The organism is Endozoicomonas sp. SESOKO3 (genome assembly GCF_024606255.1).
Genome location: NZ_JAHHPR010000603.1, coordinates 1 through 57,671, shown reverse-complemented (window position 1 = coordinate 57,671; position 57,671 = coordinate 1). Strand labels below are relative to the sequence as shown.

General features: G+C 47.1%; 53 protein-coding genes, 1 tRNA gene and 2 pseudogenes (1 of these 56 running past the window's edge). 32 read left to right on the top strand and 24 right to left on the bottom strand.

Annotated elements, in window-relative coordinates; genetic code table 11:
* From ppsA to KDK18_RS14745, 5 genes are all read left to right on the top strand, one after another.
* A protein-coding gene (ppsA, locus tag KDK18_RS10575; protein ID WP_257254864.1) for a phosphoenolpyruvate synthase crosses the window boundary here: on the top strand, positions 1-496 show its 3' portion. Its footprint begins 1,874 nt before the window's first position; 496 of the gene's 2,370 nt are visible here — the last part of the coding sequence; its start codon lies off the left edge, out of view; the stop codon is at positions 494-496.
* Between the two features lie 142 nt (positions 497-638).
* Positions 639-1,121: a ribonuclease E activity regulator RraA gene (rraA, locus tag KDK18_RS10570; RefSeq protein WP_257254863.1), complete on the top strand. Its 483-nt coding sequence runs from the start codon at positions 639-641 to the stop codon at positions 1,119-1,121.
* A 269-nt stretch (positions 1,122-1,390) separates the two neighbouring features.
* Entirely contained in the window at positions 1,391-1,672 is a 282-nt protein-coding gene (locus KDK18_RS10565; RefSeq protein WP_257254862.1) for a hypothetical protein, read from the top strand.
* Positions 1,672-2,040 carry a LysE family translocator gene (locus tag KDK18_RS10560; RefSeq protein ID WP_257254861.1) on the top strand — a complete coding sequence of 123 codons (369 nt, stop codon included), beginning with the start codon at positions 1,672-1,674 and terminating at the stop codon, positions 2,038-2,040. The genes KDK18_RS10565 and KDK18_RS10560 overlap by 1 nt, the downstream gene beginning before the upstream one ends.
* Positions 2,041-2,072: 32 nt before the next feature.
* Positions 2,073-2,300, top strand: a complete 228-nt coding sequence (locus KDK18_RS14745; RefSeq protein WP_373690654.1) for a hypothetical protein — start codon at positions 2,073-2,075, stop codon at positions 2,298-2,300.
* A gap of 67 nt (positions 2,301-2,367) precedes the next feature.
* Here the strand turns inward: KDK18_RS14745 and KDK18_RS10555 are convergent, their stop codons facing one another.
* Both KDK18_RS10555 and aceA read right to left on the bottom strand, forming a co-directional pair.
* Positions 2,368-3,369, bottom strand: coding sequence for a threonine/serine dehydratase (locus tag KDK18_RS10555; protein WP_257254860.1), 1,002 nt, complete (start codon positions 3,367-3,369; stop codon positions 2,368-2,370).
* A 181-nt stretch (positions 3,370-3,550) separates the two neighbouring features.
* Positions 3,551-4,822, bottom strand: coding sequence for an isocitrate lyase (gene aceA / locus KDK18_RS10550; RefSeq protein ID WP_257254859.1), 1,272 nt, complete (start codon positions 4,820-4,822; stop codon positions 3,551-3,553).
* 370 nt (positions 4,823-5,192) lie between these two features.
* Here aceA and KDK18_RS10545 point away from each other — a divergent pair, with 370 nt between their 5' ends.
* From KDK18_RS10545 to KDK18_RS10535, 3 genes are all read left to right on the top strand, one after another.
* Positions 5,193-6,119: a LysR family transcriptional regulator gene (locus tag KDK18_RS10545; RefSeq protein ID WP_257254858.1), complete on the top strand. Its 927-nt coding sequence runs from the start codon at positions 5,193-5,195 to the stop codon at positions 6,117-6,119.
* 193 nt (positions 6,120-6,312) lie between these two features.
* A complete protein-coding gene (locus tag KDK18_RS10540; protein ID WP_257254857.1) occupies positions 6,313-6,444 on the top strand; it encodes a hypothetical protein in 132 nt (43 codons plus the stop codon).
* A gap of 213 nt (positions 6,445-6,657) precedes the next feature.
* Positions 6,658-8,832, top strand: coding sequence for a malate synthase G (locus KDK18_RS10535; RefSeq protein WP_257254856.1), 2,175 nt, complete (start codon positions 6,658-6,660; stop codon positions 8,830-8,832).
* A gap of 83 nt (positions 8,833-8,915) precedes the next feature.
* Here KDK18_RS10535 and purB read toward each other — a convergent pair whose 3' ends face one another.
* The 3 genes from purB to mnmA form a co-directional block, all read right to left on the bottom strand.
* Positions 8,916-10,286: an adenylosuccinate lyase gene (gene purB, locus KDK18_RS10530; protein ID WP_257254855.1), complete on the bottom strand. Its 1,371-nt coding sequence runs from the start codon at positions 10,284-10,286 to the stop codon at positions 8,916-8,918.
* 76 nt (positions 10,287-10,362) lie between these two features.
* On the bottom strand, positions 10,363-10,974 hold the full coding sequence (hflD, locus tag KDK18_RS10525) for a high frequency lysogenization protein HflD (RefSeq protein WP_257254854.1): 612 nt from the start codon (positions 10,972-10,974) through the stop codon (positions 10,363-10,365).
* A 92-nt stretch (positions 10,975-11,066) separates the two neighbouring features.
* Positions 11,067-12,215, bottom strand: coding sequence for a tRNA 2-thiouridine(34) synthase MnmA (gene mnmA / locus KDK18_RS10520; protein WP_257254853.1), 1,149 nt, complete (start codon positions 12,213-12,215; stop codon positions 11,067-11,069).
* A 256-nt stretch (positions 12,216-12,471) separates the two neighbouring features.
* Between mnmA and KDK18_RS10515 the strand changes: the two genes are divergently transcribed.
* The 3 genes from KDK18_RS10515 to clpA all read left to right on the top strand — a co-directional run bounded on the left by KDK18_RS10515 (position 12,472) and on the right by clpA (position 17,716).
* Positions 12,472-14,703, top strand: coding sequence for an NADP-dependent isocitrate dehydrogenase (locus KDK18_RS10515; protein ID WP_257254852.1), 2,232 nt, complete (start codon positions 12,472-12,474; stop codon positions 14,701-14,703).
* Between the two features lie 308 nt (positions 14,704-15,011).
* Entirely contained in the window at positions 15,012-15,395 is a 384-nt protein-coding gene (clpS, locus tag KDK18_RS10510) for an ATP-dependent Clp protease adapter ClpS (protein ID WP_257254851.1), read from the top strand.
* A gap of 20 nt (positions 15,396-15,415) precedes the next feature.
* Positions 15,416-17,716, top strand: a complete 2,301-nt coding sequence (gene clpA, locus KDK18_RS10505; RefSeq protein ID WP_257254850.1) for an ATP-dependent Clp protease ATP-binding subunit ClpA — start codon at positions 15,416-15,418, stop codon at positions 17,714-17,716.
* 37 nt (positions 17,717-17,753) lie between these two features.
* Here the strand turns inward: clpA and infA are convergent, their stop codons facing one another.
* From infA to aat, 3 genes are all read right to left on the bottom strand, one after another.
* Entirely contained in the window at positions 17,754-17,972 is a 219-nt protein-coding gene (gene infA, locus KDK18_RS10500; protein WP_252180026.1) for a translation initiation factor IF-1, read from the bottom strand.
* A 130-nt stretch (positions 17,973-18,102) separates the two neighbouring features.
* Entirely contained in the window at positions 18,103-18,813 is a 711-nt protein-coding gene (locus tag KDK18_RS10495) for an arginyltransferase (protein WP_257254849.1), read from the bottom strand.
* A 25-nt stretch (positions 18,814-18,838) separates the two neighbouring features.
* A complete protein-coding gene (gene aat, locus KDK18_RS10490) occupies positions 18,839-19,528 on the bottom strand; it encodes a leucyl/phenylalanyl-tRNA--protein transferase (protein WP_257254848.1) in 690 nt (229 codons plus the stop codon).
* A 158-nt stretch (positions 19,529-19,686) separates the two neighbouring features.
* On the opposite strand from aat, the gene KDK18_RS10485 reads away from it, so the two are divergent.
* The 3 genes from KDK18_RS10485 to KDK18_RS10475 all read left to right on the top strand — a co-directional run bounded on the left by KDK18_RS10485 (position 19,687) and on the right by KDK18_RS10475 (position 22,370).
* Positions 19,687-21,141, top strand: a complete 1,455-nt coding sequence (locus KDK18_RS10485; RefSeq protein WP_257254847.1) for an aminoacyl-histidine dipeptidase — start codon at positions 19,687-19,689, stop codon at positions 21,139-21,141.
* A 256-nt stretch (positions 21,142-21,397) separates the two neighbouring features.
* Positions 21,398-21,796, top strand: a complete 399-nt coding sequence (locus KDK18_RS10480; protein ID WP_257254846.1) for a hypothetical protein — start codon at positions 21,398-21,400, stop codon at positions 21,794-21,796.
* A 277-nt stretch (positions 21,797-22,073) separates the two neighbouring features.
* The gene (locus tag KDK18_RS10475; RefSeq protein WP_257254845.1) at positions 22,074-22,370 is read left to right on the top strand and encodes a 4a-hydroxytetrahydrobiopterin dehydratase; all 297 of its coding nucleotides are present in this window, start codon (positions 22,074-22,076) and stop codon (positions 22,368-22,370) included.
* Between the two features lie 307 nt (positions 22,371-22,677).
* On the opposite strand, the gene KDK18_RS10470 is transcribed toward KDK18_RS10475, so the two are convergent.
* Genes KDK18_RS10470 through KDK18_RS10455 form a run of 4 tightly spaced genes read right to left on the bottom strand, consistent with a single transcriptional unit; the run spans position 22,678 to position 25,616 of the window.
* On the bottom strand, positions 22,678-23,172 hold the full coding sequence (locus KDK18_RS10470; protein WP_257254844.1) for a class I SAM-dependent methyltransferase: 495 nt from the start codon (positions 23,170-23,172) through the stop codon (positions 22,678-22,680).
* 56 nt (positions 23,173-23,228) lie between these two features.
* Entirely contained in the window at positions 23,229-23,585 is a 357-nt protein-coding gene (locus KDK18_RS10465; protein WP_257254843.1) for an SH3 domain-containing protein, read from the bottom strand.
* Positions 23,586-23,588: 3 nt separating this feature from the next.
* On the bottom strand, positions 23,589-24,770 hold the full coding sequence (locus KDK18_RS10460; protein WP_257254842.1) for a VWA domain-containing protein: 1,182 nt from the start codon (positions 24,768-24,770) through the stop codon (positions 23,589-23,591).
* Between the two features lie 9 nt (positions 24,771-24,779).
* On the bottom strand, positions 24,780-25,616 hold the full coding sequence (locus tag KDK18_RS10455) for a MoxR family ATPase (RefSeq protein ID WP_257254841.1): 837 nt from the start codon (positions 25,614-25,616) through the stop codon (positions 24,780-24,782).
* A 217-nt stretch (positions 25,617-25,833) separates the two neighbouring features.
* On the opposite strand from KDK18_RS10455, the gene KDK18_RS10450 reads away from it, so the two are divergent.
* From KDK18_RS10450 to KDK18_RS10440, 3 genes are read left to right on the top strand one after another with little or no spacing between them, the layout of a single operon-like run.
* Positions 25,834-26,748 (top strand): SPFH domain-containing protein, encoded by a 915-nt coding sequence (locus KDK18_RS10450; RefSeq protein ID WP_257254840.1) that lies wholly within the window; start codon positions 25,834-25,836, stop codon positions 26,746-26,748.
* Positions 26,749-26,765: 17 nt separating this feature from the next.
* A complete protein-coding gene (locus KDK18_RS10445; RefSeq protein WP_257254839.1) occupies positions 26,766-27,215 on the top strand; it encodes an NfeD family protein in 450 nt (149 codons plus the stop codon).
* 22 nt (positions 27,216-27,237) lie between these two features.
* A complete protein-coding gene (locus KDK18_RS10440; protein ID WP_257254838.1) occupies positions 27,238-28,287 on the top strand; it encodes a potassium channel family protein in 1,050 nt (349 codons plus the stop codon).
* Positions 28,288-28,329: 42 nt separating this feature from the next.
* Here KDK18_RS10440 and KDK18_RS10435 read toward each other — a convergent pair whose 3' ends face one another.
* Together KDK18_RS10435 and KDK18_RS10430 are read right to left on the bottom strand one after the other, a co-directional pair.
* Positions 28,330-29,106, bottom strand: coding sequence for a class II glutamine amidotransferase (locus KDK18_RS10435; protein WP_257254837.1), 777 nt, complete (start codon positions 29,104-29,106; stop codon positions 28,330-28,332).
* 60 nt (positions 29,107-29,166) lie between these two features.
* Entirely contained in the window at positions 29,167-29,565 is a 399-nt protein-coding gene (locus KDK18_RS10430) for a hypothetical protein (protein WP_257254836.1), read from the bottom strand.
* A 320-nt stretch (positions 29,566-29,885) separates the two neighbouring features.
* Here KDK18_RS10430 and KDK18_RS10425 point away from each other — a divergent pair, with 320 nt between their 5' ends.
* Both KDK18_RS10425 and htpG read left to right on the top strand, forming a co-directional pair.
* Entirely contained in the window at positions 29,886-30,599 is a 714-nt protein-coding gene (locus tag KDK18_RS10425; RefSeq protein WP_257254835.1) for a DUF599 domain-containing protein, read from the top strand.
* A 169-nt stretch (positions 30,600-30,768) separates the two neighbouring features.
* Entirely contained in the window at positions 30,769-32,679 is a 1,911-nt protein-coding gene (htpG, locus tag KDK18_RS10420; RefSeq protein ID WP_257254879.1) for a molecular chaperone HtpG, read from the top strand.
* A gap of 46 nt (positions 32,680-32,725) precedes the next feature.
* Here htpG and KDK18_RS10415 read toward each other — a convergent pair whose 3' ends face one another.
* On the bottom strand, positions 32,726-33,136 hold the full coding sequence (locus KDK18_RS10415; protein WP_257254834.1) for a hypothetical protein: 411 nt from the start codon (positions 33,134-33,136) through the stop codon (positions 32,726-32,728).
* A 280-nt stretch (positions 33,137-33,416) separates the two neighbouring features.
* Between KDK18_RS10415 and KDK18_RS10410 the strand changes: the two genes are divergently transcribed.
* From KDK18_RS10410 to cyoD, 4 genes are read left to right on the top strand one after another with little or no spacing between them, the layout of a single operon-like run.
* On the top strand, positions 33,417-34,310 hold the full coding sequence (locus KDK18_RS10410) for a COX aromatic rich motif-containing protein (RefSeq protein ID WP_257254833.1): 894 nt from the start codon (positions 33,417-33,419) through the stop codon (positions 34,308-34,310).
* 3 nt (positions 34,311-34,313) lie between these two features.
* Positions 34,314-36,293, top strand: coding sequence for a cbb3-type cytochrome c oxidase subunit I (locus tag KDK18_RS10405; RefSeq protein WP_257254832.1), 1,980 nt, complete (start codon positions 34,314-34,316; stop codon positions 36,291-36,293).
* A gap of 52 nt (positions 36,294-36,345) precedes the next feature.
* Complete coding sequence (gene cyoC / locus KDK18_RS10400; RefSeq protein WP_257254831.1) at positions 36,346-36,948, top strand: cytochrome o ubiquinol oxidase subunit III; 603 nt, start codon at positions 36,346-36,348, stop codon at positions 36,946-36,948.
* A 9-nt stretch (positions 36,949-36,957) separates the two neighbouring features.
* On the top strand, positions 36,958-37,260 hold the full coding sequence (gene cyoD / locus KDK18_RS10395; RefSeq protein WP_257254830.1) for a cytochrome o ubiquinol oxidase subunit IV: 303 nt from the start codon (positions 36,958-36,960) through the stop codon (positions 37,258-37,260).
* A gap of 47 nt (positions 37,261-37,307) precedes the next feature.
* Here the strand turns inward: cyoD and KDK18_RS10390 are convergent.
* Positions 37,308-37,538: pseudogene (locus KDK18_RS10390) on the bottom strand (L-serine ammonia-lyase, iron-sulfur-dependent, subunit beta); the annotation flags it as partial.
* Positions 37,539-37,605: 67 nt separating this feature from the next.
* Positions 37,606-39,168 carry a hypothetical protein gene (locus KDK18_RS10385; RefSeq protein ID WP_257254829.1) on the bottom strand — a complete coding sequence of 521 codons (1,563 nt, stop codon included), beginning with the start codon at positions 39,166-39,168 and terminating at the stop codon, positions 37,606-37,608.
* A 440-nt stretch (positions 39,169-39,608) separates the two neighbouring features.
* On the opposite strand from KDK18_RS10385, the pseudogene KDK18_RS14740 reads away from it, so the two are divergent.
* Positions 39,609-39,815: pseudogene (locus tag KDK18_RS14740) on the top strand (transposase); the annotation flags it as partial.
* A gap of 136 nt (positions 39,816-39,951) precedes the next feature.
* Positions 39,952-40,025: transfer RNA gene (locus KDK18_RS10380), tRNA-Cys, on the top strand.
* 121 nt (positions 40,026-40,146) lie between these two features.
* Here the strand turns inward: KDK18_RS10380 and KDK18_RS10375 are convergent.
* From KDK18_RS10375 to KDK18_RS10365, 3 genes are all read right to left on the bottom strand, one after another.
* Positions 40,147-41,169, bottom strand: a complete 1,023-nt coding sequence (locus KDK18_RS10375) for a protein DA1 (RefSeq protein WP_257254828.1) — start codon at positions 41,167-41,169, stop codon at positions 40,147-40,149.
* A gap of 67 nt (positions 41,170-41,236) precedes the next feature.
* Complete coding sequence (locus KDK18_RS10370; RefSeq protein WP_257254827.1) at positions 41,237-42,355, bottom strand: tyrosine-type recombinase/integrase; 1,119 nt, start codon at positions 42,353-42,355, stop codon at positions 41,237-41,239.
* Positions 42,352-43,437 carry a DNA-binding protein gene (locus tag KDK18_RS10365; RefSeq protein ID WP_257254826.1) on the bottom strand — a complete coding sequence of 362 codons (1,086 nt, stop codon included), beginning with the start codon at positions 43,435-43,437 and terminating at the stop codon, positions 42,352-42,354. The genes KDK18_RS10370 and KDK18_RS10365 overlap by 4 nt, the downstream gene beginning before the upstream one ends.
* Before the next feature lie 196 nt (positions 43,438-43,633).
* Here KDK18_RS10365 and KDK18_RS10360 point away from each other — a divergent pair, with 196 nt between their 5' ends.
* Positions 43,634-43,936 carry a high-potential iron-sulfur protein gene (locus KDK18_RS10360; RefSeq protein WP_257254825.1) on the top strand — a complete coding sequence of 101 codons (303 nt, stop codon included), beginning with the start codon at positions 43,634-43,636 and terminating at the stop codon, positions 43,934-43,936.
* 203 nt (positions 43,937-44,139) lie between these two features.
* Here the strand turns inward: KDK18_RS10360 and KDK18_RS10355 are convergent, their stop codons facing one another.
* Positions 44,140-44,469, bottom strand: a complete 330-nt coding sequence (locus KDK18_RS10355; RefSeq protein ID WP_034841414.1) for a MarR family winged helix-turn-helix transcriptional regulator — start codon at positions 44,467-44,469, stop codon at positions 44,140-44,142.
* 235 nt (positions 44,470-44,704) lie between these two features.
* Between KDK18_RS10355 and galU the strand changes: the two genes are divergently transcribed.
* From galU to KDK18_RS10335, 4 genes are all read left to right on the top strand, one after another.
* The gene (gene galU / locus KDK18_RS10350) at positions 44,705-45,541 is read left to right on the top strand and encodes a UTP--glucose-1-phosphate uridylyltransferase GalU (protein ID WP_257254824.1); all 837 of its coding nucleotides are present in this window, start codon (positions 44,705-44,707) and stop codon (positions 45,539-45,541) included.
* 394 nt (positions 45,542-45,935) lie between these two features.
* A complete protein-coding gene (locus KDK18_RS10345) occupies positions 45,936-46,427 on the top strand; it encodes a hypothetical protein (protein ID WP_257254823.1) in 492 nt (163 codons plus the stop codon).
* A 229-nt stretch (positions 46,428-46,656) separates the two neighbouring features.
* Complete coding sequence (locus tag KDK18_RS10340) at positions 46,657-48,285, top strand: hypothetical protein (protein ID WP_257254822.1); 1,629 nt, start codon at positions 46,657-46,659, stop codon at positions 48,283-48,285.
* 19 nt (positions 48,286-48,304) lie between these two features.
* Positions 48,305-51,154, top strand: coding sequence for a hypothetical protein (locus KDK18_RS10335; protein WP_257254821.1), 2,850 nt, complete (start codon positions 48,305-48,307; stop codon positions 51,152-51,154).
* 36 nt (positions 51,155-51,190) lie between these two features.
* Here the strand turns inward: KDK18_RS10335 and KDK18_RS10330 are convergent, their stop codons facing one another.
* The gene (locus KDK18_RS10330; RefSeq protein ID WP_257254820.1) at positions 51,191-54,283 is read right to left on the bottom strand and encodes an efflux RND transporter permease subunit; all 3,093 of its coding nucleotides are present in this window, start codon (positions 54,281-54,283) and stop codon (positions 51,191-51,193) included.
* Complete coding sequence (locus KDK18_RS10325; protein ID WP_257254819.1) at positions 54,280-55,404, bottom strand: efflux RND transporter periplasmic adaptor subunit; 1,125 nt, start codon at positions 55,402-55,404, stop codon at positions 54,280-54,282. Before KDK18_RS10325 ends, KDK18_RS10330 begins: the two co-directional genes overlap by 4 nt.
* Positions 55,405-55,619: 215 nt before the next feature.
* On the opposite strand from KDK18_RS10325, the gene xthA reads away from it, so the two are divergent.
* The gene (gene xthA, locus KDK18_RS10320; RefSeq protein ID WP_257254818.1) at positions 55,620-56,438 is read left to right on the top strand and encodes an exodeoxyribonuclease III; all 819 of its coding nucleotides are present in this window, start codon (positions 55,620-55,622) and stop codon (positions 56,436-56,438) included.
* Between the two features lie 70 nt (positions 56,439-56,508).
* Here xthA and KDK18_RS10315 read toward each other — a convergent pair whose 3' ends face one another.
* Complete coding sequence (locus KDK18_RS10315) at positions 56,509-57,324, bottom strand: MOSC domain-containing protein (protein WP_257254817.1); 816 nt, start codon at positions 57,322-57,324, stop codon at positions 56,509-56,511.
* Between the two features lie 43 nt (positions 57,325-57,367).
* Between KDK18_RS10315 and KDK18_RS10310 the strand changes: the two genes are divergently transcribed.
* On the top strand, positions 57,368-57,671 hold a 304-nt coding region (locus tag KDK18_RS10310), incomplete at its 3' end, for a TatD family hydrolase (RefSeq protein ID WP_257254816.1).

Here is a 57,671-nt window from a genome sequence, read left to right as displayed (position 1 = left end):
GAAGCGGGTTCGTGATGAAATGGGGCTGGCCAATGTTGAGCTGATGGTGCCATTTGTTAGAACGCCGAACGAAGCAGCTCAGGTGACTGCCATCATGGAAAAGTTGGGTCTGAAACGAGGTGAAAACGGTCTGCGAGTCATCATGATGTGCGAGCTGCCTTCCAATGCGTTGATGGCAGAGGACTTCCTTCAGTACTTTGATGGTTACTCCATTGGTTCCAATGATATGACTCAGCTAACTCTGGGTCTGGACCGGGATTCTGGCTTGATTGCCCATCTCTTTGATGAACGTAATCCGGCCATCAAGCAGTTATTGTCGATGGCTATTCAGGCTTGTAGAAAGCAAGGTAAGTACATAGGTATTTGCGGTCAGGGCCCCAGTGACCACCCTGATTTCGCCAGGTGGCTGATGGAGGAGGGTATTGAGACAGTATCCCTGAATCCGGACTCTGTGCTGGAAACCTGGTTGTACCTTGCTGATAATGGATCTCAATAGTTTGATGCAAAGATGAAGCTCGCAATGCGGGCTTCATCATCTCTGTTTATACTGACTATTCAATTCCCTTGTCTTCTTTACTCTCCTGATTCCTGTAGACTTTTTGCCATCAGATCCTGTCTGTAAAAATAAGGAAAGAAGAATGACCCGGTTTACTACCCCTGATCTTTGTGATGAATTTCCCGAACAGGTTTCCGTTGCTGAATCTGGTTTCAGAAACTTTGGTGGCGTTAATGCTTTTCATGGGCAAGTCGTGACCCTGAAATGTTTTGAAGATAATTCCCTGGTGCGTGAGTGGGTAGGTCAGCCAGGAGAGGGCAGGGTGCTGGTAGTTGATGGCGGGGGGTCCATGCGCAGAGCCATGCTGGGCGATATGCTGGCAGAGCGAGCCGTTGAAAACGGTTGGGCAGGGATTATTATTTATGGCTGCATCAGGGATGTCGATATCATTGCCGATTTGTCATTGGGCGTTCAGGCGCTGGGTTGTCATCCCATGAAAACGGATAAAAAGGGGGTGGGTGAAAGTAATCTGGTGGTCTCTTTTCATGGTGTTGATTTTGCACCCGGGGGTTATGTCTACGCCGATAATAATGGAATTCTGTTCTCTCAGGAAAGGTTGATTTGATAAGCTTCTTCGCTTTTAGATCACCATAAGATTTATGAGTAGCGAAGTTTTATCCCTGATAATGAAAGAGCAGAGCAGAGCTTTTTTAATAAAAAAGGCTCTTCAGGTATTAATGTTGTAAATAAGTCTCATGAGTTAGCTGGAATAAGTAAAATTGTTAAGAGATAATTTAATGGGTTCTTGAGAAGTAAATATTCAACAGGGTTCTGTTCAGCAAAGGCCTACCTCTTGGAATAGTTACCTCAATTCAGGGTGCAGACCCTTATACTTTGACAATTTCCGGTAGAGCAGGTCATGCAGTGGCAGTCCCTTTGGGCTTTCGTAAAGATGCTATGCATAAAGCATCAATATTAATAAATCGCTCATATGAGCTGAGTTGCAATAATGATTTTATGCTGACAGTAGGTAGGATTATTACTCCTATTGCTATGATATTTTTGCCTTTTTTTGAAAAGCCAAGTCATGTTTCTGAAGAGAATGTAAAATATTCAGGTGTTGAAAAGGCTGTGCATTTATTAACAAAAACTCTGATAGTTTTAGGAGAAAAATAATGGGTTTTGAAGTTTGGGTTTTATACTTGGTTTCAATTTTTCTGGTCATTATGATACCAGGTCCTTTATCCTTGTTGATGGTTTCCAATTCTGTGCGTTATGGAATTATTAGATCATATCCCTCTTTTTTAGGTGGAACTGCTGCATCATCCTTGTATTTAGTTGTGTCCGCAACTGGGTTAGGCGTCATAATTACTGCTTCTGATCATTTATTTATGATGCTGAAGGTTTTAGGTGCAGTTTATTTGGTATATCTGGGATTTATGACTATCAGAGGATCTATTAATAAAATACCTGAAAGCACAACGGATTTTGAGTCTGGCGAATCTCCAAAATTTAATAATTTATTTAAAAAATCATTTTTTTAGGGGTAAGTAATCCAAAAGATATTATCTTTTTCATGGCCTTCTTGCCTCAATTTATTTCATCAGAAAAACCATTGTTGGATCAAATTGTAATTGTTGTTGTGACTTGGATGCTGGTAGATTTAGTTTGCAAATTACTCTACGGTCTTCTAGCTATAATCATAAAGCCTATTCTAAGAACAGAAAAGAGCAAATCTATATTTGATAGATCTACAGGTGCTTTCTACATAATAGCGGGCATTGCAGCAGTATTGATTGTTTAGCTGCTTTTTTCAGATTCTAAAGCCTTATTTTAATGAGGTGATATCTGATTTTTACAGCAGGATTGGGTCATTGTTGAATGATTCTGGCGTACTCTTCAATATCGATGTTTCCTCCTGAGGCAATGATCACGGTTGTCTTTTCTCTGAACTTTTCTGAGTGCTGTAACAGTGCTCCGAGTCCGATAGCGCCGCTGGGTTCGAGGATAAGTTTCATATTAAATGCAGCAAATCTAATGCCTTCATTTACAAACGCTTCATCAACGGCCAGCCCTGCGACCTCAGAATTCTGTACGATCAAGAGATTTGTTTCACCGGGGCTCAGGGCTTGAAGAGCGTCACAGGAGCTGACGAGATTGCCATTTGCCCTGGCCCGACGACCTTGTTCAATCGACAAGGTCATTCCTTCATATCCGGACGGTTCAATAGCCAGTACCTGAGTTTCAGGGTAGTTGACGGTGTTAAAGACCATACTTGAGCCTGCAACCAGACTGCCTCCACCGGTTGGACATAACAAAAAGTGGCAAGTCTCACCAAGCTGCTCAAGCTGTTCGGAAGTTTCTATAGCGACAGCGGACTGACCTTGTATCAGGGTGGCATCATCAAAAGGGTGAAGAAGAGAGTAGTTATGCTGTTGGGAGAGTTTAACGGCCTCCGCAGCAGCTGCCTCCTCTCTGGATGGTTGAGATTCATCACAGAGTTTGACTTCGGCGCCGTGGGCAAGGGCACTGTCTATTTTGTTCTTGGGGGCATCGGCGGGCATAACAATGTGAACATCAATGCCCAGAATTTCGCCTGCTGCGGCCAGCCCTCTGGCAAAATTGCCGGAAGAGTAGGCAACGACGCCGCGTGATTTCTCCTGTTCAGTCAGCTGCAGCAGTCTGTGAAGGGCTCCCCTGAATTTGAAAGCGCCGGTTTTTTGCAAAGATTCAGCTTTCACAAATACTTTGCCCTGGACTCTTGCTCCCAGCTCTTCGCAGTGAATCAGAGGTGTCTTTCGAGTGTAGCTCTGCTGGCTTTGGTAGATTTTCTTCAGGGTTTTCAAACCAGGGGTAGACAGGGGGGTCGGCATAGGGGTTCCATTTTGTACAACTCTGTACAGGATAGACACTATGCAGGAAGAAGGGGTTCCTATCGGTTTGGAAAATTGTGCGTGATCAGAAGCAGCTCTTCATCTCTTGAGAGATTAAGAGCTGCTGTCAGCTGGTAAACATCGTGGGAAATCCAAAAACTCCCCATAATCGGTTGAGTGACTAGCGGTCTTTTTGAATCACGTGCGTGATATGGTCAAAGTAACCTGTACCCACTTCTTTCTGGGGGCATAAGAAGGTGTAACCTCGTTCAAATGCCGCCTGCTCTGGTTGCTGAACCATCTCCGCATAATGTTTCATGCCCTGCCCCTGACCATAGTGGTAGGCCAGATCGAACATGTTGTGCCACATGCTATGAATACCCGCCAGTGTGATGAACTGAAATTTGTAGCCCATCTCACTCAGTTCATCCTGGAAGCGGGCAATAGTTTTATCGTCCATGTTCTTTTTCCAGTTAAAGGAAGAAGAGCAATTGTAGGCCAGCAATTGATCCGGGTATTCGGAACGGATAGCCTGGGCAAAGGTTCTGGCCTCATCCAGATCCGGTGACGCCGACTCGTACCAGAGAAGATCAGCAAAAGGTGCGTAAGCCAGTCCTCGGGCAATTGCCTGTTCAATTCCCTTGCGGGTGCGATAGAAGCCTTCTTTGGTTCTCTCACCCGTCAGGAAAGGTCGATCATAGTCATCAATGTCGGAGGTGATCAGATCAGCCGTGCTGGCATCGGTTCTTGCCATAAGCAGAGTGGGCACTCCGGCAACATCGGCAGCTAGTCGGGCAGAAATCAGTTTGTCGACAGCTTCCTGAGTAGGGACAAGCACTTTGCCACCCATGTGGCCGCACTTTTTGACGGAAGCCAGCTGGTCCTCAAAGTGAACGCCTGCAGCGCCGGCTTCGATCATGCTTTTCATTAGCTCATAAGTGTTACGGACTCCGCCAAAGCCATCTTCACCGTCGGCAATAATAGGGGCGAACATATCTGTGTAGCCTTCATCGCCGGGTTCGATGCCGTTTTTCCATTGGATCTGGTCTGCTCTCATGAAACTATTGTTCATTCTTTCAATTAACGCCGGTACTGAGTCTACCGGGTAGAGAGATTGGTCGGGATACATAGAACTGGCTGAATTATTGTCCGCGGCCACTTGCCAGCCGGACAGGTAAACGGCTTCCAGTCCCGCCTTAACCTGTTGCAGTGCCTGACCCCCTGTCAGTGACCCCAGACTGTTAACGTAACCCTTGCGTGATTTATTTTCGTAGAGTAAAGTCCAGAGCTTGTTTGCTCCCATTTGCGCAAAGGTATTTTCTACCTTTATAGAACCGCGCAGACGGACCACATCCTCAGCTTTGTAGGTGCGTTTTACGTTGGCCCAACGAGGATTTTCTGACCAGTCCTTTTCGATGCGGGCAATCTCTTCAGCGCGATTATAAGTAGACATTGTATCGCCTCTCCTGAAAGTCAAACGGTTGTTTGTCAAGGCAATTTCAATCTATAACAAAAGATAACAAACTTGATAATTTATTATCGTTATAGTGGATATTCTCATCGAAAATACCACTTTACCCCTTCTTTAAAGGCTGAGTCTTTTACTAAAGGAATGCTTTCCAATAGACAGAAAGTTGCTTTCAAAGGCTATAAAACCGGCCTTTCTGGGTTCGGTTGTCCTGAGAAGGCCGTCAAAGCAGTTATCACCGCTCATAACAGTGAATGAGGGCGGTTTTTAGAATCAAGCGATTGTTTGACTTTGTGGCGGGGATATCTCTATTCTTGGCCGTCTGGCGAACCGCTTCAGGATGTAAACAAAAAATATGAACTTGGCTCGTGTCGATCTGAACCTGCTAGTGTATCTGGATGTGCTTCTGCGAGAAAGAAGTGTCACCAAAGCGGCTGAGCAATTGGGCATAACCCAGCCAGCTATGAGTAATGGGTTGAAAAGACTCAGAAGTCTGTTTAATGACCCTTTGTTGGTAAGAACCAGTGAGGGTATGTCGCCTACAGAGAGGGCTCTCGCCCTGAAACCTCAGATTGCAGACGCCCTGAAACTTTTGGAGCAGGCTGTCCTGCCCAGGGATGCTTTTAATCCCGGAGAAAGTTCCAGAGTGTTTCGTGTTATGGCCAGTGATTATTCTGAATCTACAGTGATCCCGATGGTGCTAAAAAAGCTCAGGTCTGAGGCTCCGGGCATCACCCTTGATATTCTCACACCCAGTGATGTGACCTTTCATGATGTGGAACATGGTCGTGTTGATATGGCCATTAACCGCTTCAGTCATATGCCGCAATCTTTTCATCAGTCACTGATCTGGGAAGACTCTTTTTCCTGTGTTCTGAGTCGGGACAATCCGGTTATTAATAATTTCACTCTTGAGAGTTATCTGTCTGCCCAGCATATTTGGGCAAGTAAAACAGGTATGGGTGTTGGGGTGGGTATTGATCCAAAAGATATTCAGCAACTCGGGTGGGTTGATGAGGCACTGTCGGCAATCGGTCACAAACGTGATATCAGGGTTCTGACGAGGCATTATCAGGTAGCCATGTTGCTTTCCTCTCAAAATGACCTTATTGCGACTCTGCCCAGTAAGTTGGCTGAATTACACCGTCATGAAGATGAGTTGGTGGTTTTGCCGCCTCCGTTTGAGATTCCAGCTATCCAGCTTCGTATGGCCTGGAGTCCTTTGTTGCATCACGATGCAGGGCACAACTGGTTACGGCAGGTTATCAAAGCGACTACTTAGCAATCTCATCAAGAAGCTGAGTCTGCTTGATAACATATGATAATTTGTGTGAAATAATTCACCGCATTGTATGGAATATCATGTTAACTGGTGTTAATCTTTGACTGCCTCTGAGCGATGAAGGCTTGTTGACTGTTCTGCCTGTCGAAATCCTGATCGCACCTACACGAGACTCACCGAAAGGTAAAACAAAATGAACTGGTTAACACAACTGGACACAGAGCATACTCTCTTCGCAGTGGCTGATGAGTGCATTGAGAATACATCAGAAAGCTACTACCTGATCATTGCCGAGCAAAAGCAGGAATCCCATCCGGACGATTAAGTCCCGGAATGTAGAAAGGCCGCCATTGTGCGGCTTTTCTGTGCATAAGCTTTGTTAATAATTGCTATTTATTGAAAAAATATCATATATAACTGAGTTGAATTGGTCATCACTTGTCGGTTCAAACAGAATAGTGTCAGGCTTGAGCTGTCGGGTTTTTTGCTGAAATCGGGCGGTTTGTCTCAAGAATAACAGCGTGTAGAAGGAAGGCGTATGGCTGATCGTATTCAGATCGGAGGTTTGCAGGTAGCGGCCCCTATCCACAATCTTTTGGTTGAAGCTATCGAGGGCACTGGAGTGACTCCAGAGGCCTTCTGGTCAGGTTTTGAGCGTGTTTTGGATGAGTGCGTCGTTGAAAACAGGGCTCTGCTGCAGAGGCGAGAAGCTCTGCAAAATCAAATTGATCAGTGGCACAAAGAGCATAAGCAGCAGCCACATGATCCTTCTGCCTATAAACAGTTTTTGTTGGAAATTGGATATCTACAATCTGAAGGCGGAGACTTTGAGATTGCGACGGAAAATGTTGATACAGAAATTGCATCTCAGGCCGGACCTCAGCTGGTTGTTCCAGTGATGAATGCTCGTTTTGCCCTGAATGCAGCGAACGCCCGTTGGGGAAGCCTTTACGACGCGCTGTATGGTACCGATGCTATTCCGGAAAATGATGGTGCTGAACGCGGCAAGGCCTACAACCCCGTCCGGGGGCAGAAGGTCATTGCTTTTGGTAAGGCGTTGCTTAATCAGGCGGCACCTCTGGTCAAAGGAAATCATTCCGAGGTAACTGGTTATGCTATTAAGGAAGGCGAGTTGGCACTTTCTCTGGGAGATGGTAGTGTCACGGCGCTGGCTCAGCCTGAAAAGTTTGTTGGCTACACAGGGAGTGAAAATGATCCCGGCAGCGTTCTGATCAAAAACAATGGCCTCCATATTGAGATTCAAATTGACCGTCGATCCCCAATTGGGGTGACCGATGCTGCTGGGGTGAAAGATCTGGTGGTAGAAGCAGCTCTTACAACCATCATGGATTGTGAAGATTCCGTGGCTGCCGTAGATGCCGAGGATAAAGCACTGGTTTATCGGAACTGGCTCGGATTAATGAAAGCTGACTTGCAGGAAACGTTTGTTAAAGGTGACAAAACCTTAACTCGCAAGCTGGTGGCTGATCGCAACTATACATCCCCTGCAGGTGAAGCGTTTTCTCTGCACGGTCGGAGCCTGATGTTTGTTCGAAATGTCGGACACCTGATGACCACTGATGCCATTCTGGATCATCAGGGGAATGAGATTCCGGAAGGCATTATGGACGGCATGTTCACTTCACTGATTGCCATACACGATCTTAAAAAGCAGAAAGGTATCAGAAACTCTCGCACGGGCAGTGTTTATATTGTTAAGCCAAAAATGCACGGACCTGAAGAGGTAGTCTTCACCAATAGGTTGTTTGGTAAGATTGAGGAGGTTTTGGGTCTGAGGGAGAATACCCTGAAAGTTGGTATAATGGACGAGGAACGTCGTACTTCTGTTAATCTCAAAGCTTGTATCCGGGCTGCCAGAGATCGCGTAGTCTTTATTAATACAGGCTTCCTTGATCGTACCGGAGATGAAATTCACACCAGTATGGAAGCTGGTCCAATGATTCCAAAAGGTGAGATGAAGCAGTCTGCCTGGATCAATGCCTACGAGGATCAAAATGTTGAAGTAGGTCTTGATTGTGGTCTGGCCGGTCGAGCCCAGATTGGTAAAGGTATGTGGGCTATGCCGGATGAAATGGCCAAGATGCTGGCGACTAAAATCGGACATCCCCAGTCAGGAGCGAATACGGCCTGGGTGCCTTCACCTAATGCCGCGACGCTGCACGCAACACACTATCATTCCGTATCTGTCATTGAAGTTCAGGAGTCTATAGCTGAGCGTCAGAGAGCGAGTCTGGATGATCTTCTGACTATACCTCTGCTGCAGGACAGGTCTTCTCTGACAGAAGATAGGATTCAGCAGGAGCTGGACAACAATGCCCAGGGTATTCTCGGTTATGTCGTTCGTTGGGTAGATCAGGGTGTGGGTTGTTCAAAAGTGCCAGATATCCATGATGTAGGCTTGATGGAAGATCGTGCAACACTGCGCATTTCCAGTCAGCATATGGCTAACTGGATGAGGCATGGTGTTTGCTCTGAGGAGCAGGTAATGGATGCCTTGAGGCGAATGGCTAAAGTAGTCGATGAGCAGAATGCCGGGGATCCTGAGTACTGCCCTATGGCTGTCGATTATGATGCCAGTGTCGCTTTTAAAGCGGCGTGCGAGCTGGTCTTGAAAGGTTGTCAGCAGCCCAATGGTTACACTGAACCGGTGCTGCATGCGAGAAGGCGTGAGTTTAAAGCCGCTGCAAAATGAAATAGCTGAACGGTTATCAACAAGGCCCTCAACTGAGGGCTTTGTTGATTTGAAACAGTCTGCTTCACTTCGCTATCGTCAGATCAGATTGCTTTGGCTTGAGTGGCTGCGTTACCCAAATAGTTGCCAGGTGTCAGCTTCTTCAGTTCTGCTTTTACCTCAGTTGGCATGTCCAGCTCATCAATAAAGGTTTCCAGAGTCGTCCGGGTGATACCGTCCTGACCACGAGTCAGAGCCTTGAGTTTTTCGTAAGGCTGGTCGATGCCATAGCGGCGCATGACGGTCTGGATAGGTTCTGCCAGAACTTCCCAGGCATTATCCAGGTCTTCATTCAGACGGTCGGCATTGGCCTGAAGCTTGCCAATACCTTTCAGAGTGGAAGCGTAGGCAATCAGGCTGTAACCCAGGCCGGCCCCCAGGTTGCGCAGAACGGTTGAGTCTGTCAGGTCACGCTGCCAGCGGGAAACAGGCAGTTTCATTGCCAGATGCTGCATGACGGCATTAGCAATGCCCAGGTTGCCTTCAGAGTTTTCAAAGTCAATTGGATTGACTTTGTGGGGCATAGTAGAAGAGCCTACTTCGCCGGCCACGGTTTTCTGCTTGAAGTATCCCAGAGAGATGTACCCCCAAATGTCACGATCAAAATCGATCAGGACGGTGTTAAAGCGACAAATGGCATCAAAAAGTTCAGCGATGTAGTCGTGAGGCTCAATCTGGGTGGTATAGGGGTTCCATTCCAGGCCCAGGCTGGTGACAAACTTTTCAGCATGATGCTGCCAGTCAACTTCAGGGTAGGCGGACAGGTGAGCATTGTAGTTACCTACGGCGCCGTTGATTTTGCCCAGTGGGGTGATCCGGATTATTTGCTGAACCTGACGGCGTAGACGGTAGGCTACGTTTGCCATCTCTTTGCCAAGCGTAGTGGGAGAGGCTGTTTGTCCGTGGGTGCGGGACAGCATCGGTTGATCGCTATGCTGATAAGCAAGGTTTTCGATTTCTTTGATGATTTGTTGCATCGGCGGCAGTACCGCTTGTTCCATGCCGGTCTTCAGCATCAGTCCGTGGGACAGGTTGTTGATGTCCTCGGAAGTGCAGGCAAAGTGAACAAACTCACTGATAGCAGACAATTCGTTGTCATCTTGTACCTTTTCTTTGATCAGATACTCAACGGCTTTAACATCATGGTTGGTGGTGCGCTCAATTTCCTTGACGCGCTGGGCATCTTCAAGGGAAAAGTTGTCGATCAACTGGTCCAGGAGGGCGCTAGCTTCGTTGGAAAGCGCCGGAACTTCACAGATTTCGGGGTGACTGGCCAGTGCCTGTAACCATTTAACTTCAACAGTTACCCGGAAGCGGATCAGGCCATACTCACTGAAAATGCTTCTCAGGCTTTGGGTTTTGTCCCCATAGCGACCGTCGACGGGGGAAACAGCAGTCAGTGCAGACAGCTCCATGTTTAACATGCCTTATGCTCGTAGAAAGGGCGCATCATAACGGAAAACCGCCAACGATGCAGGGTGGATGATTCGGTTATAGCTGATTCAAGCCATTCAATAGTTTTTTTCTGCTGAATAATAACTGCCAACGGCTACCACCTGTCTGGCGCCACAGGATGGCTGACCGTATCCCGGCAAATAAAATGGCGCGTATCTTGTCAGCATTGCCAGGGTTTTGCAGGTGTTGGATATCGCCTGAAACCTGTACTCTTGTTTTAAAAGTACTGATGGTATCGAGATAAATACTGGCAAGGTTGGCAATTACATTCTCATGAAGGATGCCAAAGTGGTTGGCCTGTTCCTTGCAGCGCTCCAGGCGCTGGGAAATCTTACTCAGCATATTGCGATTGCGGGAAAGTTTGCGTTCGAGGTGTATCAGGGTCAGTGCGTAGCGGACGGTGTCGGCCTGGATTGCGTCGGCCTGACGCTGGAGGACGTCGTTTAGAATTTTTCTGCCAGCGAGTAGACTCTGGTAGCCATTGAAGACATCTTCGACACGGTCAGGAGTGGTGACAAACAGGCTGCCAATCAGCGGCTCCAGCGACTCTTGACTGATTTGCCCGCTTTTGGCCAGACGTTCTACAAGGCCAGCAGCCTGGAAAATGGCTGAGAGGGCAGCTGCCTGTTCCTTTGTTGTGTATTGCACCTGAGTTTCTCTACCTTATGCGTGCTTTCTCTATCCGGAAGGTCGCCTGCTCCCGGATTTGGAGAGTTGAATTCGTAGAACCGATTGATGGCTTATTGAATGTGGGCTTCACTCAGAGAGTGGTGCCTGGTTTCAATGACTCCGCCGCCCAGACAAATATCATTTTGGTAAAAAACGACAGATTGTCCCGGGGTAACTGCTCTTTGGGGTTTGTCAAAAATCACAAAATATCTTCCGTCTGTCTTTTGCTCAAGGCGGCAGGCCTGGTCCTGCTGGCGATAGCGGATTTTGGCGGTTAACCTGGCTGGCAGTTCGGGCGCTGAACCTGCGATCCAAAATATTTCACAAGCAGTCAGGGCTTCTGAAAACAGCATGGGGTGATTATTGCCCTGTGCAACGATTAGCCGATTGTTCTCAAGGTCTTTATCAACGACATACCAGGGGGATTCTGAAGCGCCTTTCAGTCCACCAATGCCAAGGCCCTGTCTTTGGCCAATGGTATGGTACATCAAGCCCAAATGCTCGCCAATTATTTCACCCTGATCGGTCGCAATGCTACCTGGCTGAGCCGGAAGGTATTGTTTCAGGAAGTCACGGAAGCGGCGTTCACCAATAAAGCAGATGCCGGTACTGTCTTTCTTGTTGTGGGTGGTTAGACCGTGTTTTTCTGCAATGCGGCGAACTTCAGGCTTTGCTATTTCTCCCACTGGGAACAGGGTTCTGGCCAGCTGTTTGCTGCCAACCTGATGCAGGAAATAGCTTTGGTCTTTGTTGGTGTCAAGACCCTTTTTTAGACAAGCCTGACCATTAGTGCTGTCGCTGCGAGCGTAGTGGCCCATGGCGATATAGTCAGCTTCCAGTGTCTGGGCATAATCCAGAAAAGCCTTGAACTTTATCTCCTTGTTGCAGAGGATGTCAGGGTTAGGGGTACGTCCGGCCTTGTATTCCTGCAAGAAGTGCTCGAAGACGTTGTCCCAGTACTCAGCAGCGAAATTAGCTTTATGGAGTTTAATGCCGATTCTGTCACAAACGGCTTGAGCATCTTCCAGATCGGTCATGGCTGTACAGTATTCAGTGCCGTCATCTTCCTCCCAGTTTTTCATGAACAGGCCTTCTACCTGGTAACCCTGCTCTTTGAGCAGAAGTGCAGATACGGATGAGTCTACACCACCGGACATGCCCACGATTACACGGGTGTCCTTGAAGCTTTTTTCAGAAAAATTGGTACAAGTGTCTATCATGGTTACTGTATGGCTGGATCAGGAAGCCGGGCATTGTACCTGTCCGGCAAATTCACTTCTATAGAGTCTTTCGATGCGCAAACAGAAGATTGTGTAGCAAAACTACATTTATTCCTTACGCTCATTGGTATATCTTATAGGCGATAACGTCAAAAGCGTTACGGGGCTGTGCAAATAAAGTGATAAATAGTGGTCGTCAAACTCCACTTAAACCCCTCCGCAGAGGCACCACAGCCAGTTGTTTTTTGGAGATAACATGACAACAGATACAACCAGAATTATTTACACTATTACCGACGAAGCTCCCGCCTTAGCCACCTATTCACTGCTCCCAATCATCAAGGCTTTTACCCGAGCCGCTGGCGTAGCTGTTGAAACCAAAGATATTTCACTGGCTGGTCGAATCATTGCTAATTTTCCTGAGAAGCTGAGTTCAGAACAAAAACAGAGTGATGCCCTGTCTGAGCTGGGTGAACTGGCCAAGGTGCCTCAGGCAAACATCATCAAGTTGCCAAATATCAGTGCTTCTATTCCGCAACTTACGGGCGCGATCAAAGAGCTTCAGGAGCACGGTTATGACATTCCGAATTTTCCTGTAGAGCCTGGGAATGCTGAACAAGAAGCGATCAAAGCTCGCTACGCTAAGGTGCTTGGTAGTGCGGTAAACCCGGTTCTCCGTGAAGGGAATTCAGATCGCCGTGTTGCAGCTCCTGTCAAAGAGTATGCGAAGAATAACCCTCATTCTATGGGTGTCTGGTCTGCTGATTCTAAATCTCACGTTGCTCACATGCAAAGCGGTGACTTCTACTCCAGTGAACAGTCAGCTGTTATGCCCGAGGCAACAGATGTAAGAATAGAATTTGTTGGCGAGGACGGCTCTGTTTCTGTACTGAAACCGGTCACGAGCCTGCTGGCTGGTGAAGTTATTGACAGTGCTCTCATGAGTGTGAAGGCTTTGAGAGCATTCTATGAATCTTCTGCTCAGGAAGCTAAAGAGCAGGATATTCTTCTGTCACTGCACCTCAAAGCCACCATGATGAAGGTTTCTGACCCGATCATGTTTGGTCATGCAGTCACAGTCTTCTTTAAAGATGTGTTTGAGAAGCACGCTACCTTATTTTCAGAGCTGGGTGTTGATCCAGACAACGGTCTCGGTGACGTTTATGCCAAGATTGCCAAACTACCTGCTGACCAACAGGAAGAAGTAAAAGCGGATATTCAGGCTGTCTACAACACCCGTCCTGAGTTGGCAATGGTAGATTCCGATAAGGGTATCACTAACCTGCACGTACCGAACGATGTCATTATCGATGCGTCTATGCCTGCCGCCTTGCGCTCTTCAGGTCAGATGTGGGGTCCCGATGGCAAGCTGCATGACACTAAAGCCATGATTCCTGATCGTTGCTATGCAGCCATCTATCAGGAGGTCATCGATTTCTGTAAGAAAAACGGTGCTTTCGATGTTGCCACCATGGGCAATGTTTCCAACGTAGGTCTGATGGCTCAGAGAGCAGAAGAATACGGTTCTCATGACAAAACCTTTAAGGCGCCTGCAAACGGCATTATCCGTGTTGTAGAAGAGTCCGGCAGCACAGTGTTTGAGCACAATGTTGAAGAGGGTGACATCTGGAGAATGTGTCAGACCAAAGATGCGCCGATTCGCGATTGGGTCAAGCTGGCTGTTAACCGTGCCCGAGCAACAGGTGCTTTGACTCTGTTCTGGTTGGACCAAAACCGTGCTCACGACGCCAACCTGATTGCCAAGGTTAACGAATACTTGAAGTTTCACGATACTAAGGGCTTGGATATCCGTATTCTGTCTCCGGTAGAGGCTTGCCGCCTCAGCATGGAAACTATTCAGGCGGGTAAAGATGCCATTTCCGTAACCGGTAACGTTTTGCGAGATTACCTGACCGACCTGTTCCCGATCCTGGAGCTGGGGACCAGCGCCAAAATGCTCTCTATCGTACCTCTGCTGGCTGGCGGTGGTCTTTTCGAGACCGGTGCTGGCGGTTCTGCGCCCAAGCACGTCCAACAGTTTGTTAAAGAGAATCACCTGCGTTGGGACTCTTTGGGCGAATTTCTGGCTATCGCTGTATCGCTTGAAGACATTGCGGTTAAAACCGGAAATATCAGGGCCCAGATCTTGGCTGACACATTGAACGCTGCAATTGGTCAATATCTGGATGCTGACAAGTCACCTTCGAGAAAAGTGAAAGAGCTGGACAACCGCGGAAGTCATTTTTACCTGGCTCAGTTCTGGGCAGAAGCACTAGAGGCGCAGGAGGCGGATCAGGATCTCAGCAGTAAGTTTTCCGTTCTGGCAAAAGAGCTTGTTGAGAAAGAAGAGCAGATTGTCTCAGAACTGACAGCTTGCCAGGGTGGTGCTGTTGATCTGGGTGGCTACTATGAACCGGCTCCAGCTAAAGTCACTGAAGCCATGCGTCCAAGCGCTACCTTTAATGCAGCAATTGATGGTCTGATTTAGTTTTTGATCTTCTTTCTGTGCATAAAAAATGGCTGCAGACTTTCACTGTGGTCATTTTTTTGCCTGTCAGATCAACTGATTATTTTTCTGATTCTTTGTCTGTTTTATTTCGGCTGTCAGTCGATGGTATTAACGAAGTCAATAGCTTTTGAGATGACGATTGAAGTAAATAGTTTTTCTTTGCTCTCAGCGTGTTTAGAATGGAGGTCAGGGCGTTGTGCTTTTGACGTTTGTACGTCTCGACACCTGGTTACAGGCGGTCCAGAGCCTGGTTAATTAAGCTGTAAATTCACCTGGAAGCGAGTGCAATGCAGCAGATAGCAGTTCATCAATACATGAGTAATTTTGAGTGGCTTCGTCTAAGCTTAGAAAATGAAGGGACAGAGCAGGAAGGCGATCATGATGTCGCACTGGCACCAGCTAAAGCCAGAGTCAAACCGCCCGCTATGTATCAGGTACTGCTCTTGAATGATGATTTTACACCGATGGATTTTGTGGTTGAGGTCCTGGAGAAATTTTTCAGCATGAATAGTGAACAGGCGACACAGGTCATGCTGATGGTTCATACGCAAGGCAAGGCTGTATGTGGATTATTCAGCAAGGATGTGGCTGAAACCAAAGCCCGGCAAGTCAACGAGTACTCCAGAGAATTCCAGCATCCCCTGTTGTGCAAAACAATTAAGGCCGATTAGTGTTCTCAGGGTAATATCATATGCTCAATAAAGACCTCGAACTGACTCTTAACAGTGCTTTTCGTGATGTAAGAAGCAAGCGGCATGAATTCATGACCGTAGAACATCTGCTCCTAGCACTGCTTGATAATGAATCCGCATCCCGAGTATTGTTAGCTTGCGGTGTGCAGACCGAAAAGCTGCGTAAGGAGTTGATTGAGTTTGTTGATTCAACAACCCCATTAATACCTGCCAATGATACAGAGCGAGAAACCCAACCCACTCTCGGTTTTCAGAGAGTTCTGCAACGAGCTGTTTTTCATGTGCAAAGTTCAGGAAAAAAAGAAGTCACTGGTGCTAATGTTCTGGTCGCAATATTCAGTGAGCAGGAGAGTCAGGCAGTTTATTTTCTGAAGCAGCAGGACGTTGCCCGAATAGATGTCGTGAATTATATCGCTCACGGTATTTCCAAAATGCCTGGTAATGAGCTGGAAGAATTGGGTGGTGAACTCATGGAGGAAAACACCGACCCCGAATCTGCCGGAAAAGACCCGCTTAAGAATTATGCTACCAACCTGAATGAGCAGGCACGTCTGGGTAAGATCGATCCGCTGGTAGGTCGTGCAGAAGAGGTTGAGCGTGTTTCCCAGATATTGACACGCCGTCGTAAAAATAATCCTCTACTGGTTGGCGAAGCTGGTGTTGGTAAGACAGCCGTTGCTGAAGGTCTGGCAAAAAGAATAGTGGACGGAGAAGTGCCTGAAGTGCTCTCCAGAGCGGTGGTTTATTCCCTGGATCTCGGCTCCTTGTTGGCGGGAACCAAGTACCGTGGTGATTTTGAAAAGCGATTCAAAAAGCTGCTCAGCGAACTTAAAAAGCTCGATAACGCCATTCTCTTTATTGATGAGATTCACACCATTATCGGTGCAGGTGCTGCATCCGGTGGTGTTATGGATGCTTCTAATCTCTTAAAGCCGCTTCTGACTTCCGGTGATCTTCGTTGCATTGGTTCAACGACATTTCAGGAGTTCCGGGGTATTTTCGAAAAGGATCGTGCTCTGGCCCGTCGCTTCCAGAAAGTGGATATCAGTGAACCGAGTGTTGAAGATACCATCGATATTCTCCGCGGCCTCAAGAGCCGCTTTGAAGAGCATCACACTATTGAATACAAGGATGATGCTTTGAAAGCCGCAGCAGAGTTGGCCAATCGTTATATCAACGATCGTCATATGCCTGATAAAGCAATTGATGTTATTGATGAGGCTGGAGCTTACCAACGTCTGTTACCAGAAGAAGAGCGCAAGAAGATCATTGAGGTGGGCGATGTCGAAAGTATTGTTGCCAAGATTGCCCGGATTCCGCCTAAATCTGTCTCTTCTTCTGACAAAGAGTTGCTCTCCAAGCTTGAAAGGAATCTCAAGATGGTGGTCTTCGGTCAGGATGAAGCAATTGTTTCTCTTTCAACCGCGATTAAATTGTCACGTGCTGGTTTGAAGGCACCTGATAAACCGGTAGGGGCTTTCCTGTTCTCTGGGCCGACAGGTGTAGGTAAAACAGAAGTTTGTCGTCAGCTGGCCAAGTCCATGGGGGTTGAGCTGGTTCGTTTTGATATGTCGGAGTATATGGAAGCTCATACAGTATCAAGGCTGATTGGTGCTCCCCCGGGTTATGTCGGGTACGATCAGGGTGGTCTTTTGACAGAAGCGATCAATAAGACACCTCATTGTGTTCTGTTGCTCGATGAAATTGAGAAGGGGCATCCGGATGTGTTTAACCTGCTTCTGCAGGTGATGGATCATGGTACCCTGACAGACAACAATGGTCGTAAAGCTGACTTTAGAAATGTTATCCTGATTATGACGACCAATGCCGGTGCTGAAACCATGACTCGCAGTTCTATTGGTTTCACTGAGCAGGATCATACGACAGATGGTATGGAAGCTATCAAGAAAACCTTTACACCGGAATTCAGGAATCGCCTTGACTCTATCATTCCCTTTGACTCACTGACCGAAGATACCATCAAGCATGTTGTTGATAAGTTCCTGACAGAGCTTCAGGCACAGCTTGATGAAAGAATGGTTCAGATTGATGTTGATGATGAGGCACGTGAGTGGCTGGCAGAAAAAGGTTATGACCGCGCGATGGGTGCTCGTCCGATGGGGCGTGTTATCCAGGAGCACCTCAAGAAGCCCCTGGCGGAACAGATCCTTTTTGGCAAACTGTCTGAGAACGGTGGTTTTGTTCGCGTGACTGTCAAGAAAGGAAGCCTATTCCTGAAGTTCGAACCCGCTAAAAGCCTGGCTTCGGATCTTGAAGTAGTGGATGGTGAGCAGGGCTGAAAAATGCCAGGAGAGGGACAGGGGTGAGGGGCCCCTGTCAGCGGGAACGGTAGGTGATGCGGCCTTTGGTCAGGTCATAAGGGGTTAGCTCAACTTTGACCTTGTCACCTGTCAGAATACGGATGTAGTTTTTACGCATTTTGCCTGAAATATGCGCGGTCACAACGTGGCCGTTTTCCAGTTCTACACGGAACATGGTGTTAGGCAGGGTGTCGATGACAGTGCCTTCCATTTCAAGACTTTCTTCTTTCGCCATTTAAAGTTTGACCTCGGGAATAGAGCGTTGGCTGAATAAATCTGGCAGCATTCTGCCTGAAAACCAACTTTAAAGCAAAGTGAACCCGCTTTTATCCATCTAAATTTATTCTCAGTGTGGGGTGGGCCAACTACTTCAGAGTAACCCAGTGGTTGTTAACATAGACTTCCAGAGGGCGGTATTGAATTTTGTAACTCATTTTTTTGCAGTTTTTGATCCAATAACCCAGGTGAAGGTGCTTAAGGCCCAACTTTTTGGTTTCTTCTATCTGCCAGAGAATACAGTAACTGCCCAGACTTCTGTTTTGGCTGACTTCAGGATCATAGAAGGTATAAATAGCAGAGAGTCCATTCGACAGCTCGTCGGTGACAGCAACAGCCACCAGTTTTTCGTCCAGCCAGAATTTGTAGTAGCAACAAAATTCAGGACAACCTACGAGGAAGGACTGAAACTGTTCCATAGAGGGAGGGTACATGTCGCCATCGCGATGCTGTATGGCGATGTATTTTTTGTAAAGCTGATAGGTTTCATCATCGTATTCGGCTTCGGATCGAGTGACTACGATATCCTGATTTTTTCTGATCAGCTTTTTGTGCTTGCGTTTCGGGTCAAACAGATTAACGACGACTCTGGCCGGAATGCAGGCATTGCAGCCTTGGCAGTGAGGCCTGTATACGTGACGACCACTTCTTCGAAACCCAATGTCGGCCAGGTGTCGGTAGAGTGCCGGATCCAGATCTTTGTCGGGATCCATAAATAATGTTATAGCCTGCTTGTCCTCCAGGTAGCTGCAGTTGTGTGGCTGGGTTGCGTAGAATTTAATATCTTTAAGTGCGCTCATCAGCTTCGGCCGTCCATTGCCCTATCTATTTCCAGTGTGCACTGGTTGCGGGCGTTCGGCAACCGTCTTTCAATGCATTGAGAAATGCATCCCGGCTGATCATTCTTGCACCCAGAGACTCCAGATGGGGGCTGTATACCTGGCAATCGATCAGATGGAAGTTTCTAATCAGTAATTCTTTGCATAGCATAATCATTGCAAGCTTTGAGGTGTTGGTTTTGAAACTGAACATGGATTCGCCAAAGAATACTTTGTCAATTGCGACACCATACAGTCCGCCCGCTAACTTATCGCCTGACCAGACTTCCACCGAATGGGCCAAACCTTCTCTAAAAAGCGTTGTGTAGGCTTCTTTCATTTCTTCGATGATCCATGTGCCTTCCTGGTTGTTTCGCGGAGACGAGCAGGCCGTCATCACCTCACTGAAGGCTTCATCAAAGCTGACTCGATAAGGGTGCTTTTTCAGAAAACGTTTCATTGAGCGGCTGATGTGCAGCTGGTCTGGATAAAGTACCATTCTCGGGTTGGGAGACCACCAGAGAATGGGTTCGCCTTCGTTGAACCACGGAAATATACCCTTCATGTAAGCTTCAGCCAGTGTTTCAGGTGCAAGGTTACCTCCCATCGCCAGGAGACCATCAGGGTAATCCAGAGCCTCATGAACGGCAGGGAATTGAGGTTTATCGGGATCAAGTAGAGGAATCGTTTTGTGCATTATTTCAATAATCGGGTTAAAAAATAGACTAGATTTTCGGCTATTCAACGGATCGGTACGGTAATCTCAGTCTTTGATGGGTGTATTCACTAATGGGCGCTCGTTCTCTCAGAGATTATTTTCATATACTCCTTACCTCTCATCAACAGGAGATAGCTGTGACCCAGCTTGTTGAATTATCCCCTCAACCCATTTGGCGACACTTTCAAGCGCTTTGCAAGATTCCCCGCCCCTCCCGGCATGAAGATGCTGTTCGTGCCTATGTAAAGCAGTTTGGTGAGAGTCTTGGTCTGGATAGTCTGGTAGATGAAGTGGGCAACGTGATCATCCGCAAGCCAGCGACTCAGGGCATGGAAAATCGCCGTGGAGTAGTTCTCCAAAGTCACTTGGATATGGTGCCTCAAAAAAACGCAGATACGGAACATGATTTTACCAGAGATCCTATCGAGGCATACGTCGATGGCGACTGGGTTACTGCAGAAGGAACCACTCTGGGGGCGGATAATGGTATTGGTGTTGCGGCCGCTCTGGCAGTGCTAGAGTCGACGGATATTCCTCATGGTCCAATTGAAGCTCTCTTTACGGTTGATGAAGAGAGTGGTATGACCGGTGCTCACGGCCTGCAGCCCGGCTTGATGAAGGGTGAGATCATGCTGAACATGGACTCTGAAGACGAAGGAGAGCTCTATGTTGGCTGCGCTGGCGGTGTCGATGTTTCTGTTTCTCACAGCTATCGGGAAGAGCACCTGGAAGAAGGCTACAGCAGTTTCAGTCTTTCTCTGAGAGGCCTGAAAGGCGGTCACTCTGGCGTTGATATTAAACTGCAGCGAGGTAATGCTAACAAACTGATGGTGAGGCTACTGAAAGCGTTATCTGAAGTAGGTGCCAGAGTGGCATGCTACTCCGGCGGTACGCTCAGAAATGCAATCCCGAGAGAAGCCTTTGTGCAGCTGGCTATCCCTTCAGACAGTTGCGAAGAAGCGGTCCGTATTGTTGATGAGTGCCTGAGTGTATTCAGTGCAGAACTGGCAGAAGTAGAGTCAAATCTGAGTCTTATTATGCAAGCGTCAGAACCTGTTCAGAAGGTAATGACCCGGGCGGAACAGAGTCAGTTGTTGAATACCCTGCATGTCTCTCCAGATGGTGTTCACCGAATGAGTCTGAGTGTGGAAGGTGTGGTGGAAACGTCAAATAATCTGGCGATCATCAAGATAAAAGATGGCCAGATTACCGTTGAAAATATGGTGCGAAGCCTGATTGACAGTGCCAGGGAAGAACATGCCGAGAGCATTGCCGGTTTATACCGGTTAATGGGGGCTGAAGTCAAAAAGCAGGGGGCTTACCCGGGATGGAAGCCTAATAACGAATCCGCTATTTTGAAAACTATGGTGGACATTCATGAGCAGCTTTTCGGCTACGAGCCTGAGATTAAAGTAATTCATGCTGGCCTGGAGTGTGGACTGCTGGGCAGTGCCTATCCAAACTGGGATATGATTTCATTTGGTCCAACCATTCGGTTTCCTCATTCACCGGACGAAAAAGTCCATATTCCGGCGGTTGAAAATTTCTGGAACTACCTGATAAAAACACTGGAAGCCGTGCCAGAGGCCTGATTGACCCATAATGCCATCAGAATGAGCAAATAAACTGGCAGTATTGTAAAAAATTGTGTAGATTGCTCTTTCCTATGAGGGGTAAGTGTAATAAACTTGCCCCCGTCTAAAGTCAGTCTGCTTTTGCCAGCCATTGAATGAAGAACAATTGATCTCATTATCAAATATTCCCCATACATGTGTGGATGCCCTGCGCTGGCAAGGGCTGCTTCCTATTGTCATCACTTCAAACTCTTTCCGGAGGTAGGTAATTAATATGGGTACCCTGAGCGCGGGAGGCCGTTTCTTTAAAAATGAAGAACTGGACGTTATTGAGCAACAGCGCCTGCAAGCTCTCCTTGAAATCACTGATCAGCACGATAAAGAAGTGACTCAGCTGAAGTCACGTCTTGATGCGGCTGAGCAGAAGGCTGAAAAGCTGAATAAGCAAGTCAAGAGCGCTGATAACGAGCTGAAAACGCTGCGAGCCAGCAATCCTGATCGCATGAAGAAACAGATCAAACGTCTGCAGGAGCAGAATCGAACTCTGACCACAGAGAATGGGACACTGAAAACCAAGCAAAAGCAGCTCACTCAGCAGCTCAATGCCAGTAAGCAGGAACTGGAACAGCTCCAGGCTGAAAAGGTTGATCAGGAAGAAAGCGAAGAGGCTTGATAAAAGGCTCTTTATTAGTTGCAGCAGGCTGTGCAGCGTATGGATATGAGGCTCACACGCCATAAGGCAGTTATGTCTTGAACAGATATATACTGTATAGCCCTTGCTGGTTCCCACATTTACTCATACGGTTGTCATTTCCTTCCGTAGAGGATTCGATCAAAGTCCAAAATTCATTTATTCTTCTGTGGTTAGCACTATAAACTCCGTTTTATCATCAGTGTGCTTTTTCGCCATGAGCATTCGGTTGAACAATAAACCATCAAGAGGGCAATTTATGAGTAACTGGTCATTGTGTCAGTACGAAGGCATTGATCACCTTGAGAAATCCTATACCTTCAAAAAATATTCAAGGTCTCTCTGTTTTCTAAACGCCGTTGCTGGACTGGCGGAATCCTACGTGCATCATCCGAGAATGGTGGTTGAGTGGGGCAAAGTAACGGTTGCATGGGGTACTCATGAGTCTGATGAAGGTTCAGGAGTATTGGCCAGAGATCGCCATCTTGCCCAGGAAACGGACCGATTATTCGAGCTTTTGCAGGTCAAACAGATATCGGACGATATCCGGTTATAAGTACTTCTGGATAGACAGCTTGAACCAGAAACATTGACGTGCTTTATAATCGCCGGAGATGGTCTTTAACTAATAGCTACCTGACACCGCTTCTGTTGAATGTCATGTTCAGCATTACGACGATGAGCATTTTGAGCTATTCTTGCAGGCTTGGATTGGAGCGTAAGCGCCATGCACAGGGAATTGTTGTATGAATCGAGTAGCCCGTATCAGACAATAACAAAAAAGCCGTTAATGCCTCTGAATTTTTGATTCAGCCTCGCGTTGTCAGCAAAGGGCTAATCTTGTTCTCTGTCAAGAAAAGATGCTATCCCTGATATTGAGGTACTAACTGTATTAAATGAATTGATTTGTAGAAAAAGGCAACATCCCGAGCTTCAAAACTAAACACTACCTGCGATCGTTCAACAAGGTATTGAAAAGTTTCTTCTGAGTAATAACAGGCATAGGTAGGTTCATTCTTGTATTGCCATCGGGAAAAGGCTTCCTTATCAATCATCAGTTTGGTCATGAATGCCAGTATTTCACCGGGCTTGATCATACTCCAGAGTTTGGACAGCCAGGCAGCGGGTTGATGGATGTGCTCTATGACTTCAGTCGCCGTAATAAGGTCGTATGTTTTCTCCAAAACTCTCTCATCCGGGAACACGAGATCATACAAAGCCATAGGCCAACCGGCTTCAGCCATAATCAAAGAAAGTGTGGGGCCCGGGCCCGCAGCCAAAGTCCAGCCCCCGCGCTGGATGATATGTGAGTACTCAGAGCACCTGAAATAGTCTCTATGTTTATCTGGCAAGGTCATGGGGTATGGTATTGCACAGTGGGCATTGACTGTTTTCAGGTGTTGCAAATAGTGTATTAACCACTTTCGTGACTGCCTTCAGCGAATTTGGAAATTGGCACCCAGCCCATTTGTTTCTGTTGGTTTTCTACCCAGGCCCAAGCATTAATCTCGCGAACGATTATCAAGTCTTCTCCCATGCTCACACTGAGCTCTCTCGCTGTGTAGTCTTCCAGAGCCATTCCCTGTTTCTGGTTCAAACGTCTTATCAGGGGCAAGGGAGCCCAACCCTCTTTACCTGAGGTGGCAGTGACCCAGATCCATCCGGGAAATTCATTATCACTTTTACCCAAGGTCAAATGGTCGCCTTTACTGAAAGTCACTGGGTCTGGGTAGCATGCCTTATAATCTTCAATAACCTTGACTGTTTTCATAGCTCAGCTTTTAGAGGACAGTTCTTTCATACCCTCTTCCAGACCCTTGATCGTCAGAGGAAACATTCTGCCCTCGAACTGTTCATGGATGATCTTTGTAGAATGGGTGAAAGGCCAGCTGTCTTTATTGATCGGGTTCAACCAGATAGCGTTGTCAAAATGATCCAGAACACGCTGCATCCAGTTGTGCCCCGGTTCATCATTCCAGTGTTCAACGCTCCCGCCTGGTGAGGTGATTTCATAGGGTGACATCTGGGCATCACCCACAAAAATTACTTTGTAGTCTTTGCCAAAGCGATGAACGATGTCCCAAATTTCGGTCTTTTCAGTTTGTCGACGAACGTTGTTTTTCCAGACCCACTCATAGAGATAGTTATGGAAGTAGAAAAACTCCATATGCTTGAATTCAGAGCGGGCACAGGCAAACAGAGCTTCACAGTCTTTGACGTGAGCATCCATCGAACCACCGATGTCCATAAAAAGCAGTACTTTTGCTGAATTGCGTCTTTGCGGAACCATTTTAATGTCCAGCAACCCTTTATTAGCCGTGGATCGAATGGTAGCTTCAAGGTCCAGCTGATCAGGAACACCCTGTCGTGCAAACTTTCTGAGCCTGCGCAGCGCCATTTTCATATTGCGATTGCCCAGTCTTTCGTCGTCATCCAGATTCTGAAACTCCCGTTTGTCCCAGACTTTGGTGGCGCTCTGGTTTCTGCTCTCGTGTTGCCCTATGCGAACCCCCATTGGGTTGTTGCCGTAAGCACCAAAAGGGGAGGTGCCGCCGGTACCTATCCATTTATTCCCCCCGGCATGACGTTCTTTTTGCTCTTGCAGACGCTTCTTCAGTGTCTCCATTAGTTCTTCAAGACTGCCAAGGGCCTTGAGTTTTTCCCGCTCTTCTTCGCTGAGTTGATTGATGAATTCTTTTCTGAGCCACTCTTCCGGTATGGTGGCTTCAAGCAAGTCTTCAACACTCTCGATACCGTCGAAAAAAGCTTTGCAGGCTTTATCGAAGCGATCATAGTGACGTTCATCCTTTACCAGTATGGCCCTGGACAGTTGATAGAAAGCTTCGGTATCCGCAAACACCACATGGGCCTGCATCGCCCTGAGCAGGTCAAGATATTCCCGGGTACTGGCCGGGACACCAAAGGCGCGAACTGTATCGAAAAAGTGAGTCAGCATCGGTTCACCTTATCGACGGGTCATAAAGGCGAGTCGTTCCAGTAGTTGAACATCCTGTTCGTTTTTAACCAGAGCTCCATAGAGTGGTGGTATAGCGCTGCGAGTGTCACGGTTTCTGAGTACATCGGCAGGTATGTCGTCAGAGTTAAGTAACTTGAGCCAGTCAATTAGCTCAGAGGTAGAAGGTTTTTTCTTCAGGCCGGGGATATCCCTTAATTCAAAGAACATCTGCAGAGCTTCGGAAACCAGACCTTGCTTCAGAGTGGGGAAGTGAACATCGACAATCTGCTTCATGGTGCCCGGATCAGGGAAGCGGATATAGTGGAAGAAACAACGTCTCAGAAACGCATCCGGCAGTTCTTTTTCATTGTTACTGGTGATGATCACGATGGGGCGTTGTCGGGCCTTGACGGTTTTTCGGGTCTCGTAAACAAAGAACTCCATCTTATCGAGTTCCTGAAGCAGATCGTTGGGAAACTCAATATCAGCCTTGTCGATTTCATCAATGAGCAGAACCACCTGTTCATTGGCTTCAAAGGCTTCCCACAATTTACCTTTGACAATGTAATTACTGATGTCGTGTACTTTTTCATCACCCAGCTGGGAGTCACGCAGTCTCGAAACCGCATCGTATTCATACAATCCCTGTTGAGCCTTGGTGGTAGACTTGATGTTCCATTGCAGCAGTCGTTTTCCCAGGGATTCTGCCACTTCTTCTGCGAGCATGGTTTTTCCGGTTCCGGGTTCGCCCTTGATCAGCAGAGGACGTTGCAGGGCAATGGCGGCATTCACAGCGGTTTTCAGTTCACTGGTTGCGATATAACTGTCGGTAGAATCGAATTTCATGATCACAATCGGATTTCTTGATGTTAGAGTTCTGTCAGCACTCTAACGAGGTTTGTAGCTGCTGTGAATACTTATTTTATATTTTGTCTGATCGGCGATGGCATCGATCAAGGATCTCTCTGTCCTTTGAGAGAACGACAGATTTAGGACATTGCTGATTTTTTCTGTCAGACTGTTTGCTGGATTGATCATACTTTTCAGGTGAAGGAGCGACTAAATGGGTTTTGAGTTTACAGCCATTGCACTGGTAGTTCTGATCGCTGTGCTGATTGGTACTGGTGTCAGAATGGTTCCACAGGGCTTTCATTACACTGTAGAACGTTTCGGTAAGTACACCCGAACACTTTCTCCCGGTCTGCACGTCATAGTGCCTATCGTTGATAGGGTTGGTAAGAAAATCAATATGATGGAGCAGGTTCTTGATATACCTTCACAGGAAATTATCTCTTCCGATAATGCTCAGGTAACGACAGACGCCGTTTGCTTTTACCAGGTGCAGGATGCCGTTCGTGCGTCCTATGAGGTCAATGAACTCTATCGGGCGATGCAAAATCTGGTGATGACAAACATTCGTGCTGTTCTCGGGTCTATGGAACTGGATGAGATGCTGTCCAACCGTGACCGTATCAACAACATGCTGCTGGTCAAGGTTGATGAAGCCACCAGTCCCTGGGGGGTGAAAGTGACTCGAATCGAGATTCGGGATATTGCTCCTCCGGGTGATCTTGTGGAGTCGATGGCTCGCCAGATGAAAGCGGAGCGTGAGAAAAGGGCTCAAATACTCGAAGCAGAGGGCAGCCGGGAAGCTGCTATTAAGGTCGCAGAGGGTGAAAAGCAGGCTCAGATTCTGCAAGCAGAAGGAGAACTGGAAGCAGCCAAGAGAGAAGCTGAAGCCAGAGAAAGACTGGCGGAGGCGGAAGCACGGGCAACTGAGGTGGTTTCCCAGGCTATTACTAACGGGGACGCCCGGGCTATTAATTATTTTGTTGCGCAAAAATACGTGGATGCATTGCAATCTGTTGCTGCTGCGGAGAACAGCAAGACCATCATGATGCCGCTTGAAGCTGGTAATGTGATTGGTTCGCTGGCGGGTATTAAAGAACTCGTGGACGACTTGAAGAAAACACCCTGAGAGGATCTGATTGATCAATGAACTTTCTGAACACTCTTCAACCCTGGCACTGGCTGATCGTTATGTTTCTGTGCCTGGGGCTGGAAGCTCTTGGGGCAGGTGGCTTCCTTCTGGGCAGTGCTGCAGCGGCTTTATTATTGGCAGCGATAGTATGGCAGCTACCTGAAACAAGCTGGGCCTGGCAGTTGGTCTGGTTTGCACTGGGCAGCCTGGTCTTTACAGTGGCTTACTGGAAGTTTTTCCGCCGGGTGAATGAAAAAAGTGATTACCCTCAGCTGAACCAGCGTTCTGCCCAATTGATCGGTCGGGTGCTGGTTCTGGAAAATGACCTGCCAGGCGGACAAGGGAAGATCCGGATAGGTGATACCCTTTGGTCCGTGAAAGCGCCCGGAGATCTTGAGAAAGGCTGCTCAGTGATCGTCACCGGCACAGAGGGGATGACACTTCTGATCGATAGACGTAGCTGAACATGGAGGACAGGCATTGGGAATGCTGAAGACAAGCCTGCATTTTATTAGTCAGAATCTGATGAAGTTGAGCTGGCTAGCTCTGCTTGTTCTTTTGCTACTGCTATTTCTTGGCAGCTGGTTGTTAATGTTTCTGTCCGGAGAAGCCGAACTGAGTGCTCCGGAGACCTGGTTTTATTATTTTGTGACAACGGCGACTACGGTGGGTTATGGTGATTTCAGCCCACAGACATCGGGCGGAAAAATGGTTGCTTCACTCTTGGTCATGCCGGGCGGCTTAGTGGTTTTTGCCGGTTTTCTCGGCAAACTGTCTTCATTTTTTGTTGAACTATGGAGAAAGGACATGAAGGGGAAAGGCGATTATTCAACATTGACCGGGCATATCGTGATTCTGGGCTGGCATCCCGAAAGGACAGCCAAAATGATTAAACTAATTTTTGGGGATATCCGCAGAGAAGACCGTAAGGTGGTACTCTGTGCCACAGAAGAAATGGATAACCCTTTTCCTGATCAGGTGTTGTTCATTCAGGGTAAGAGTTTGAGTGATTATGAGCTGCTCAGCCGGGCAGGAGTGACCGCCGCCGACCGGGTCATCATCTACCGTTCCAACGATGACAAGACACTGACTAGTTGTCTGACCGTGACGGCACTGACCAAATCCGCCCATATCGTGGCCTGGTTCGAACGGGAACATATGGTAAAACTGCTCAAGTCCCATTGTCCGCAAGTGGAATGCCATACCAGTGTTTCCATGGAAATGCTGGTGCGATCAGCCCAGGACCCTGGTTCATCTCGCATCCAAGGACAGTTGCTGTCAACACTGATTGGTCCGACACAATACAGTGTTAAAGTCCCTGAAGACTTTGGTGGAGTGAGTTTCAATCGATTGCTGGAATTTATGAAGAAACAGCATGAAGCTATTGTTCTGGGAGTCGCTGAAACGGCTACCGGTGATGATCTGGTTCTTAACCCCAATGGTGAACAGCGAGTCAGGGCAGGTCAACTGGTGTATTACATGTCGGCACAGAGAATTCGCTCCGGAGAAGTTCGCTGGAGCGATATTCATGAATAAATCCCTATCCGTATCCGTGATGGGGAGATCCGGGTCATTGATTCACTCATGGTGGTAATGAACCTGGCCTTTCCGGAACGCAATGAACTCTCCGGATTTCATAATGTTCCAGTTCTCGTTGGTGGTCAGGGGTTCGGTGGCGACTACGGTGACAACATCGTTTTTTGTTGTCACCTGCTTAAAATCAACACTCAACGTATCATCCTTCAAAGTCGCTTTTTCAAAAGGCGCCTTCCGGGTGATCCAGCTTAGTTTGGTTGAGCAGAAACAATAAAGGTGTTTTGAATCCGTTAACAACATATTGAACACTCCCAGCTCTCTTAGTTCCAGTGCCAGCTTGTGGATATAGCGATGCAGTGTTGCAGCCCGGGCAGGGGGGCTGGGAAAGCGTTCCCTGAGCTTGCACATTAGCCAACAAAAGGCATATTCGCTGTCAGTGGTGCCTACGGGACGGTAATAGCAAAGCGGTTTTTTCTTGATGCCTTTAAGCTGGCCATTATGAGCAAAGGTCCAGTTTCGTCCCCAGAACTCCCGGGTAAAAGGGTGGGTGTTTTCCAGAGCAACCCGTCCGGCATTCGCCTGACGGATATGGCTGATCACAATATCGCTCTTGATCGGATAATTCCTGACCAGCCTGGCAATTTCTGACTTACAGCTGGGATGGGGGTCTCGAAATTCACGGACCCCCGCTCCCTCATAAAAGACGATACCCCAGCCATCACTGTGGGGACCGGTGCGTCCACCTCTCTGCATCAAACCACTGAAACTGAAGCAGATATCGGTTGGTGTATTGGCACTCATGCCCAGCAGTTCACACATTTCAACGGTCCGTTCTTATTGTTTCTTCGCACTTTCCGTCCCAGGGGGCACGAAATTTGATCAACAGGTGGGTTCCTGCCTTTTGGATTGTTTCCGGTTGCCAGAAGGCTCTGGTGCTTGTTCATTTGTTTTCTTGTCTTTACCTGTTTTTTTTACCGGCAGAATAATGGCAACCAGAGCCGCCGACCCAGCGGTGATCGCAGTGATCAGTCCTGCTCTGGTCATGGTTTCAAAGCCGTGGGTCATGCCATCGTATACCATCGTCAACAGTGCAGGAGAAAGCAGATCGGAACCTCTGGTTAACCACCAGGGTGTATAAAGCAGGACGGCGGTTGTTAAACATAATAAACGCCTGAAGCGGACCGGCAGTCTTCCCGTAATCATAATCAGGGACACCAGACAACCCGTTGCACCTGCCAGGTAGGCTGCCCAGCCTAGTATAAATTGTGAACTTGTCATCCTTTCTCCTATTGGCGATGGCACCGGGTAAAGCCCAAGCTGGAATGAAAAAAGCCGATAAGAAAAATTCAGGTGGTTGATCCTGAGGTGCCGGCCGATAAAACTGAAACATTAGTCTATATTAATGCTGGTGTTAACCAGTGAACGCTGAGCCCGAAGCAGTCATAGAGTCTCAAGTTGAGGCCACTTTAACATATGTTTTCGGCATTTTGATCTTTTCCGGGCCAGAGGCTGGTGTTGATTTCGCTGTCATGACCATCGGGATGCATTAGACAAACTGTCTTATCGAATGACAACAATAACCCAACAGGATGGACACTATGGTCAATCTATCTGGGATTGCCTCCTGGTTTGACTGGCTGGCTCTCCTCTCGCTGATTTTACTCTGGGTAGGGTATACCGTTTTTGCCTATCGCAAAGGACAAGCGACGTCCTGCCTGGCCAGCGTGCTGGCACTCTACAGAAGGGACTGGATGTACCGATTGCTTGGCAGGGATAATCGAATAGCCGATGCGAGTCTTCTCGCGAGTCTTCGGGCATCTGTCAGCTTCTTTGCTTCCACCAGTATTCTGGTCATGGCGGGTCTGGTCACCGGCATTGCAGCATCAGAAGAAGCTGTAGGTGTTCTGTCGAGTATGCCTTTTGTGTCGACCAATACCCGTGAGCTATGGGAACTCAAGGTATTGGTGATGCTGATTATATTCGTATACACCTTTTTCGAGTTCACATGGAGTCTCAGACTATACAACTTTACTTGTGTTCTCATGGGGAGTGCTCCCCTGATGCAGGATATCAGTGGTAATAAAACGGAACAGAAAGTATTTGCGGACAAGGCGGGTTTTATTATGACGCTGGCGGCCAACCACTTTAACTATGGTTTGCGTGCCTACTATTTCTCTTTGGCCACACTGTCCTGGTTTATTCACCCGTCTCTTTTTGTTATCAGTACGGTTATGGTGGTGGTCATTCTCTATCGTAGGGAGTTCCATTCCAAAGTGCTCGATGCGCTGTCCGTCAACGAAAAGGAGTCGTAAACGAAAAGGAGCAGGGACTTAGATTAATATTCAAAAAAATCCATAATTCTGTCTTGAAATCAAAAAACCTGTCCCCACATTAATTTCAAAGTAATTTATGATCAGGCTGAGCGCTCAGAATAACTGTTCTGAACGCTGGCCTCTGCCAGAAAACAATGTAGAGGGTCAAATGACTGTCGAAGCTAAAAAAGAAACACTGGGTTTCCAAACCGAGGTCAAGCAACTTCTTCACCTCATGATCCACTCCCTGTATTCCAACCGCGAAATCTTTTTACGGGAGTTGGTCTCCAACGCTTCAGATGCTGCTGATAAACTGCGCTTTGAAGCATTGCATAACGATGGCTTACTGGAGAGCGATCCTAACCTGGATATCCGTGTGGATTTTGACCAGGAAGACAAGACCATCACCATTGCTGACAACGGCATTGGTATGAACCGTGAAGATGTCATTGCTCACCTGGGCACCATTGCCAAGTCCGGCACCGCTGATTTCCTGAAACAACTGACCGGTGACCAAAAGAAAGACTCACAGCTGATTGGTCAGTTCGGTGTCGGTTTCTACTCTGCTTTTATTGTTGCGGATAAGGTGACTGTAGAAACCCGCAAGGCCGATGCATCTGCTAAAGAAGCCGTTCGTTGGGTATCTGATGGTTCTGGTGAATTCACCGTTGAAGGCATCAGCAAGGAGAAGCGTGGTACCTCCATCATCCTGCACCTGAAAGAGGATGCTGAAGAATTTGCCGACGGCTGGCGTCTGCGCAACATTATCCGCAAGTATTCTGACCATATCTCCATGCCGATTCTGATGGTCAAGCAGGATATGTCTTCAGAAGAAGAAAAGCAGGAAGACCAGGCGCCTGAGTGGGAAACGGTGAATACTGCCAAGGCCCTGTGGACCCGTTCCCGTTCCGATATTTCTGAAGACGAGTACAAAGAGTTCTACAAACATATCAGCCATGACTTTGCTGATCCCATGAAGTGGAGTCATAACCGTGTTGAAGGCAAGCTGGAATACAACAGCCTGCTGTTCATTCCTGCCAAGGCCCCCTTCGATCTGTATAACCGTGACATGCAGAAAGGGCTGAAACTCTACGTTCAGCGCGTTTTCATCATGGATCAGGCTGATGAGTTCCTGCCCATGTACCTGCGCTTTATCAAGGGTGTGGTGGATTCTAATGATCTGTCTTTGAACGTATCCCGTGAAATCCTTCAGAAAGACCCGGCTGTAGACAGTATGAAAGGGGCATTGACCAAGCGTGTTCTGGACATGCTGGAAAAAATGGCCAAAAAAGAAGAAGAGCAGTATGCAGAGTTTTGGAAAGAGTTTGGCCAGGTTCTGAAAGAAGGTCCTGCTGAAGACTTCGCTAACCGTGAGAAAGTTGCCAAACTGCTGCGTTTTGCGTCCACTGAGAGCAAGGGTGTAGAGCAGGATCAGTCGCTGGAAGGTTACGTTTCCCGGATGAAGGAAGGTCAGGACAAGATCTACTACATTACTGCCGAAACCCACAATGCTGCAGCTAACAGTCCTCACCTTGAAGTCTTCAGGAAGAAGGGGATCGAAGTTCTGTTGTTGAGCGATCGTGTAGATGAGTGGCTGATGTCCCACCTGAACGAGTTTGATAGCAAACAGTTTGCTGACATTGCCCGTGGTGATCTGGATCTGGGTCAGCTGGACGACGAAGGCGACAAGAAAGCCCTGGAAGAAAGCGCCAAAGAGAAGGAAGACCTGCTTAAGCGTATCAAGGATGCTCTGGTGGATCAGGTTGAAGAAGTGCGTGTAACGCACCGTCTGACGGATTCACCCGCCTGTCTCGTCGTGGGTGAGCATGATATGGGCGCCCAGATGCGAAAGATCATGGAAGCTGCTGGTCAGGCCATGCCTGAATCCAAGCCTATCTTTGAAATCAATCCGGAGCATCCTCTGATTAGCCGTCTTGATCAGGAAGCTGATGAAGATCGTTTTACTGACCTGTGTCGTGTGGTCTTCGATCAGGCTAACCTGGCTGCGGGCGGCCAGCTGGATGATCCGGCCAGCTACGTTCAGCGTTTGAACAAGCTGCTGCTGGAAATGGCGGGCTAAGACAGTGTTGGAGCCGGAACTTTATGTAAGTTCCGGCTCCTGACTGTTACTTGGTCAGTTTTTTCAATGCTGCCTTTAAGTCCTCTCTGATATCCAACAAGCCGTTTTTCAAGCCGTGCTTCAGCTCATTCACCTCTTTTCTCACCGTCAATTTAACGCGCTCAGATCTTGAGTCCGTTTTCTTCCGTTTAAAATCAATGCTGGCCTGATTTGCCTCGTACCTGAGATCGCTGGCGGATCTCATGAAGTTCTTAAGCGTGAGCACCTGACAAAGGTAGTCGCTGACGGGCTTGAACTCCATGGCTACGTCCTCAAAAAACTCAGCTAGTTGATAAAGCAGGCTGCCCAGGCTCGGCATCAGTTCAACATTACGACTTTGGAAATGCCCTCTGACGGGTTGTTGAAAGTTGTTAGTCTCAGGATGCAGCCTTCCGGTGGGTTGACCTTCTACTTTCATAAACGATACCTCCCTGTTCGTTTTAATTCCTATTTGATTATAGAGCTGTTTAACGCTGTTTTGATGCTGTTCCGTTAGTTCAGATAACCAGTTGGTTATCATTATGCCGGTTAAACATTTAGATAACCCAGCTAAAATATACGGTTATAGTCGTAAGTATTAAGGCTGACTTCGCTAAATTACTTCAAGTTCAGTTCATCTTTCCGAGTTTTGATCTACGCTGTATTGAGTCTGATACAGGTTTTTCTGGTCAGTTCCCCTGTGACAGTGGCATTCATTCATGAAATCCTGTCGTAATGTTTTATTGTCAGAATGGCTGGCGATTCTGTTAGCACTTCTTGTGTTGTCGGGCTGCAGTATGCAGTCTTCTCCCATTCTTTATCCAAAAGGGCCGGTTTCAGAAACTGAACGGGATTTGTTGCTCTTGGCCACAGCCATCATGCTATTTACTTTGCTGCCCGTTTACCTGATTACTTTCTGGTCATGCTGGCGTTATCGAGCCAAGGGTAAGGGGGCCTATCAGCCAGATTGGCACAAGTCCATTTTTGTAGAAGTGTTTATTTGGGCCGGTCCGCTGGTCATTGTCGTTGCGATCAGTATTCTTGTTGTCATATACACTTACCGACTCGACCCCTACAAGCCTCTGGTCACTGGTGAAAAAGCGTTCAGGGTTCAGGCTATAGCACAGAACTGGAAGTGGCTTTTTATCTACCCGGATCAGCAGGTAGCGGTAGTCAATGAGCTGGCTTTTCCCAGTGAGAGGCCGCTGAATATTGAAATTACATCAGACACCGTCATGACGTCGTTTATAATTCCAGCCTTGGGTGGTCAGATTTATGCCATGGCCGGAATGACTACCTACCTGAATCTCAGGGCCTACGAACCAGGTCGTTTTTCTGGAAGAAATACCCAGTTCAGCGGTCGTGGCTTTCCCCATATGGTGTTTGAGGTCCAATCACTGTCTGAAGGCGACTTTTCGCAATGGCTCGATAAGGTCAAAAAAGCCAATAAACGACTGGATTCGATCAGTTATCAGAAGCTGCTCAAACCTGAGAGAAAACACCCGGTGGAATATTACTCCTGGGTTGAACCGGAGTTGTTCCGTCAAATCATTGCTAAATACACCGGAGCCAGTGGTGCCTTGCCCCTGCAAAAGCCCAGAAGTCTGGAGTAAACCATGTTGGGTAGACTGACCATTGACGCACTGCCACTCTACAGCTGGATCGCTGTGGGAGGTGCTCTTGTTACCGTGATGGCTGTGCTTTTGACGGCTCTGATCGTGACTTGGGCTGGCAAATGGCGCTACTTATGGGAAGAATGGCTGACCAGTGTTGATCATAAGCGGATCGGCATTATGTACATTCTGCTGTCGCTGGTTATGCTTGTCCGGGGTGTTATTGAAGCCATCATGATGCGAACCCAGCAAGCTATTGCTCTCAACAATGAAGGGTATTTACCGCCAGAGCATTTTGAGCAGATTTTTACAACTCATGGCACCATCATGATCTTTTTTATGGCTATGCCATTTCTTACCGGCCTGATTAATGTCGTCGTTCCCCAGCAGCTGGGTGCCAGAGATGTGGCCTTTCCCTTTATGAATTCAGTCAGTTTGTGGCTGACTGCTGCAGGGGCCGGACTGGTGGGGATTTCTTTGGTACTGGGCAAATTCTCAACGGCGGGTTGGACTGGGTATCCGCCTTATTCAGGCATTGGCTTCAGTCCGGGTGTTGGGGTGGATTACTGGATCTGGGCACTGCTGGTCAGTGGTGTGGGCAGCACCATGACCGGCATCAATTTCATAACGACCATTTTGAAATGTCGGGCTCCCGGCATGGAACTGATGCAAATGCCGTTGTTTGTCTGGACCGCCTTTTGCACCAGTATCCTGATGGCATTTGCTTTTCCTGCGCTGACGGTGGTGGCGGCTCTGCTTGGGCTGGACCGGACGTTAGGGATGCACTTTTTTACCAATGAGCTGGGTGGCAATATGATGAACTTTGCCAACCTCATCTGGATCTGGGGACACCCTGAAGTTTATATTCTGATTCTGCCAGCGTTTGGTGTTTATTCTGAAGTAACGGCGGTATTTTCCAAGAAAAGGCTGTTTGGCTACCGCTCTTTGGTCTACGCCACCATGGCTATTGGACTGTTGTCGTTCACGGTATGGTTGCACCACTTCTTCACCATGGGCTCCAGTCCAAACGTCAATGCCATATTTGGTATTGCAACGATGATTATTGCCGTTCCCACTGGTGTTAAAATATTTGATTGGCTGTTCACCATGGTAAGGGGGCGGATTGTTTTTCATCCTGCCATGCTGTTTACCATCGGTTTTATTATTACCTTTGTAATAGGAGGTATTACCGGAGTATTGCTGGCCATACCTCCGGTAGACTACCTGATGCACAACAGCACCTTTTTGGTGGCGCATTTTCATAACATGCTGATACCCGGTGCCTTGTTTGGCTACTTTGCCGGCACTCAGTTCTGGTTCCCAAAGGCCTTTGGATTCAAGCTTAATGAGTTCTGGGGCAAGGTGGTGTTTTACTGCTGGTTTATCGGTTTTTACCTCGCCTTTATGCCGCTCTATGCCCTTGGGTTATTGGGTATGCCAAGAAGGCTTGAGCAATATACTCATCCTGATTGGCAACCTTTCTTGCTGGTGGCCTTTACCGGCGCATGTTTTGTCTTGCTTGGCCTTTTCAGTGTCTTTATGCAGTTTTATGTCAGTATCAGAGACCGTAACGAAAACCGGGATCTGACCGGCGACCCATGGGATGGGAGAACCCTTGAGTGGGCCACCTCCTCACCTGCAGCACCCTACAACTTTGCTGTGATTCCAGACGTTAGCAACGTTGATGCCTTTTGGGAGATGAAAAATAAGGGGGAAGCCTATCATTTTCCTGATCAATACAAACCCATCATAATGCCCGCTAATACCGGAGCAGGCGTTTTGATTGGTCTGTTCGGGTTTTTAGTAGGATTTGCTTTCGTCTGGTATATATGGTGGCTCGCTATTCTCGCCATGATCGGTGTTATCGCAACACTGATCGTCAGAAGCTGTAATGATTATGGCGAGGAGATCATCACATCAGAAGCTATCATGGCCATCGAGAGTCAACGTAAAGCCCAATTGATGTCTCAGGGCAAATTGTGATTGTACGAAGAGCCCTCAGCCAGAGGAAAGCCTTAAGCCAAAGGAAAGCCTCATGAATCAGGATATGCTCCGACAAGTTATGTCTGAACACCGTGAAGACTGCCTTGATAACCGGGAATTCGGATTCTGGCTCTATCTGATGACAGATGCGATTATCTTTGCTCTGTTGTTTGCAACCTATGTCAGTATGTTCAGAAATACTGCCAATGGTCCTGAACCCATTCATCTTTTTGATCTCAAACATGTTTTTTTTGAAACCGCCTGTCTGTTGATCTCCAGTGTAACGTTTGGTTTTGCCTGGTTGGCTGCTATGAATAAAAAACGACCATCAGTGATACTATGGTTAATCATCACCATCGTTTTTGGTGTTGCTTTTGTCTTTCTCGAAGTCGTTGAGTTTTTAGAAATGATTCAAGAGGGAGCAGGCCCTCAAGCCAGTGGTTACTTGTCGTCATTTTTCACGCTGGTTGCTACCCATGGTATTCATGTGAGTATTGGCATGATCGGTATCCTGACGATGACTCTACAGGTCTTCATGAAAGGGCTGACGCCTCAGGTCTGCTCCAGATTGTTTCGCCTTGGTTTGTTCTGGCACTTCCTGGATATTGTCTGGATCGGGATTTTTTCTGTGGTCTACCTGCCGGTGTTCATATAGGAGGCAATCGTGCAAGCACATGAGCATAGCCTGAAGGACTATCTCAAAGGGTTGGTTCTGGCGATTATTCTGACGGCCATTCCTTTCTGGGTCGTCTGGTCTTCGGCTTTCCGGGCAAGAATACTGTTTGCCATTATCGCCATTTGTGCTCTGATTCAGGTGATGGTCCACTTACGCTTTTTTTTGAACATAAGCCTTAAAAATACGGGCAAGGACTATCTGACAGCCCTTTTTTTTGCTGGAGTTCTGATATTCATCATGGTGGGTGGAACCGTATGGATACTGTTTGATCTGAACTTCAGAATGATGTGAGTGAAAAGAGGGCAGAAGTCGTTTTACTACTTCTGCCGTCAGGCTGCCTCTGCGCCAGAAATAGAAGCATTCATTTTGATCAGTGAGCCAATGGCTGCCGCAGTAGCAACAAAGTCGCGGATGCCCCGGGTATTATTGCGGGAGATGAATCGAGTGTAATAAGCGAGTACCGCCGGGATAACACCGGCTGCACCATTATTAGGTGCAGTGACAACCCGGCCTACACAGGCATTTTCTTCATTGACGGACATGGCAAACAGGGTAACCCAGTCCAAGAGGTTGGCCATTTCGGGAGAACGATCAAAAGAATAGTTGCAGTGAAACTGTGTCCTATCCTGATTCAGGTTATAGAAGCAACAATAGAGTCAGGGTGATTATGACACCTAAACCAGTAATCTTTATGGCTTTGCCCGCAGATGAAGTGGGAACCTTGGTGGTACTGGAAGTCGAAATGGTACTGGAATTCATAATGAAACTGGAATCCGTCTTGTCAACTTGAGCGTACTCTGCAATGAGTGACGAGCAGACTTCAGAGTCAAAGAATAAAAGACCTTCCAGATTGACCAGTCCACTACAGGCAGTGGCTGTTGAGCCATTGATGGCACTCCAGATATTCGCGACCTGACCGGTTGTATAGAGGGTAGGTGTTGCTGTTAATACGGTTGGATTCAGGTTTGGCATGACAACGGATGAACCCATCAATTTTGTGCATTCAACTGCTGCCTGTGGCCATGGATGAATGGCTTTCAGACTGAATTCTTGTTTAAATTGTTGCCACGGAATGACGGCCTGCAGGTGATTGCAAGCCAGGGCCAGTTTAAGGGGGGTAAAGACGGTTATAGCTGTTCCTTTTACCCAGATCTCATTGCCTGCCAGATTATAACGAGAAAGTTCTGCATTAATATCTTTATGTCCTATAAGAACGAAACCTCCCTGTTGGGCAATAGCGCCGAGTAATGTGGAGCTGGCAATGTAGACCGTGTTTCTGAAGATATCCATACTGGTTCCGGGCCCAAGCATAAATTCACCCGCTTTTGCCATTTTGCCCCGGAAAGTGTTCCCAATAACAGCAATCCTCTTTGACTGGTTCCTGATGGCAGGAAGGTTAATATTTATCACCTCATCGGGAATGTATTCGCTGGTCGGCGTGTTGATAGTAGTACCTATGGCCGTGTTATTGATGAACCGCAGGCCCGGACCCGGGCGCATTGGATGAGCCGACGCATCCAGAGGTTCTTTGCAATCAAGGTCAACTGCCGCCTGGTTAGGAAGATTGAACTCGTTGTTTTCTAAAATCAGTCTCCGATTAAAACACTCTGCGAATAAAATAGTGTCAACTGGCCTGCGATTTCCGGTTCCAGTTGGCAGGAAAGTAATGTGTCTTATATGGCTGTCTTTTGTTTTTCTAAAATGGAAGTTGTCAGTGGCTCCAGCCCTGACCATATATTTTTTATTATAAGTTGGGTGAAGCATGATAACGATTTCAAAACCGTCATCAGCAGCGCCAAGAAGATCCTGACCATCCTTCAACACTATTTCTCTTCTAATAAAGTACTTAACCTGGATTTTTTCCGTCACGGGAGAAGCTGATGGAGAAGGTGTCACTGCCTGGACAGTACCGGACGAGAAGAGTATAACGGTGTTCTCAGGAATCTGTTTTATCTTCTGGTCCAAATCATCATCCGGGTTGGGAGTGAGAACAACGCACTGTCGATTGCGAACAAGGTGGCTGTATTGTTTTAACTGCTGCTCAACTCCCGGCGTTTGCTTTGTAAGAGACTGGCAGGAAACCGTTGGAAAGGGGTTCGTGGTTGGGGATTGAGTCGTAGCCTGAGCCCGTATGTTCAATGCCTGTAACAGGAGTATAGGAGCCATCAACCTGGTCAGATAATGCTGCCGCTTGATCATATACACGACTCCCGGGAAAGTGCGATAGGAGATCGGGAAGGCTGAACGGTTCCCCCGATTGGACGACCCCGTAGCGAGAATGGCAGAAAATTGAGCATAAAATTCCGACTTGTTAAGGTGAATCGTGGATCAACTTGCTGAACTAGGAGGGATTTTTAGACCAATCTGATGTCGCCGCAGCAGAGCAGTCTATTCTTGGTCGGTCTCCCGGATGCTGTCTTCAAACTTCTGCAATGGCGCATGACCAGCTCCAAGAATAGTATAAACAGCAAGAAGTACAAAAAGAGTGAACAGCGTTCCCTGGCCAAGCCCTGCAAAGATAAAAACCCCTCTATACATCCTTGATATGGTCCCGACCTCTGTAGGGGACAATTTCGAGACAAAGCTTGATATGAAAGTGCGAATAATCAGCCCCCGGGGCTCGCTGGGTTTACGGGGGAGCTCCCTGCAAAAGTTGCCCGTTAAAAGATCAGTGCACAGTGAACAAAATGAACAGGCGAAGAATAATTCGCTTTGCGGTGGATAACTATAAAGATGCCTTAAGGGAAATCAAACTACACCCGGCGGCTAAAAAGGTATTCAAGCAAAGAAGGACAATGCCTGAACCTCATTACCTTATGTCAGTAGAGTGGGGGCAAGTCTGGTAAATGGCTTCACTGAATTTGATCTTTTCAGGCAGGGGTTTAAAAAAGCATTGTCATTTGGTGTGTTCTCCCATAAAATAACGTCATATTTCGGAAGTTATTGGTTTTAAAGGCTTTTATCTGAAATTAAATCTGTAGAGGCGAGTTAGCAAAGCGGTTATGCAGTGGACTGCAACTCCATTTAGACCGGTTCGACTCCGGTACTCGCCTCCATTCTCTCTAAAATATCGCTTTACTAATCACTCCCGAACAATGCATGCCATCTTAGTATGTATGACTATTATCTATTTCTTTTTTAACCTTTCGATAAGTTTAACAAGAATTGCGCAGCCATTCAGTGATAGAAGAAGGCAGACCAACGGGTAGGAAACTCTCGCCGTTCCTTGATAAATTGCAACAGGGTTTTCAAGGGCATTAATTTCAGGGAGGCTCTGGCTTTCTGAAAACCGAGACCGTAGATAGGGTCGTCACTTGTTTCTATGGCTATTCTCCGGAATTCTGCATCTTTTGTGGCCTGATTTTTCAACCAGATGTACTCCATCATGACACACATGCCTTCTTCGACTTCCAGTGGCAGGTCACGATAGTTGTTATAGAAGAGCCAGGCGTGGGTTAACTCATGGATGGCTACGGTTCGAAAATGTTCCTCCGGCAAATGCTTTTGAATCAGAATATCGTTGAACTCTCTGGCGATCACCTGGCCATTGGGTGTTGTAGAGGTACTCCATCGGGTTAGTCCCAGTATCGGCCTTTCATTATGAAAGTTATGTCGGCTGGCTTCCCGAAGTTCATCACGGCCACAGAGTGTTAGTGGGGTATTGGATTGATGTAGATTCAATCCTACAGAAGATAGGGCAGAGCGCATCTGCTCCATGATTCTGTCTCCCTGTTCCTGGTTGACTACGCCGCGTAGATTGCAGAGGTTGCAAATCACCAGTCCATCCGGGAAGGACATTCCGCCATCGGTGATGTTTTTGCACACTATCCGACTGCAACTTGAGCAAGTGGTGTAGTCCTGGTGTGTGTCGCAAAAGGTATTACCCCAAAAATCCATTAAATAATATTCATGGAGGGGCTTGCGACAGACGGCACAGAGCGGGTTATTCTGTTTTTGGTAGCAGTCCGGATGCCAGGGCATACCATCGTTTTCTATGTATCTGTCGTTGATGGTTTTTCGGCATCCGGGGCATTTCAGGCAGCGTGGATGGAAAGGTCGGCCATTAAAGCCAACAAATGATTTGTTTAGCAGAGGCTTTTTGCAGGTTCGACAATTAAAACAGTGCAGGTGCCAGTGACTGCCCAAGGCTTCCAGGCCATTTCCATGGATTGGCTTTCGGCAGCTCTTACAGAAATTCATGTCCTTCCCTGGCCATGTGATGCTCTCTCAATAACTTTAGCAGGAGCGGATTAAGGCTGTTGGTGATTCAGAGAAAATGAGTTTCCGTCATTTGTTTCAATCTCTTGGCCTCGGTGTGATAGTACTGGCTGGTGGTGTTGATGGAGTCATGGCCCGCAAAAATGGCCAGATCCTCTATCTTCATGTGACGGGCAAGGTGTGTCAGTGCAGTATGTCGCAGAGCATGGAAAGGCATAACTTTAAATCGGGTTGCCTGCTGGCTGTTGTCTGATTCAGAGGCGCAGAAATCCATAAAACTTTGCCACCAGAAACGCAGACCTCTGGAGGAAAGTCCGCCTATTTTGCCCTGAATTCTGCGCGTCCTTGGGGCCAATGGGAAATTGTCCCCTGACAGACCTTCACACTGAACACTATGTCTGAATGCCCTGATCTCTTCAATGAGCTTATTGTTTAGTGGTAGCTGACGGCGCTTTCGACCTTTCCCCAGGATGCTGAGAAAGTAGCCTCCCTCAATACCTGGATGAATATCATTACAGCTGTGTTCGGTCATTTCAGACTCTCGAAGCCCGAGGCTGTAGCCCAGCATGATGATATAACGTGTTCTTGCTGACTCTGATTTGGATACGTGCTCACTTTGCGTTTGTAGCTCGAGGCAATTCAGCAAGTGTTGCCATTCTTCTTCATGGAAGAAGCGGATAGTAGAAGTACCTCGGGCCAGCTTTTCTCCGGAACGAATCAAAGAAACAGCGGGATTGCCCAGCGTGTATCGATTTTTCTCCAGGAAAGAAAAGAAAGATGAGAGTACATCAATCACCTGATCGGTGCTTTTTCCGGGTTTGATAGACGCTTTAAAGAGTATTCTTTCGGGTTGCCCGGGGAGAACACCTTGCTCTAACCAGCGATCCGGCAGATTTTGTATATGATGAAGATACATCTGAAGATGCTTTAGACGAACTTCCTTATAGCTCGCCCCAATATCTTGATATAACCAGGCGCTGAAACGCAGGATTTCTCTCTCGTAGCGTCTGAGTGTCTCGTTAGAACGAGCTGCGGATTTGTTCAAAAACAGAGTAAGAATTTCACTGTCATTGACAGCGCCTGTCATATCAGTACTTAACGATGATGGGTTGTACTGATGGTCACTCCCGGGAAGATTCAGAAGTTCTGAAAGAGCAGGTAAGTTCATGACTTATTTTCTTTGTTTTGTTCAATGGTGAGTTTTAGGGCATCGTTATAGCCCTTGAGCCGTGCAACTTCATGCTCCAGTGTTCTTGTTGAATCAAGCTCTTTCTGTAATGACAGGTTTTTGAGCTCAAGGGCTGCTTGCTGCTTCCTGCACTCTTTAATAGCATCCTGATCATGCCGGGCCTTATGTTCTGCATCTAATAGCTGCCGCACTGCGCTGGAAAGGGCCTCGGCAGGGAGGTTCAGAAGCAATGTTATTTCCTTGATAACTTGAAGCAGTGGCTTTGATTCTTTGACGATGGCCTTGTAATGATTCCTTTCTTCGCAGGCTTCGAGATGAGCTTTGGACTTGGCTTCCAATCGATATTGGATTTCATTATGCGCCTTTTCGGCAGTCAGCCCGGACTCTTTTTGTTTCACAAGCTTTGATTCAACATTGGCTCTTAGTCGACGCTCATTGTCGACGGTTTTGATCCAGTGATTGATTTGTGCCTGGTACTGGCTGTCAAGCTTTGTCTCCAAAGAGGCGAGGGCTTGGGTATGTTCTTCTTTGCTGGAAGCAATCACTGCCTCATGCTTCTTATTTTTTTCGATCTCTGTGTTTAGCTGTTCCTTCAACTGAATGATGCTTTTCTCATGCTCAGACTGTTGTTGATTTAGCCTCTCTCCACTTTCTCGTAACACCTTATTTTCATCCGTCAACTGCTCCAACTGCTGTTTTAGATTCATTCCTTCCTCAGTCAGCTTCTGTACTACTTGTTGTAGTTCATCAATTTCCTGGTTGGCCTGATCTTCAAAATCACGTTGCGAGGCGGTTGCATCATGTTTCCATTGGATGAGTGAGCGTTTTAGCACACGCACCAAATCAGCAGGGAGCTCATCATCGACCTCTTTCTGGGCATCATCCAGAAAGCGCCATTCATTGTAATAGGGCAACACCGTCTGTTTCCCCATTTTGGCAATTCGGGCCAGCTTGTCGGCATTAATACGTTCGCCTCTGGTTTTGAGGTCGTCCAGAACTCTGAAAACAAGCTCTCTACGCTGAATATCCTTCTGATTCTCGCCGTTGGCCTTGTTATCCATGATTTCATACCCGTTTCTGAACCATTAATACCAGTATTATAATACTGGTATTAATGGTATTAAAGTTTTTTAATTACTACCGGTAACTGAACTTACCGGTAGTAAGAAATAGTTTTTTAGAGAAAGAAAAAGATCTGCTTTGAATTGGATTGCGTACAAAAGAATTCTGTCAAACGACACACGATGAGGACTAAAAATGGATAGAAGAAAGTTTATCCAACTGGGACTGGTTTGCGGCTTAATCCCTTTAGTTGTAATCGACACTGCTGCAGCACCAGCCCCTACAGACGAAGTTCAGGAAGACGAGCCACAGGCTAAAGCACTTAACTACGTAAAGAAGGCTTCTGAGGCCAAGGGTAATCCAAAATATAAGGAAGGGGATGTCTGTAAAAACTGTATGTTCTTTGAGTCCGCTAAGAATAATGGCTGTACACTGTTTGCCGGTCGCAGAGTAGAAGAGGGTGGCTGGTGCGCAGCCTGGGCGGCAAAACCCAACTGATCAGACTGACTGGGTATACGCTTTGATGATTAGGGCCTGCTTAAGAGAAGCTCGGGAGAGTCATGAATTAAGCAGGTACTAAAGATCCATCTGGTGGAACCAACAAAAAACGGGCGTAAGGCATACAGAATTGAGGGCTCAAGCTGGAATATCGTACTAGTTAAAACACCCATCAGCAGCATTCCTGAGCCCAAAAGGAAGCGTCATTTAATATAGCGCGCTTTTGATTTTATTTTCTCGACCAGCTTTTTACCTTTGGGGGTTAAGGTCAGCTTGAAATAACGTCCATCGTCCTCATGTTGAGCTTTTTTAATAAGACCCAGACCAGGACGGTCGTGACGACCTTCACCCAGACGCTTCACACTGACAGCGATATCACTGGGCGTGCCGCAGGTCAGCTTTTCAGCATTCACCAGGTCAGTTATAGTTTCACCGGGATTTTCAGCCACTACCAGTAAGATTTGCCACTGGATAATAGTTAGTGGGTATTCCTGAAGTAGGTGGGTAAGTTTAATCAGACCTTTAAGTGTCATTATTAATCTACCTTTAAGTTAGGTTATGGGTACGCTGTGAGCTTAAGGCGTCGTATACTTCTTTTTCTTCGGCCTCTAAAGCAATACTGCACAACGGGTGCAACAACAGAGGTACCAGAACAAATATTAGACAGTTTTATACTGATCTGGCAAATTTTAAGAGTCAGGTCGTCTATTTTAATACAAAGATAACGTGGCTGTTATGCTTTGAAACAACCAAGGGCACTGTTAACCCATGATCAAGAAATGCCTTTTTCCTGCCGCTGGTTACGGTACGCGCTTCCTGCCTGCGACCAAGTCTATGCCTAAGGAAATGATGCCCATCGTCAATAAACCCCTGATTGAGTATGGCGTTGACGAAGCCTTACAAAGTGGTCTGCATGAGATTTGCATCGTTACAGGCCGTGGTAAACGGGCTCTAGACGACCATTTCGATATTAATTATGAACTGGAACACCAGATTCAGGGAACAGCCAAGGAAGAAACCCTTTCGGGTATTCGAGGCTTGATGGACGAATGTACGTTTTCCTATACACGTCAGCGTGAAATGAAAGGACTGGGTCATGCCATCCTGACCGGAGAAACCCTGATTGGAGATGAGCCGTTTGCTGTCGTTTTAGCCGATGATCTTTGCATTAATCTTGAGGGAACAGGTGTTCTGTCCCAGATGGTTAAACTTTACAAGCAATTCCGTTGCAGTATCGTCGCCATTGAAGAAGTGCCTGTCGACGAGGCTTGCAAGTATGGGGTCATCAGCGGTGAAATGATCAAGCCCGGGCTTTACCGTGTTGAAGATATGGTTGAAAAACCAGCTCAAGGTGAAGCACCCAGTAACATGGCCATTATTGGCCGCTATATTCTGACGCCTGACATCTTCGATATAATCAGAGAAACTCCGCCTGGCAGTAATGGTGAAATCCAGATTACAGACGCTCTGCGTGAACAATGCAAGACCGGTCTGGTTCTCGCCTATAAGTTCAAGGGAACTCGCTTTGACTGTGGCAGTATTGAAGGTTACATAGAAGCGACTAATTTTTGCTTTGAGAATGTCTATAAGGCAGAGTCCAGGTAAATCGGTGAAGTGGAAGTTCATCTTTTGAGATCGGCAAAGACTGAGAGTTAAGAGAAATTCCAGATAATGACACCGGCATGCAGTGCCGGTTTCTTTGATAATCATAAGTTCGCATAATATATATTATGTTAAATAACTAATGTCAGCCGAAAACTGATTTCCCCGCAATGTTCATCATACATTTCTTAGTAACCAGTCCCATCAAGTCAGCCATGGCTCAGTGTCAAGCGTTTCGTACTTGGATATATTCAAGACACCAGATTCTCTTCTTCTGCTCAACCGTCAGTTCTGCAACTCTTTTTTTTGGAACTTTCGTTTAATTCACTGGTCGATATTTACAAGCACTCTTTGAAAGTAACTTACCTTCGTACTGAGTAAAAATTGGAGAAAAACGATGGATCGATTAGCTAATACCCCATGTGATCAGAGAAAAAATGCCTCTGCTTACACTGCTAAAGGTGCTGCTACAGTTGATGCTACAGAGAGTACAGGCAATCTCTCCGGTAGACCTGTCAGCACTGTCGGTGATGAGACATTTGAAGTCAATCGCGTAAATTTCGCACCAGATACCGTAACAGGAACATCCTCAACGAATGCAGACTCGAAAGCTGCGGTAAGCCAAACGCCCTCTCTAAAGGTGTTTCACCAATGGTTTGAGGAGAAACATGTTAAGACTGCGCTGGAGATGCGCAAACTTGAAAGGTCTGAAAAAATACTGCTGAAAATGAGTCACAAGCAACTTGATACCAGTGAGGACAGGCTCACCCAGCCCTGTGGGGATTTTAAAATCGACTCGGCTCTGGTGGATCTCTGGAAGTCGATGGACAAACGTGAAAGGGCTGCAAAACTGCAGCAGAACATGATGGCAAGCACATCGCGACAATGAGGACAGCCTGAGCCGGTCCTGTCTTACTGAGAACCCACCTCCTCTGCCTGGCCTGGCCCACTGAGGCGTGGTAGATACGTACATCTACTCCATCGTCAGAATCATCAGGGCGAAAGAACCCACTTGTTTTGCTACCCCTTTGTTGTGGAACTTTCGTTAAATTTGCTGGTCAATATGACACATGTTCTTTGTTCATGAATAAAGACAAATAAAGATGGAGAAAAAAACGATGGATCAATTACCACCATATCAGGGACAAAGTCCCAAACCGAACAGCGTTGAAGCCAGTACTTTAGATTACACTGCCATGAGTCAAGGCAATGCCTACGGCAAAACCGTCAGCCTTTTCAGAGGTGGGCCATCTGGGGTCAGTCAGGCAGATTTCACATCCGATCCTGCAGCAAGACAAAAAGATCAAAAAGAGACCGGAATTTCCTCCAGAGCAGTTGCTTTTGGTGTAAACGCTTTTGAAGCGGCTGAGCGCAAACCAAAACTGGACTTTACCGATTTAAAAAGTATTGTCCCTATTTACTGTCAAGGGATTTTTAAGGCAGAAGCTCATCCCGGCAAGAAGTCTGAGGTTAGTAGTAGACCAACTGAATGCCGTGATATTTGCGATATTTCAGAAGACTCAATAGTTGGATTAATCAATTATCATAAGTATATGGTTAAGCCTAAAGATCGCTTAGCCGGTGACGTCGTAACATATGTTCCATTATTGTCGTCAGAGTTTGATAAGGTTCGCAGTTTTCTTGAGGACGACTTAAATCTTGATCCAAAAGACACTGTTATCATTGATGCAGGATCAGGGCCTTTTTGTTATCACAGTGCGCTATTTGCCGTGGCTGGCTTTACTGTAAGACCTTACGACTATTCACCTGCCCGAAGTCTTTACTGTAAAGAAGATCATGGCGTAGCAGAGAAAAATCTTTCTCCATTTCTTAAGGTCAATGATAAAGATTTGACGAGCGATGATATCACTCCCTCGTTTTTTGATAAGAACTCAGTATTATTTATGAGTTTCCCTGACCTGCCAGGGCATCCTATTAGCTTGCCTCTGGTAAAAAAATACACTGAATCGGAAGCATTGAATAAAGTAGTTGTTCTTCTTATTGGCATTGATGACGAACATGAGTGTAACTTTGGTTCCGTGTCAAAAGAGACAATGGATTTTCTCAAAGAAAACTATGAATTACGTTGTAATTGTCCCACGCGAGGGGTTTTGTTACAGAGTTCACTGGCGCAAATCTATGTGAAGAGAGGAGTCAATCGCGCAGATTTCACATCAGGTCCCGTAACAAGGAAAAACACGAATATCGCTAAAGATAGAATGCGTAAAGCTTTCATGGAACTAGAAAAACAAAGTTTTGGACATGCGGAAGGATTATTCCGAGAACTCTTGAGCGAAGGCCCGCTTCAGCTGAATGATAGTGAATGCCAAAACATTTTCATAGGGCTTGCAAGTTCGCTTAAAGAGCAAACCCATGAAAAAAAGATGCAAGCCTCCTTTATTCTGGAAAAACTAAGGTTGATAACGATAGACTCGCTAAATAAATTCGGAGCCTCAACTATTCCCAAGCTTGACCTGGCCCTGAGACTTTGTGAACAGGCACTTGGACGGTACGGTATGGCTAAAGCACGGCTGTTGGCCTTGAGAAATAAAGAACCCGATGCCAATGAGAGCGCACAATGTGAGCCATCTGGCAATTTTGACTTTGACCTGGCTCAGGTAAAAGTGTGGAAGTTGATGCATAAATATGAATTGGCTGAAAAACTGCAGCAAAACATGATTGGCAAGCTTCCGGGTGACAGTGAGAGCAACCCAAGCCAGTCCGCTGATAACGATCGCCCTGAATAAAGATTGGAGAAAAATTTAAATGGATATTTCATCTACGTCAAATCCAGGTGCAAACGCCCTGAATGAAAGTTTCTGGTTAGTGGGTGTAACTGACTCAGAGGAGAGTGATGCACCAACGACTGGAACTTTTCACTCACGAAAAACCTCGAAAGAGCCACTTGGACTGCAGAATTTGAAGATCCGGGGATTTTCACAAAGGGAAATTAGTGCGGCAGAGAAAACACTTAAAGATAGAAACATCTCCCCCACCTATGAGGCCATATCCAACTTTTTGGGTGAAGGCTGGCGCAGTAACCGGTTTCCTCTTTTTCACCAGCTTAGTGAAGTCATTGAACAGACACCTGGCGTTCAGGGTAAAGCTCGGCTGGCCCAGACACTAATAGAATTTGTAGGATCATTAAAAGATGATGCAGTTAGAGAACTCGACCAACATTATGCATCCTTGTGGCCCGATAGACAGGAAATTGCAACTATCGTTGACCGCTGGCCTCCAGAGCTCAAAGAGCAAGCTCAATATATTAAAAGAAACTGGCCAGAACTGGTCGTAAAAGGCGACATGAAGTTTAACTTCGGTTCTACAACAAAGGTCTGCTCCAGCCACTATCGAGGCTATAGAAAAGCACCATCAGAGTTAGGATATCTGGCATTTTTCCGTCTTATCAAAGACATCTGGTTCGATGCTCTAAAAACGGACAATGCATGCACCATGAACAGAGTCTGCCATCTGCTGATTTCTTTCACCAAGGAAATATCAGGCAATACCATCCTGTATGAAGGTGCCAGTCGAAAAGAACAATTCGAAAATGTCATTCAAAGAGAGCTGAAAAAAGGCATCTCATCGACCTATGATATCGGCGCTTTTGCTTTTCTGCTGGTCGCAAATCCAGCATTATGGAGTGACCATAAACATGAGACGTTTCAGTTGATGACCAGCAGGGCTTTTAATAGCAAGGCCGATGAACTGGCTCACCTATATTCGCACTGGCAGGAACCAGCTAAGCAAGATCAGGTCTGCAAAACTGTCGAGGCCGAGGTCATCCCTGAGATTGCCATTACCTTGCATTACCTTGGTAGCATTTATAATTACCTGATGAGCTATAGATCACAGGTTACCTGGAGGAACAAAACACTCAATGAAGAACTAGCCAGTGGAGACTATTTCGACAGCACCACTAATCAGTTGGTGCACCCAATTCAAGTAGCTGAATGGAAAACATTACCCCCTCTTACTGAAGTAAAAGAAATACTTTCTCAATTTTATAACAATCCCAGCCATCAGAAACTGTTTTTAGGAACAGAAGAATTCAAAGCATTCCAGCAAGAACAAAGGCGACTGAAAGCCAGACAACGGTTTGCTGAGGCCATTCAAACCACAACAAATCAGATTAAAAAAGAGAGAGCAGACCTGATTAAAAAGCAGTTCAAAGAACAGGGATTTACAGCAAGAAAGGATGATCAGGGTAATATCAGCTATGGAGAGGCCTATTATCAAGCGCGCAAACAATACATGAGTCACCTTAAGGAGCAAAAACTGGCCGTTGAACAACACATTGGTGTCCCTATTCCTTTTAAAGTGACGGCTTTGCAGTTGAACCAGACGCTTGAGGCATTTGATGAATTACCCACTGCTGAGCAACGATACTGGAAAATGAGCCGAGCTTACGCTGAGAGCACTGCCATTCCAGAATTATTAGCTGACTTATCGCTGACGCAGGATTGGGAAGATACCGAGTCTTCGGGAATGCTGGCCCATGAACACGAAAAACTGAAGGAAAAACAAAGCAAATTTATCACTTGCCGCTGTTCAGAATGCACCGTCTGCGAAGCGACCCGTTATCTCTGTGAATGCCCGGATGGGTTGAACCAGAGAATTGCCAGAAGAGAGAACAAACAAAAAGATTACATCCTGAAAAAAAGAATTATTAAAAGCGTTGAGGCTTATTATGCTGAAAATTTCTGTAAAGAAGGAACCCCTGTGTTGGCGGAAGATAATCAGACAGCCATTCCCGCAGTACAGACGCAAAACCCGAAAAAGAGAAAACGCGAAAATTTCCTTGTTGATCGTGATATAAGCCCCCTTTCCCGTCCAGCTAAAATGCCTCGTTTTGAGCACACACTCACGGATGGAAGCCTGTGTGAGAAAAAGCACCACTCAGAATCCTTGATCGATAGGCACAAGCGCGATTTTATAACCAAGGTAATACATAAAAAAGTGTATTCTCCAGAAAAATTTCACCGGCGTCACCAACGATCAGCAGAGCCTGCCGGGCAACGAAAATATAATAAAGTGCTGAGGCAACTCTATAAAAGCTATGCTGACAACCCCTCCTCCCGAATAAGCATTACTGAAATCCTTGACTGCTTTGATAAAAACCCGAAACAGGCAATCGCTGCTGTTAACGATTTAAAGGAAAAACCACAAGAGATAAGGTCACTGTTTAAACCGGGCACTCTGGAGTTGGCTATACCTAAATCACTAAAGGCCATTCCATGTCAGGTGATCTATCACAATATTGAATCATTTAATAATCACCTCCATGATCTGGCAGCGGGAAAGGATAATAATTTCATTCCTCTGGATAAAAGGAAAGTGAAGGGGTTATACCTCCATAAAACATTCTGCCTTGCCTGCCGGACTAATTTTGGCCAGAAGCGCGAGCTTCAGGCCCATTTAAAAGAGACGCATCAGGCAACCATGGAGAACACGTTTGAGCGTATTCGAGCAGGGCGACTTGAGCCGACGAATGATGCCGCCATTGCCCCCCCTGAGTCGCCCATCGAAAATAGGGAGCCTCAAACCATTGAACAGATGCCCTTCGATCAGCGACTACAGGCAATCCCAGCGCTCTTCGAGCATGAAAGCGTATAGATATGCGATCTATCTGTATCTATCATGATGTAGAAATCAGCGAACTGTACGAGCTTGCCATTTCCGGGAGATCATCAGTAAACAGGGGGTTACCAGCAGTGTTAAGACAGTGGCAAAGGTTAGCCCCCCTGCTATTGAGGTCGCCAGCTGATTCCACATCTGGGTGGAGGGCGCTCCAATCTCGATTGAATGGTCGAACATATTAATGTTCATCGACAATACCATAGGCATCAGGCCCAATACGGTCGTGATGGTGGTCAGCATGACGGGTCTGAGACGCTGGGCACCGGTTCTGAGAACCGCTTCCCGGGTACTGTGCCCTTCTTTTCTCAGACTGTTAAAGGTGTCAATCAAGACTATGTTGTTGTTCACAACAATACCCGCCAGGGCAATAATGCCGATGCCGCACATTACGATGCCAAAGCTCTGATCGGTGATCATCAATCCAAGAAAGACACCCCCTGTGGCCAATATCACGGCTGACATGATTAATGCAGCCTGGTAGAAACTGTTGAACTGGGTTACCAGGATCATGGCCATGACAAACAGCGCAATACTGAATGCTTGCATCAGAAATTGTCCGCTCTCTTTCTGGTCCTCTTCTTCGCCCTTAAAGTCAAAGCTGACACCCTCGGCAAAATTGGCCGCTGCCAACTCCTGGGTCAACAAGGGGATTTGCTCTGAAAGCAGCGCTCCATCGATCAGGTCAGCTGAAAGTGTGATGGTTCGTTTACCGTCTATACGCTTGATGTTGTCGAGCTTGCTGCTGACTTCCCGTTCCGTATAGTTACCAATGGGCACCAGTCCGGAAGAGGTCATTAGACGCAGTTGGTCAATACTTTCCAAGTGTCGTTCACTTTCAGGGTAACGGATGCGTATGTCCACCTCATCGTCAGAATCATCAGGGCGATAGGAGCCCACTGTTAATCCGGATGTCACCATTCTTACCATGCTGCCAGTGGTTGCAACGTCGGCTCCGTAGCGAGCAGCTTCAGCACGATCAATACTCAGACGCCATTCGTAACCGGGTGCAGGCCCTGAATCCTCAATATTGGTAAAAGAACCAACATTCTCGAGCAGGTTTCTTGCCTTAGCCACTGAATTGTAAAGAGTTTCGAGATTATCGGCTCTGACAATCAGCTCCAGAGGCTTACTGCCTGGAGGGCCATCCTTGACTCGTTCAACGGCTATATCCAGCCCCGGGAAAACGGCCAGTCTTTGCTCAGCATCCTGAGCTACGGCCAGTGTTGTGTCTCGGTATTGCCAGCCTTCAAGATTGATTCTTAATGTCCCCACAACCTGGTTATCTCCGGTTCTGGCATAAAGTGTTTTCATGCCAGGCAGGTCTAGCAGGCGGGTTTCTATCTTTTCCATCAAGGCATCTTTTTCATCAACAGAAAGGTTTCCTGAGTTCACTTTCACGGTGATGATGATGGCGTCAGTATCCACATCAGGGAAAAACTCGACGCCACGGGAAGTCTTAATAAAGAGCGTAAAAATCAGCACGACCGTCATGCAGGTAAAGAGTAAAACCCTGCCAGGGTTTTCTATCGCACGGGCTAAAACCGACACATATCGTCCGGTAAAGCCGGTTGTCTGAGCAAATTCGCCTGACTCAACGGCCATCATGGATGCTTTTTCTCTGGCACCCAGTGAGCGGGGTTTGCCAATCATGGCACCCAGGGTTGGGATGAAAATCAGGGCCATGATCAAAGAAGAAGCCAATGTGGCGATGAGAGTAAGGGGTAAGTACTTCATAAATTCCCCCATCATTCCCGGCCAGAACATCAGCGGAAAGAATGCTGCCAGTGTTGTGGCAGTAGAGGCAGTGATGGGCCAGGCCATTTTTCGAGAGGCTTCGAGATAAGCCTTTTGGCGATGAATCCCCTCCCCCATTCTTCTGTCTGCATACTCAGTGACAACAATAGCGCCATCAACCAGCATGCCTACCGCCATAATCAGTGAGAAAAGCACGACCATATTAATGGTCAGGCCCATGATTTGCAGAATCAGGATGCCCGACAGGAATGAACCGGGTATTGCGACGCCCACCAGAAAGGCACTCCGAGCCCCAAGAGCACCAATAATAATGATAACTACGAGAATCACTGCAGACAGGACGTTGTTCTGCAAGTCAGTCACCATCCTTTTTACTTCTTCGGACTGATCACCCACGTAGTCCACTTTCAAGGTCCCGGGTCCCAATGCAATGCCTTGATTGATGATGGCCTTTGCGATTTCTATGGCTTCAATAATGTTCTCACCGGGTCGTTTTTTTATTTCCAGGGCAATACTGTTTTCGCCATTCAGGCGGGCATAACCGCCGCCCTCTTTAAACGTGCTCAGGACGGTAGCGATATCTGCAAAAGTCACCACCCGGTTCTCTTCTGCTTTTACCGGCTGGGAAAGAATATCCGCCGGCGTTTTGTAGACGGCAGGCACTTTAATGGAGTAGCTGCCCTGACCAGTATCCAAACTGCCTGCGGCAACCAGCTGATTATTCTGTGAAACAAGGTTAATGACATCAGCAGGAATCAGGCCATAACTTTCCAGTTTCATCGGATCGATAATGACGTCTACGACTTCTTCCCTGTCACCGGCGATGTCTACTTCCAGGATCTCCTTTCGGGCTTCCAGCTTATCCTTGAGAGCTCGTGCAATCTTTACCATGGCTCTTTCAGGAAGATGGCCAGAGAGGATAGCCGTTATCACAGGGTTTACACTGGCCATGGTAATCTGTTCAATGACAGGCTCATCGGTACCGTCGGGCAGTTTACTTTTTGCCAGGTTTACTTTGTCGCGTACATCGGCGAGAGCTTTATCAAGCTCTACCCCAGCCTCAAACTCAAGCGTGACAGAGGCGTGGGATTGAGAAGCGGTTGCCGATAGCTCTTTGACGCCCTCAAGTCCCTGAAGCTCTTTTTCCAGAGGCAGGATCAGTAATCTTTCTGAATCTTCTGGTGAAATGCCTTCATAGTTAACGGAAACATAGACGTAGGGAATAGGAACATCAGGCGAAGATTCCCTGGGAATCGTCAGATAGGAGAGCATCCCTGAGATAAGAATCAGGAAAAACATCATCAGAACCGTACGACTGCGGTTCAGCGACAGGCCAATCAGACTGCTCATGGTGTATCCCCTGCTAGCTTGTCTCTTTTAACAGCAAGAGTCTGCACAGGGTCAACAATTACCCGGTCCCCTTCTCTGACAAAACCATGCCCTCGGGTGATGAGCCTGGCACTGGCAGGAATACCGGTAAGCCAGATACCGCTGGCTTCAGATTTGACAATATCGACGGCAGTGAAGTTCACCTGATCCCTTTCATCCACCCACTTGATGCCGGGATTACCGGTCTCATCCAGACTTAACAGGGCCGGTGAAACCTTGATGGCTTCAACTTGCTCCAGTTTAAGGTCAGCTTCAACACTCAAACCGGCTGGAGTCTCCATGGCTGTATTCGCCAGACTGAGTTCTACCTTAAAGGTTCGAGTGCCTGACTCAGCCAGTCGGGCGATGTTGCGAACTTCTGCAGAGGCTGTTTTTCCGGTAGCAAAACGGATATCTGCTCTGTCACCCAGGGTGACTGAAGCGATGTACGACTGGGGAACATTGACAGAAACCACCAGAGGATCAAGATCGAGTATCTCAGCGACGGGTTTCCCCATTTCAATATAATCGCCCTGCTCAACAAACCGGTTGTTCAGGATGCCGGTCACCGGAGCACGGATTCGGGTGTTATCGAAATCGATTTGCAACGTTGAAAGCGCTGACCGAGCCTCACTCAGGGCCACTTCCAGTTGCGGTAACTCATTCTCAGCAATCAGGTTTTTAGTTTTCAGTGACAATGCCGAGTTATAGTCCAGCTCAGCTTTTCGGACTCTGGCTTTGGCAGCAGCAATCCGGGCCGGTAATGCCCCCTCTTTTAAGGTGACGATAGCTTCTCCACTTTTTATGAACTGCCCTTTCTGACCCGATGCGGCCAGGTCTCTGGCAGAAATTTCTGCACTGATCGTTACTATTCTGTCAGGCTGAGTTTCTCCAAATAAGGATAGGGTTCGGTGAATGGATTCAACGGGAAAAATTCTGGCTGAGACCCTGGCCAGTGGTAATTCGACAACAGGCTCGCTTTTCGCACGAAATGAGGAATTACCTTTATCGGACATGGAAGTTATATCCGCCGTCAGCAGATAGACGCCTAAAAGCCCCGCCATTCCTCCAGCAAGGATCCAGGATCGATTAATGTCAGGCATAGAGTGTTCGCAATGTGTCGTGATTGTTCCTATGATCTCGTACGGCCCTGTACGATTCTGTAATAGAAACTATAAAGAAGCTGGGTGGTAAGCAGCAAGTAAAGGCCAATATTTTTGCCATTCTCTGACCTTCGAGCCAGATGCTTCGGCTTATAACCCGAAGGCTTTTCAGCTATGATGCAGCTCATACTCCTCAAGGAAGCCGTTTCAAGGTCATGAAAGTCATCACATTTAACGTCAATGGAATCCGTGTTCGCCTGCATCAACTCAAGGCTCTGATCGAAAAGCATCAGCCGGAGGTCATTGGACTGCAGGAGATCAAAGTCACTGATGAAGATTTTCCCGTCGAAGCCATTGAAGCTTTGGGCTATCACGTTGAGTATTTCGGACAGAAAACACATTATGGTGTTGCTCTGATGAGTCGTCAGAAGCCTGTCAGGGTTGAGAAAGGTTTCAAAACTGAGGGTCCTGATGCCCAAAGACGCCTTATCACTGCAGAATATCAGACACGCAGCGGCCAATCCTTTACTGTCATTAATGGTTATTTCCCCCAGGGCGAGAGCCGTGACCACCCTACCAAGTTTCCTGCCAAACAAGCTTTTTATCAGGATCTGATGACCACCCTGGATACGGAGTATTCACCGGATCAACCTTTACTGGTCATGGGTGACTTCAATATCTCCCACAAAGATAGCGACATTGGTATTGGTCCCGAAAATGCAAAGCGCTGGTTAAAAACAGGGAAATGCAGTTTCCTGCCGGAAGAAAGAGAGTGGTTTGACCGTCTTCTGGCCTGGGGATTCACTGATTGCTTTCGTGTATGCCCTGAAAAGAGCAGTGAAGAACTCTATAGCTGGTTTGACTACCGCAGTCGTGGATTTGACCGTGAGCCCAAAAGAGGCCTTCGAATAGACGGGGTTATCGCAACGGACTGCCTGATGAAGCACTTCAGGGCAACGGGCATTGATTACGATATTCGTGGCCTGGAGAAACCTTCAGATCATGCCCCTCTCTGGGTGAAATTCGACCTCTGATTATCGTTGTCCGATACAAAATGGCCTCTTACATCAAGAGGCTATGGTATTTTATTGATGTTCTTTGAGACTATTCAATAATCTCAACAGCGTCGCCTAAACGGATAATGCCTTCTGATTCATGGATCAGGTTTTGTCCAAAAATGACACCCATCTCTGTTCTTCTGTAGCCTGACAATGTCATTAACGGATCTTTTCCTGTCTTAACGCCTTTTACCGGATCAACCGTTGTCATGACACATCGACTACAAGGCTTGGCTACCCGGAAAACCACTTCACCGATTTTGATTCTTTTCCAATGATCTTCTGCGTAGTAACCGGCACCCTGAATGACAATATTAGGCCTGAAACGATCCATAGTGATCGGAGTATCAAGGCGGCTGTTAAGCTCCTGCAATGAAGCTTCTGTGGTAAGAAGAAAAGGGAAACCATCGGCAAAAGCTGTGTTGTCGCCTTTGTTGGCAAAACGAAGATCCACCTGACGATTCACCTGCTCTGAGAACTTCACCATTTTGCATGGTACGCCAAGAGATTCAGTGAGCCACTGGGATGCCGCCTCACCTGCATCAAGCGCTTGCAGTTCATCTTTCCAAACCACAACCCGCACTTGAGAGACCTCAGACTGTCGCTCCGGGTCTTTGATAATGAGATCATCCATTCCTGAAGCTGACAGGGTTAATCCATCTTCGTGGGGAATGGCAGAAATCAACGCCATTTTTGGATAGTGGCGCTGGGTCATAAATTTGCCATCAGGTTCGACGACCAACCAGCGTCGGTCATTCACAAATCCCATACGATCAATGACAGCCTGGTCCACCGAAATCTTCTTGAGTGACTTCACCGGATGAATAGCAAGATGGGAAACAGTCAGGGAAGAATGAGTCATTAAAGTCTCACTATCATTTTTGTACATTTAGCGAATTGGCTTATTGCCACGCCCATCAGATTTTGGAGAGAATGTACCAGATTTTTACCTGACACTTCGAGTTATTATGAAGCCTAAGCTGGTGGACATCGGTGTAAATCTCACTGATGAGCAATTTTCAAAGGATCGGGATCAGGTCATGGAGCGTGCCATTGATGCTGGCGTGCATACGATGATTCTTACAGGAACCTCTGTTAATGAGTCTCAGCAAGCTTTGGAGCTGGCCCAACAGTATTCAGATTACTGCTATTCAACGGCTGGCATTCATCCCCACTATGCCAAAAATACTACAGACTCCTGTTACGAAG

Bases quoted from the DNA above. Each gene is read 5' to 3' on its own strand.
- KDK18_RS10435 (WP_257254837.1), bottom strand. From the start codon at position 29,106: ATGTGTGAACTGCTGGGCATGAGTGCCAATACACCAACCGATATCTGC.
- KDK18_RS10360 (WP_257254825.1), top strand. From the start codon at position 43,634: ATGGATAGAAGAAAGTTTATCCAACTGGGACTGGTTTGCGGCTTAATC.
- purB (WP_257254855.1), bottom strand. From the start codon at position 10,286: ATGGAGCTGTCTGCACTGACTGCTGTTTCCCCCGTCGACGGTCGCTAT.
- KDK18_RS10415 (WP_257254834.1), bottom strand. From the start codon at position 33,136: ATGAAAGTAGAAGGTCAACCCACCGGAAGGCTGCATCCTGAGACTAAC.
- KDK18_RS10315 (WP_257254817.1), bottom strand. From the start codon at position 57,324: ATGACTCATTCTTCCCTGACTGTTTCCCATCTTGCTATTCATCCGGTG.
- xthA (WP_257254818.1), top strand. From the start codon at position 55,620: ATGAAAGTCATCACATTTAACGTCAATGGAATCCGTGTTCGCCTGCAT.
- KDK18_RS10405 (WP_257254832.1), top strand. From the start codon at position 34,314: ATGTTGGGTAGACTGACCATTGACGCACTGCCACTCTACAGCTGGATC.
- clpA (WP_257254850.1), top strand. From the start codon at position 15,416: ATGCTCAATAAAGACCTCGAACTGACTCTTAACAGTGCTTTTCGTGAT.
- infA (WP_252180026.1), bottom strand. From the start codon at position 17,972: ATGGCGAAAGAAGAAAGTCTTGAAATGGAAGGCACTGTCATCGACACC.
- KDK18_RS10515 (WP_257254852.1), top strand. From the start codon at position 12,472: ATGACAACAGATACAACCAGAATTATTTACACTATTACCGACGAAGCT.
- KDK18_RS10450 (WP_257254840.1), top strand. From the start codon at position 25,834: ATGGGTTTTGAGTTTACAGCCATTGCACTGGTAGTTCTGATCGCTGTG.
- KDK18_RS10345 (WP_257254823.1), top strand. From the start codon at position 45,936: ATGGATCGATTAGCTAATACCCCATGTGATCAGAGAAAAAATGCCTCT.
- KDK18_RS14745 (WP_373690654.1), top strand. From the start codon at position 2,073: ATGGCCTTCTTGCCTCAATTTATTTCATCAGAAAAACCATTGTTGGAT.
- aceA (WP_257254859.1), bottom strand. From the start codon at position 4,822: ATGTCTACTTATAATCGCGCTGAAGAGATTGCCCGCATCGAAAAGGAC.
- KDK18_RS10540 (WP_257254857.1), top strand. From the start codon at position 6,313: ATGAACTGGTTAACACAACTGGACACAGAGCATACTCTCTTCGCAGTG.
- KDK18_RS10425 (WP_257254835.1), top strand. From the start codon at position 29,886: ATGGTCAATCTATCTGGGATTGCCTCCTGGTTTGACTGGCTGGCTCTC.
- KDK18_RS10480 (WP_257254846.1), top strand. From the start codon at position 21,398: ATGGGTACCCTGAGCGCGGGAGGCCGTTTCTTTAAAAATGAAGAACTG.
- KDK18_RS10535 (WP_257254856.1), top strand. From the start codon at position 6,658: ATGGCTGATCGTATTCAGATCGGAGGTTTGCAGGTAGCGGCCCCTATC.
- KDK18_RS10495 (WP_257254849.1), bottom strand. From the start codon at position 18,813: ATGAGCGCACTTAAAGATATTAAATTCTACGCAACCCAGCCACACAAC.
- cyoC (WP_257254831.1), top strand. From the start codon at position 36,346: ATGAATCAGGATATGCTCCGACAAGTTATGTCTGAACACCGTGAAGAC.
- KDK18_RS10555 (WP_257254860.1), bottom strand. From the start codon at position 3,369: ATGCCGACCCCCCTGTCTACCCCTGGTTTGAAAACCCTGAAGAAAATC.
- KDK18_RS10465 (WP_257254843.1), bottom strand. From the start codon at position 23,585: ATGAAAACAGTCAAGGTTATTGAAGATTATAAGGCATGCTACCCAGAC.
- KDK18_RS10340 (WP_257254822.1), top strand. From the start codon at position 46,657: ATGGATCAATTACCACCATATCAGGGACAAAGTCCCAAACCGAACAGC.
- KDK18_RS10330 (WP_257254820.1), bottom strand. From the start codon at position 54,283: ATGAGCAGTCTGATTGGCCTGTCGCTGAACCGCAGTCGTACGGTTCTG.
- KDK18_RS10455 (WP_257254841.1), bottom strand. From the start codon at position 25,616: ATGAAATTCGATTCTACCGACAGTTATATCGCAACCAGTGAACTGAAA.
- KDK18_RS10460 (WP_257254842.1), bottom strand. From the start codon at position 24,770: ATGCTGACTCACTTTTTCGATACAGTTCGCGCCTTTGGTGTCCCGGCC.
- rraA (WP_257254863.1), top strand. From the start codon at position 639: ATGACCCGGTTTACTACCCCTGATCTTTGTGATGAATTTCCCGAACAG.
- htpG (WP_257254879.1), top strand. From the start codon at position 30,769: ATGACTGTCGAAGCTAAAAAAGAAACACTGGGTTTCCAAACCGAGGTC.
- KDK18_RS10385 (WP_257254829.1), bottom strand. From the start codon at position 39,168: ATGATCAAGCGGCAGCATTATCTGACCAGGTTGATGGCTCCTATACTC.
- KDK18_RS10335 (WP_257254821.1), top strand. From the start codon at position 48,305: ATGGATATTTCATCTACGTCAAATCCAGGTGCAAACGCCCTGAATGAA.
- KDK18_RS10475 (WP_257254845.1), top strand. From the start codon at position 22,074: ATGAGTAACTGGTCATTGTGTCAGTACGAAGGCATTGATCACCTTGAG.
- KDK18_RS10440 (WP_257254838.1), top strand. From the start codon at position 27,238: ATGCTGAAGACAAGCCTGCATTTTATTAGTCAGAATCTGATGAAGTTG.
- KDK18_RS10430 (WP_257254836.1), bottom strand. From the start codon at position 29,565: ATGACAAGTTCACAATTTATACTAGGCTGGGCAGCCTACCTGGCAGGT.
- KDK18_RS10365 (WP_257254826.1), bottom strand. From the start codon at position 43,437: ATGGATAACAAGGCCAACGGCGAGAATCAGAAGGATATTCAGCGTAGA.
- mnmA (WP_257254853.1), bottom strand. From the start codon at position 12,215: ATGATAGACACTTGTACCAATTTTTCTGAAAAAAGCTTCAAGGACACC.
- KDK18_RS10470 (WP_257254844.1), bottom strand. From the start codon at position 23,172: ATGACCTTGCCAGATAAACATAGAGACTATTTCAGGTGCTCTGAGTAC.
- KDK18_RS10445 (WP_257254839.1), top strand. From the start codon at position 26,766: ATGAACTTTCTGAACACTCTTCAACCCTGGCACTGGCTGATCGTTATG.
- KDK18_RS10355 (WP_034841414.1), bottom strand. From the start codon at position 44,469: ATGACACTTAAAGGTCTGATTAAACTTACCCACCTACTTCAGGAATAC.
- KDK18_RS10545 (WP_257254858.1), top strand. From the start codon at position 5,193: ATGAACTTGGCTCGTGTCGATCTGAACCTGCTAGTGTATCTGGATGTG.
- aat (WP_257254848.1), bottom strand. From the start codon at position 19,528: ATGCACAAAACGATTCCTCTACTTGATCCCGATAAACCTCAATTCCCT.
- galU (WP_257254824.1), top strand. From the start codon at position 44,705: ATGATCAAGAAATGCCTTTTTCCTGCCGCTGGTTACGGTACGCGCTTC.
- KDK18_RS10370 (WP_257254827.1), bottom strand. From the start codon at position 42,355: ATGAACTTACCTGCTCTTTCAGAACTTCTGAATCTTCCCGGGAGTGAC.
- KDK18_RS10410 (WP_257254833.1), top strand. From the start codon at position 33,417: ATGAAATCCTGTCGTAATGTTTTATTGTCAGAATGGCTGGCGATTCTG.
- KDK18_RS10325 (WP_257254819.1), bottom strand. From the start codon at position 55,404: ATGCCTGACATTAATCGATCCTGGATCCTTGCTGGAGGAATGGCGGGG.
- KDK18_RS10560 (WP_257254861.1), top strand. From the start codon at position 1,672: ATGGGTTTTGAAGTTTGGGTTTTATACTTGGTTTCAATTTTTCTGGTC.
- clpS (WP_257254851.1), top strand. From the start codon at position 15,012: ATGCAGCAGATAGCAGTTCATCAATACATGAGTAATTTTGAGTGGCTT.
- KDK18_RS10375 (WP_257254828.1), bottom strand. From the start codon at position 41,169: ATGAATTTCTGTAAGAGCTGCCGAAAGCCAATCCATGGAAATGGCCTG.